Source organism: Acinetobacter sp. IK31 (assembly GCF_035615195.1).
GTDB lineage: Bacteria > Pseudomonadota > Gammaproteobacteria > Pseudomonadales > Moraxellaceae > Acinetobacter > Acinetobacter calcoaceticus_C.
In genome coordinates this window covers 1-57,671 of the sequence record NZ_JANBOB010000018.1, presented here as the reverse complement: position 1 = coordinate 57,671, position 57,671 = coordinate 1, and the positions used below count along the sequence as shown (strand labels likewise).

The following is a 57,671-nucleotide window of genomic DNA, read 5'->3' as shown; positions in this document are numbered from 1 at the left end:
TTTTACGGTGATCGCGTTTTTCAGCTTCTTCAATACGCTTAATGTATGCAGCAAGCTGTTTCTTATCAGCCCATGCTGTACCATAAATACGTTGAAGCTGTTCATTCTTCGCATCGCCACGCCAGTAAGCGCCAGAGATTTTTGTTAGTTTAAACGATTTTAAGAATTTAGTGTTTGGTACGTGTGGACCACGACACATATCCAAATAATCTTGATGGTAGTACAAGCCCATTTGCGTTTCTTCAGGCATGTCTGCAATCAAGCGTAATTTGTATTCTTCGCCACGTGCAGTAAATTCAGCAATTACTTCATCACGCGGTGTCATTTTTTTAACGACATCATAATCTTGGTCGATGAGCTTTTTCATGCGCTCTTCAACAGCTGCCATATCGTCTAAAGTAAAAGGACGAGGCATCCAGATGTCGTAGTAAAAACCTTCTTCAATGACTGGACCAATCACCATCTTGGCTTCAGGGAATAGCTGTTTAACAGCGTGCCCTACAAGGTGCGCACAAGAATGGCGAATGATTTCAAGACCTTCCTCATCTTTTGGAGTGATAATTTGTAAGGTCGAATCTTCGGTAATTAAGTCACATGCATCAACTAAGCGATCATTCACACGTCCAGCAACAGTATTTTTTGCTAGACCAGGCCCGATACTTTGGGCAACTTCCATAACAGAAACAGGGTGATCAAAATTCTTTTGATCGCCATTTGGCAATGTGATAATTGGCATAAAAAAATCCTTAAGGAGTGATGCCCTATACGAAGGAGCATTTCACCGCGAGATTATGATCGAGGCGAACCTCAAAATATAAAAACGGTGTAAATCAAAATTAAAAATCCTGAAAGATTTTACACTTGTTCAAGCAAAGTGAAAACCTTTAAGCCCATAAAATCATAAATACATTTTGCTTATCAGGTAAACAGCAATAAATGACTTAAAGAATATATTGGGAAGATTTTTTAAACACGCTCAGCACAAGTGGTTTAAGATGAAGAAAATAGCATTTTTGCTCATTTTCTGACTGAAGGGTATTTCTCTTTAAGACTAAAGCATAAATGCTTTGATGAGTATTAAGTCATATTTTCAAAGAATGAATTAAAAATAGAACACGGAGTTGTTTCCCATGGTTAGTGCTTATGATGAATTACCACGTACACCCGCAAATTTTGTTGCGCTATCCCCTTTACGATATTTAGAACGTGCGGCGTATATTTATCCAAATCAAGCTTCAATTATTCATGGTAAGCGCCAAATTTCATGGAAAGAAACTTACCAACGTTGTTGCCAGTTTGCTTATCAGCTCAAACAACTGGGAATTGAAAAAAATGATACGGTATCAGTCTTATTGCCCAATATTCCAGCCATGATTGAAGCACATTTCGCAGTTCCAATGACTGGCGCTGTACTCAACACGCTCAATACACGCTTAGATGCAAAAACAATAGCTTTCATGTTGGAACATGCTGAAAGCAAAGTGCTTTTGGTGGACCCGGAATTTGTTAATTTAGCAAGAGAAGCCCTCTCTCTTATTCCTGACCAACATATTATTGTGATTGATGTGGCTGATGATGAATATGAGGGCGAGAATCAGTTTATTGGCTCTTTTGAGTATGAAGAATGGATAGCCCAAGGCGATGCTAATTTTGAATGGCATTTACCAGAAGATGAATGGGATGCGATTAGCTTAAATTACACATCGGGCACAACGGGTAACCCTAAAGGTGTGGTCTACCATCATCGCGGTGCTTATTTAAATGCTGCAAGTAATATATTGGCCTGCGGGATGAAACCTCGTGCAGTGTATTTATGGACATTACCGCTTTTCCATTGTAATGGCTGGTGTTTTGCTTGGAGTATTGCAGCCAGCGGGGGAACCAATATTTGTTTGCGTAAGGTCGACCCAGAATTAGTGATGCAACTCATTGCAAAACATAAAGTCGATTATTTCTGCGGCGCGCCTATTGTTCTTTCAATGATTATTAATTTACCTAAAGAAAAGCAAACGGACTTTGACCATCATGTAGAAGTGATGGTTGCCGGAGCAGCTCCTCCCGTTGCCATTATTGAAGGCATGCGGAATATGGGGATTAACGTAAATCATGTATATGGTTTAACAGAAACATATGGTCCTTCTGCCCTATGTGCTTCGCAATCAGGATGGAATGAGCTTTCAATTGCTGAACAAGCTCAGCTTCATTCCCGTCAAGGCGTCCCCTATCCATTACAAGACAGTATGCGGGTATTAGACCCTGAAACAATGCAGCCTGTACCGAATGATGGGCAAACTATGGGAGAAATTATGTTTCGTGGCAATATTGTCATGAAAGGTTATTTGAAGAATCCCCAAGCAACTCAAGAAGCTTTTGCTGGTGGATGGTTTCATACAGGCGACTTAGCCGTTTGCCACCCAGATGGTTATGCAAAAATTACTGATCGCTCGAAAGATATTATTATTTCAGGTGGAGAAAATATTTCATCTTTAGAAGTAGAGGATGTTTTGTATAGACACCCAGCTGTTTTAACTGCTGCGGTCGTCGCCAAACCTGATGCTCGCTGGCAAGAAGTACCTTGTGCCTTTATTGAATTAAAGGTAGGCGCAACAGTAACACCTGAAGAGATTATTGAGCATTGTCAAAAAGAGTTAGCACGTTTTAAAGTGCCAAAAGATGTCATAATTACAGAAATTCCAAAAACATCGACCGGCAAATTACAGAAGTTTATTTTGCGTGAATGGGCAAAAGAACGTGCTGAGAATATATAAATAAAAAAGCGACGCCTTGAGCGTCGCTTTTTTATTTAAGCGCATTTAGCCTTGATCGGACAATAATGCAATTTGCTGCACATAGTTAACAAATTTAACTTTTGATGCCTCGATATCTGCTTCACTCGCCTGTTGAGTTTTATCGCGGTTGATTCTCAACACATGCTGACGCAAAGTGTGACGTTCCGATGCATTATAAATTTTACTAAATTCAGTAATTGCAGGATCACCCTGTTCAATCATGCGGTCAACCCAACGCATTAATTGAGCCTGTCTTTTTGCGCCTTGCTGCGGGGTTAAATAAGACAAAATAATAGTCTCATCTTCGTTGCGCAATAACTTACCAATACGTTGAAATTGGCGACGACGTGCTTCATAAGAACTAATGTTCTGCACTTCCATTAAAGCATCAATTAAACGCTCATCAACTGGAAGTTTCTGAATTTGTTTAATAGAAAGTTGTGCTAATTGCTCACCTAAAGCAGCCATGCGTTGCACTGCTTTTTTCTGTTCGGTTTTGCTTGCACGTCCTTCTAAAGAACCGAAATCTTCTTCAGTATAACGTTGGGAACCACGTGCCACGATTAATCTGCCTCATAAAATTTTGCTGCGAATAACGCCAGTACTTCACTTAATGCCTGTTCTTCGTCGGTACCATCAATGACCAATCTTAAAGTGGTCCCTTTACCTGCACCTAACATCAGCAAAGACATAATATTTTTTGCATCTACCAAATGATCGCCTTTTCCAATCTGGATCGACGAACGAAACTTTGTAGTGACCTCTATCAGTTTCCCTGATGCACGAGCATGTAAACCGAGTTTATTAATTACATCAACAGTTGTGTCTATCATGACCAGTGCTTCATTTCTCTGTGTAAGACCTGAACAGACCATTCTGCCTCAAGTGCTTGTTTTAGTCTATCTACGATATAAACCGAACGATGTTGCCCCCCAGTGCAACCAATAGAAATCGTCATATAGTGACGATGTCCTTCAGCAAATGCGGGAAGCCATTTTTTTAAGAAGTGAAGAATATCATCAAACATTTCGTTTGCTTGTGGACTTGCTTCTAAAAATTGTCTTACTGGCTCATCCAAACCAGAAAAACGTCTTAATTCTAAATCCCAATGCGGATTTGGTAAATGCCGTACATCAAAAACATAATCGGCATCTAACGGAATGCCATGTTTATATCCAAAGGACTGCAATATGACAATAAGCTTATCTGACTGCCCCAATTTAGACAGTAATATATGCTTTAAATCATGAACGCTTTTATCCGTTGTATCAATATGAACTGTAGCGCGGAACTGAATTGGAAGCAGTAACTGCTTTTCTTCTTGAATACATTGCAACAGGCTTTTAAAACGGTTGGCTAATGGATGCGGACGACGGGATGCACTAAAACGCGCAATCAAATCCTGATCTTGCGTAGTAAGGTAAATAACGTCAACCGTCCCATGTCTTTGTAATTGCTCAAAAACATGGTCGAACTCTTGCATATCTGCCCGAGTACTTCTTACATCCACACCTAAAGCCAATTGCTCTAAGTTATTTTCATGATCTAGCTTTGCCACAATTTCAGGCAGCAATGCCAAAGGCAAATTATCAATACAGTAATAGCCCAAATCTTCTAATACTTGAAGGGCTGAAGATTTTCCTGAACCAGACTGTCCTGTCACGATAAGTATACGCTTCATGGCATGGCTGTCCTTTGATCTCTTTTATTGGGGTGTAAAGGCAACTTCTAAATTATCAATCAAACGGGTTGCACCCAGTTTTGCCGCGATAAATAACACAATATCACGATCAAATTGAGTAGCAGGTAACAGATTTGTCTGACGAGCTTCGACATAATCAACAACAAGACCATTGTCTGTCAACTGAGTTTTGATATCTTCTACAACTTGTTGCAAATCTTTGCCTTGATGCAACTGTTGCTCGGCCTGCTTCAAGCTTTGATAAATAACTGGAGCAACCTGACGGTGTTCAGCACTTAAATAACCATTTCTCGAGCTAAGCGCCAAACCATCCGCTGCACGAACAATTGGCACACCAATTACTTCTAAAGGAATATTTAAATCTTGTACAAACTGGCGAATAACGGCTAACTGCTGGTAATCTTTTTGTCCAAAGAAAGCATAGTTAGGTTGCACAATATTAAAGAGCTTAGTTACAACCAAAGCTACGCCATCAAAGTGTCCCGGGCGTGAACTACCGCATAAAGCATCTGTAATCTGGCTTACACTGATGTTAGTTAAACGTGGTTGTGTACCGTACATTTGCTCAACTGATGGGGCAAAAATAATGTCACAGCCCACATCGGCAAGCAAACGACTGTCTTGCTCTAAAGTACGAGGATAGTTGTCAAAATCTTCGCCCGGTCCAAATTGAGTCGGATTTACGAAGATGCTCACAACCACAACATCACATAGCTTTTTCGCTTCACGAACAAGTGTGAGATGTCCTTCATGTAGATTTCCCATTGTTGGGACAAAACCAATAATTTTACGTGCAGCTCTAGCAGGATTTAGAGAAGCTGCAAGACCTTGTATGGTGGTTTCTGTTTTCATGAATTACAGCTCAACGTGAAAAGTATGTTCTTTAGCAGGGAATGACTGATCAAGCACCGCAGCATGATAAGCTTTAAATGCATCTAAAATGGCAGTTTCACCTGATTGCTCTTTCATAAAGTTGCGAACAAAGCGCGCAACTCGACCAAAAGTTAAACCCAGCATATCTTGTACAACCAATACTTGACCATCAGTTGCATTACCTGCACCAATACCAATTACAGGTGTATTTGGGAATAATTCAGCAATTTCTTGTCCCAACTGAGCAGGAACACATTCAAGTAATAACACCGATGCGCCCGCCTCAACTACAGCGGTACAGTCAGCAATGAGCTGATCTGCTGCTTCACGTGTTCTAGCTTGTAATTTATAGCCACCAAATACATGTACAGATTGAGGTGTTAAACCTAAATGTACACAAACAGGCACCCCATTGCGGGTTAAAACTTGCACGATTTCACTTAACCATGCGCCACCTTCGATTTTCACCATTTGAGCGCCAGCCTGCATGACTTTTCTTGAGTTTTGCAAAGCATCATTTAAGGTTGCATAACTCATAAATGGCAAGTCTGTCATGATCAAGGCATGCTGGTTACCACGACGAACCGCTGCCGTATGATAAGCCATATCTTCAACGGTGACTGGCAAAGTTGAATCTCGCCCTTGAATTGCCATTCCAAGAGAATCACCAATTAAGATTGTATCAACTTCAGCAAGTTCCATTGCTTTTGCCATGCTTGCATCGTAACAAGTCAGGCAAGAGAACTTGCGTCCTTCGGTTTTAAATTTTCTTAAGTCACTTAGACTAATCATGATGATATCCTCTACAGGAGTTCGCAGAACATAATGAATCGAAAGTTTAAGCCCAAGACTCATCAGCAAGTACAGTCAGCGTCGGCTGCTGTATCAGCTCTAAATCTTTGAGTGGCTGACCATTCAATTGTAAATCTGCATCTAAATCTAATAAGGGAATTACAACAAAATCTCGTTGTAAAATTCCTATGTGCGGCACAGTTAAGCGCTCATTGTGAATTTTTTCATTGCCATATATAAGCAAATCCAGATCTAAGGTTCGCTCACCCCAACGACGAAGTCGTACACGACCAGCTTCTTGCTCAAAACGTTGTAAATGATCTAGCAAATCTAAAGGCGCAAGATTCGTATTTAATTCTGCAACTGCATTTAAATAATTTGGCTGGTCTTGAGGCCCCATAGGTGGACTTTGATAAAGTCTAGAAACTTTAACCATTCCTAACGTCTTAAGCTTAGCAATGGCTTCAGATAAAATTTGACGTGAATCGCCTAAATTACTTCCCAAACCAATATAAGTGGTTATTGTCATTGCGTTGGCCCAAAAACAACTTGGCTTAAATCGCGCTGTACCCGCTTACGTTTTAAAATTGGATGATCACCCGTCACGCCTGCGTCTGAAGAAGACGCTTTTTCAACAAATCGGCTTACGGCCTGATCTTGTCTAGTACGTTCTTTTTTCCCACGGCGAGTGCGTGGTTCCGGAATATCAACCAAAGGTTCAATTTCCGTCTCAACTTTATTATTTTCGATAGGCTCAGCAGCAGCTTTACGGCGGTTTCTAGCTTTCTGACGATTATATTGGCTAATAGTAGCTTCTTTTTCGTCATTTGACATTTCTTGGTAAGCTTCCCACCAGCTTCCCATTCCTTGTGTTGTGTCATCACCTGACTTTTCACGAAGTAATAAGAAGTCAAAACCAGCACGGAAGCGAGCATGCCCTGCCAATGCTTCTATTTGCTGTGGTTTTGGATTAAGCAAACGAGTCTGCATTTCCCAAACTTCACGAATAAACGTTTCTGCAAAGCGAGGAATAACTGTGCGTGTTGCTTGACGTTTTAAAACATCTAAACCAGCCTGCGCACGGGCTTCAGCCGGTACAATGCCTTTAGATAAGTAAAACTCACAACGTTCTAAAAACGGCTGCCACAGTAACACTGCATAGAAAAATGCAGGATTAATGGTTTTACCCACTTGTATACGTTGATCTGTATTCTTTGCTGCTCTTAAAATAAATGGAGTGAGATTAGGTTGAACATCGGCAAAAAGTTGCTTCCAGACACCAAACTCAATCAACATGGGCAAAACACGCGCCAAATGTCCCATTGTGAACAGTTTCTGAGATTCATCATATAAACGATGCGGAGAGACGTCACGCAATAATTGCGTCATTTCGGCATTAAATATATCGAGAATATTTGAATCAATTTTGAAATTTAACTTGGCTGCAAAGCGTAGAGTTCGCAGCATACGCACAGGATCTTCTTCAAAACGCTGTGTTGGATCGCCCAATAAACGCAAAGTTTTGTTTTTAACATCGTCAATCGCTTTGCAGAAGTCGAGCACAATACTCTTACGTGGTTGGTAATATAGAGTATTGATAGAAAAATCACGTCGAGCAAAGTCTTGTTCGATGGTACCCCAGTTATTGTCACGTAAAATCATGCCTGAGGCACTCGTAACTGCTTTTTTAGGAGGGGCACGGAATGTTGCAACTTCAATAAGCTCACGCCCAGAATAGACGTGTGCCAATTCAAATCGACGGCCAATGATTCGGCAACGTCGGCCAAAAACTTCTTTAATTTGAGCAGGTGTCGCATTGGTGACTGCATCGAAATCTTTAGGATTAAACCCTAGCATTAAATCACGGACACCACCCCCAACAATATAAGCTTCATAGCCAGCTTTAGTCAGGCTATCGATCACATCTAAAATCGAAGAAGGAAGTTGGGCTGTGGACAAACCACATTTTGACGCTCGCAAGGTTTGCAAAAGACGCTGTCTCCTACGTCAGGACGTAAATAACAAGTTGTCGCTAATCATAGCTCTAACGCACACAAAGGGCAATTTGATTCTCTGTAGTTTGCGTATGAAATGACAATTGACAAACAGATGATTTATAAACTCAACCGTGGTTTATTCTTTTCAAAAATGGCTGGACCAATACCTTTTACATTTTTAAATTCATCAATATTTTTAAAGCCACCATTCTTTTGACGGTATTCCACAATCGCTTGAGCCTTTTTCTCACCGATACCTTTTAGCTTTTGAAGCTCATCAATATTGGCTTGATTCAAGTGAACTTGCCCTGAAGAATCAGTCATTATAGTACTTTTTGAGACATTAGAATGAGATGATTGCTGCATGCTCAACTTCTGATCATACATCTGCTGTTTAGCTTTCCACTCCTTAAAATTTTGATCGAAAGATTGAGCCTGAATAAAAGTTGATGAAATCAGGCTCCAAAATAAAATAATAAAATACTTACTCTTCCAAAGATTCACGCTGAGCTGCATGTGTTTTTTCCCCTAAATTTAAGTGCCGCTTTGCCTGATTCCACAATTCATCCATTTCAGACAAGGTCATGTCCTCTAATGTTCTTTGCTGTTTTTTCGCTTGATCTTCAATAAAAGCAAAACGGCTTCTAAATTTATGTATTGTTGATAAAAGTGATGTTTCACTTGAAATCGCAAGTTTACGTCCTACATTCACCAATGAAAACAGGCAATCTCCAAATTCATCTTGAATTTCATCCATATTTTGATTTTTTAGCGCCTGCTTGAACTCATCCAGCTCTTCTTCTAGTTTTGTATAAGCATCTTCTACGGTTTCGAAGTCGAACCCAACTTTTGCTACATTTTCTTGAATTTCTTGTGCCTGTAACAGGGCTGGGCCATGCTTTATTTCATCTAATCTTGATTGTGGCTTCCCTTGCTTTTCTTGCTGTTTAATTTGTTTCCACAGTTCACTTACTTGTTCTGGCGTTAAGTTATTAAATTGATCTGCCTGAAAAACATGGGGATGACGACGAATTAACTTTTCACTTATTGCTTCAACCACATCATTAAAATTAAAAGCGCCTTGCTCACTAAACATTTGCGACTGAAACACGACTTGTAATAGCAAATCGCCCAGCTCATTTCGAATTTCCTCAATGTCACCCTGACGAATAGCGGCCTCGACCTCATAGGCTTCTTCAATGGCATATTTCGTAAGAGTCATGGGGGTTTGAGCTTGATCCCACGGACATTTTTCTCGTAACTCTTGCATAATTTTAAGCAATTTATCCATGGTAGCCCTCAAGTTTAAAAAGTCGGTCAGTAAAACTAAGATTTTAATTTGTTATGATCAAAATCAAAGCGATTAAATCAGTCGCACTATTGTACTGACAAAGAGAAAAAAGATGAGACACAGTATTCTGATTAGTGGCGCTGCTCAAGGTATTGGGGCAGAAATTGCACGTGTATTTTACCAACAAGGATATAAAGTAGGCATTTATGATATTAATGAATCGCTTGCTCAAAAACTAGCAAGTGACTTGGGACCCAATGCCTGTGCTGGCTATTTAGATGTAAGTGATTACGACCAATGGCAACACATATTAAAAGAATTTACTAACTGGGCTGGCGAACTCAACATCTTGGTAAATAATGCCGGCATTTTATATTCTGGTGCATTTGAAACGATTGATATTAAAGCTCATCAAAGAACAATAAATATTAATGTAAACGGTGTCATCAATGGTTGTCACGCTGCACTCCCTTACTTAAAGCAAGCGTCTTTTGCACGAGTCATCAATCTCTCTTCAGCCTCTGCAATTTATGGGCAGGCCGATTTAATTTCTTATTCGGCTAGTAAATTTGCTGTTCGGGGGATTACTGAAGGCTTAGATGTGGAATGGAAGAAATACGGTATTCGTGTTTTAGATGTGATGCCGTTATTCGTGCAGACCGCAATGGTTAACAACATGGATGCAGGTACTATTCAAAATATGGGGATAGATTTAACACCAAATGATATCGCTCAAAAGGTTCTTACGCTCGTAGAGAAAAAAGCTCATTTCTGGACTCCGACTCATACACCAGTTGGCATAAAAACCAAGCTGCTTTATCAACTCTCAACCTTAAGTCCCCAATTTCTAAATCGCTTAACTAATATTTATTTATCAAGAAAGTAATTCGAATTAAAAAGGCTGTCATTTGACAGCCTTTTTACTCAATTTAGTTAAACACCTTGAATCATACGTCTCGCACTAATGATTCCAGGCTGCTGCTCTAAGCGAGCCAACAAACGAGACAGCTGCGCTAAACCCTTAACCTCAATTAACAACTTCATATTCGCAATACCATCTGCTTCAGAAATTGTATTAACCTGACGAATATTGATTTGGTCAGAGAAAATCACTTGAGTTAAGTCTTTAAGCAGACCACGACGATCATATGCTTCCACTACAATCTGAACGCTTTGACCACGTGTTGGCTGCATTTCCCAGTCAGCTTCAACTGCACGCTCTGGTTCTTGCTTAATCATACGCTGATAATCTGAACAAATGACTTTGTGGATACTGACACCACGGTTCAAAGTAATATATCCAGCGATTGATTCGCCATGCACGGGCTGACAGCACTGCGCGATGTGCAACTCTACGTTGTCTAAACCATCAATTAAAATTCCGTGGGCCGATAACGTATGGCTTGCACGCGGATTTAATGCTGGTTTAAGCACTAGTTCAGGTTCATCCTGATCTAGATGCATTTGGCGGTTTACCTGATTAATCAAGGCATGTAAGCTAATATCACCGCTTACTAGACTCACCAAAATGTCATCACCCGTTTTCACATTAAAATGTGATGAATAATCATTTAGGTCGATACTTTTTGGGTGAATCGCTAGGCGAGCTAACTCTTTATTGAGAAGTTCACGGCCGACTTCAAGATTTTTACTACGATCTTGTTGTCTAAACCAATGACGCAACTTGTCACGGGCACGAGAGGTTTTAATATAACCTAAAGAATTCACCAACCAATCTCGGTTTGGATCACGATCTTTTTTAGTTAAAATCTCAACCTGCTCGCCAGTTTTTAAAGTATAGGTTAATGGCACATAGCGCTGGTTAACTCGCGCTGCATAACACTTATTCCCTACTTCCGTATGCACATGATAAGCAAAATCTAAAACTGTTGAGCCACGTGGCAATTCCTTAATGTCACCATCACGACTGAAAACATAAATCTTCTCAAAGCCTTCAAAATCTTGTAGTTGATCAAAGCCTTCTGTTTCATCTTCGTTTTGATGTACCGTCGTGTCATTGCGCTCTTGGTAGTGTTCAAGAACGGCCCGCAATGAATGTAAACGATGGTTAAAGGAGTGGTCTGTATTCTTTGAACCTTCTTTATAGTTAAAGTGTGAACATACGCCTAACTCTGCTTCGTCGTGCATCTCATAAGTACGAATTTGTACTTCAAGCGACTTATTTTCAGCAATTACAGCGGTATGCAAAGAGCGATAGCCATTTGCTTTCGGGTTGGTAATATAGTCATCAAACTGGTGAGGAATATGACGCCAGATTTGATGAACAATACCCAAAGAGTGATAACACTCTGGGACACTCTTAACCAACACACGTAGAGCACGAATATCATAGAGCTGATCAAAACTCAGGTTTTTGCTTTTCATTTTTCGATAAATTGAATAAATGTGCTTTGCTCGACCTGTGATTTCTGACTCGATTCCGTAAGAAGCTAACTCATTTTTCAAACGATCAATGACGAACTGAATATAATGTTCACGTTCTAAACGTTTTTCATTCAGTAATGACGCAATTTCTTTATAACGGTCTGGAGCTAAATAGCGAAAAGCGAGATCTTCAAGTTCCCATTTAAGCTGGGCAATACCAAGTCGATGTGCCAATGGCGAATAAATAGTAAGAATTTCACGTGCTACGCGTTCTTGACGTTCACGAGATGAATTTGCCAACTCTCGTAAAGAATAAGTACGTTCAGCAAGTTTAATTAAAACAACACGAACATCTTCGGTGACCGAAATCAGCATTTTATAAATGCCGCTTAAATGTTCTCGTTGGTTGTTATTAAAATGGTCTTCTAATCGCTTATTTTTTTCAATGAGTTCCGAGAGTTTACCCATTGCCAAAGCGCCTTTGACAAGGTTATAGACCTGATCTCCAAATTTCTTTTTTACTTCTTCTATATCAGTAATTTCTTCACGCACACTACGATAGAGCATGGCTGCCGATAGAGTATCTTCGTCTACATGGAGATGTGCCAAAATATCGGCCATTCCAACGCCAGTAGCGAAAGTATTGGAACGATGATTAACCGTTGAGTCTAACTCTTTTTGCAGGGTTTCATTCGCAACCTTTTCAAGCTGTTCAAGCTTCGCCCCATCTAATATTTCACGCACTCGATCCAACCATGAGGCTAAACCGATTTGCGTTTCGGCGGCATGCTCTACAGTCGTTTCCTCGGACAACTCAGTTAGTTGTTCAGGTAACTGTTCACGTACTGTGACCATACCATTCTCCTCAATATGTAACTCATGTTTTTAATCGTTTATCTCTTAAATTTTTTCAAATAGTGCAATGGATTCAACATGTTCCGTGTGCGTAAACATGTCCATCACAGCTGCTTTTTTTAACTGGTAACCATGCTGTACCAAAACACCCGCATCCCTTGCCAGTGTAGCTGGGCTACATGATACATAAACGATTCTTTTTGCTCCAAAATTTGATACATACTGCATAATTTCATATGCACCAGCACGAGGAGGATCAATCAATAATGCATCAAATCCTTGATTGGCCCAAGAATGATGCGAAAAATCTTTTGTTAAATCTTGTGAAAAGAAGGTTGCCTGCACCAAACTATTGCATTTTGCATTAGCTGTTGCGCGCCTCACCATTTCTTCACTCCCTTCCACACCAACAACCTGACCACTCTCCCCAACACATCGTGCTAACGGAAGCGAGAAATTGCCTAAACCACAAAATAGATCAAGTACTTTTTCACCTGATTGCAATTGAAGCAATTCACATGCCAATTGAACCATTTGTTCATTTACTGTGGCATTGACCTGAGTAAAATCCAATGGCGAAAAAGCAAAATTTACATTAAACCTCTCTAAGGCATAATGTAAACGTGAAGCGCCTTTTTCATCATCAATACGATGAATACTTTCAGGGCCCTTAGGCTGCAAATACAACTGCCACCCCTTGTCTAACGCAAATTGCTTTAATTGGTTGACATCAGAATTGTTTAATTTTTCTATATGACGAACCAATAAAGAAATTTCATGATCACCTTTTGCTAATTCTACATGACCAATGTGTGCTTTGCCTTTTAGACTTTGGAGTAAAATACGCAACTCCGGCAAGCTATTTGATAGTTTTTCATCCAAAACACTACAACTATGGATAGAAGTTAAGCGATTACTATGATGTTCACGAAACCCCATAATTAAGCGATCTGGCTTTGGCAAATAGCGCACGCCAATTCGTGCTCGACGGCGATAATCACTTTGTAAAGATCGAATCGGCTCTAGCCACTGTTCAGGTTGAATACCTGCAAAGTGCTGTAAATGTGATTGGAGCACACTTTGCTTTAAACGGATTTGTTCATCAGGATGGATATGCTGCATGCTACAGCCACCGCAAATACCATAATGAGGACAAATTGCTTCTATACGATGAGTTGAAGGCTCTCCTAACAACTGCACCATCTCAGCCTCTTCAAGACGCTTCGCTTGATGGATAATTTGAGCCTTTACAGTTTCTCCAGGCAAGGCATAGCGAATAAAAACTTTTTTGCCATGCTTATCTGCGGGGTGGTCAGGATGAGAACCATAATGCGCAATTCCCCGCCCCTCATGAGAAAGTGTTTCAACTTGAAAAATATATTCAGGTTGTTGGGGCTTGCGAGATTTGGCTTGTTGTTTCAAAGGATGAACCTAAAAATCTAAAGGATTAAAATAATGTGAAGTAAATTCAGTATGTTTTGAGGTACGTTCCCATACTTCAAGAAAATCGGCTTGCTGAGGAATATTTTTCAAATAATCAATACTAGAGTTTACCCAATCATTATGCTCATCGACAGTTAATTGTCCTTTTAATAACAACCAACGTACATAGACAAACCACGTATTAAGTACATCTCCTTCACAATAGCTGGTCAGTTTTAACCACTGCTGTGTACGGACATATTCTGGTACATGATAACCCGACTCACCACGTTTACCCGGCAAACCTAAAATACAGGCAATATCATCAAGCTTTTGAAAATTACGCCCGTTAAACATTGCCATCACATCCATTAAATCGATGTGGCGATGGTGATAACGGTTTTGGTAATTATTAAAACGTTTCTGGCTATCAATCTCACCTTGGTCAAACAAGCCCGGTGCAGAAAGACCATGATACATCGCGCGAAATAGAATGACGGGTAAATCAAATTGCGAACCATTCCAACTCACTAAAGTCGGATGACGTTTATCAAAAATTGACAAGAACTTCTGCAAAATCTCAGCTTCAGAATATTGTTCTCGACTAAAAGAAAACAATCTAAAACCTGACTCATCAATCCATAGGCCAGAAATACAAACAATTTCATGCAAAGGTAACCGTTGAAAATCCACACCTGATTCTTGACGGCGCAGTTTAGTCAATGCTTGCTCTACATCAGCCTCTGGTAAATCAAGATGATATAAATGCGCTCCCGCTTTTAAATCAGTTAAAGTTTCAATATCAAAAACTAAGGTAGGGAAACGCATTATTTCTCTCAATTATGAGTTGTCATCCTGTACTGAAAACAATCCTGTAGACAAGTAGCGGTCGCCACGGTCACAGATAATGCAAACAATAACAGCATCTGGATTTTCTTCTGCAATCTTGACGGATGCCCATACTGCACCACCTGAAGATGTACCCGCACTGATACCTTCCATACGTGCTAATTTACGCATGGTTTTTTCAGCATCAATTTGTGGAATATCAATAGTACGATCCACACGGCTACTATCAAAAATAGTAGGTAAATATTCTTTTGGCCAACGGCGAATACCAGCAATACTTGATCCGTCAGCTGGTTGTAAACCAACAATCTGAATATCGGGGTTTTGTTCTTTTAAATATTTAGAAACACCCATAATGGTACCTGTTGTACCCATTGAGCTTACAAAATGGGTGATTTTCCCACCTGTTTGTTTCCAAATTTCAGGACCAGTCGTTAAGTAATGAGCTTCAACATTGTCGGGATTACCAAACTGGTTTAAAACGTGACCTTTACCTTCTTTTTCCATTTGCAAGGCTAAATCACGTGCACCTTCCATGCCTTGCTGTGGCGTTACTTCAATCAGCTCTGCACCATAAGCCAGCATCGCATCTTTACGCTCCTGACTCATGTTGTTCGGCATAATAAGTTTCATTTTATAGCCACGCATTGCAGCAACCATTGCCAAAGCAATACCCGTGTTCCCACTGGTTGCCTCAATCAAGGTGTCGCCGGGCTTAATTTGACCACGTTTCTCTGCCTGCATAATCATGTTATATGCAGGACGGTCTTTTACAGAACCTGCCGGATTATTACCTTCTAATTTTGCTAAGACTGTCGCTTGCGTATGAGAAGCTAATCGCTGCAAACGAACTAGAGGTGTCTTACCTACATAGTAATCTAACAAAAATTCGTCGGCTAAAAAGTCAGGTTGCGTATTACTCATGATCAACACCTATATCGAGGTGGGCCTATTGTATGAAAAAATGCTCGTTACTGCACCCATTTCAATATGCTTTTTCATGAAAGCGATTAAAGCTCGGTCATTTATAAAATGCCGTCTGTTTTAAAATAAAGCGTGATAAGATGCCGTACAGAGAGATAAATCTGATGTAGCCATGTCTAATTTCAATAAAACCTTATCGAAACGCTTACGTCTGAATCATGCATATGGGCAATTGATTGCTCTAATTTTTGTGCCGATTATGATTTTAACAGGGGTCGGTGCTTTTCTGGTTTTAACTGAAACGACACATTCGGTAAAACAGCAACAGCTACATCACGCCTCAGCAATTTTAGCTCGCTACAATCAAATTGCGAAAGACTTGTATACACTGGTTGAACTACAGCCCGATGAATACGATCATGCCCAGCACATCATGCAAAGCATGTTTAGCGAAAAAAATGTAAAACGCGCAGTATTAATCGATAACAACGGACAGACTTATTTAAGTATTGGTTATCGTGATAATCGTTATTGGCCTAGCTTTCCTAGTAGTAATAGTTTTTTTGGTCCTATTTCCCACAATAAAAATAATATTTATGGGCTTCGTATCATTAACAGTCCAGGAAAAGCGCCAGTCTGGTTAGTGATTGAAATGGATAACCAACCTCTAGAGCTGGCACGTTATCGCATTCTGATTGCCCTCGTCATTACTGGATTAATGACCCTACTATTACTTTTACTTTGCTTGAATTTTTATTCTCGTCGCTGGATTGCGCCGATGTATGAAATTCGCATGCAGTTACAACGTTTAAATGCCGACACTTTAGACCAGCACTTAGTTATTAATAGTACTGGGGAGCTACGCTTACTACAGCGTGATATTGCAAATGTTGTTAAGCGATTACACTTTAGCTTTTTAGAGTTAAAAGAACACACTGAACAGACTGAAGAAGACTTACGCAGAACACTAGATACCTTAGAAGTCCAAAACATTACCTATCGTCAAGCACGTGACCAAGCGATTTCATCAAACCAAGCAAAGTCAGTTTTCCTGGCCAATATTAGTCATGAGCTTCGAACACCTCTCAACAGTATTGATGGTTTTATTCATTTATTGCTTCGTCAACAAAATTTAAATAACGAACAAAACCTTTATTTACAAACCATTCGCAAGTCATCTGCCCATTTATTGGCATTAATTAACGATGTATTAGATTTCTCAAAAATTGATGCGGGTAAGTTAGAGCTTGAAACAGCGCCATTCGACTTAGAAGAAGCCATTTTTGATGTTATGGATATGCTGTCCCCTTTGGCTGCTCAAAAACATATCGCCATGGCTTTTTACTATGCGGACAATATTCCACAACAAGTTATTGGTGATGCTTTACGCTTCAAGCAAATTCTGACCAACTTAATTTCTAATGCAATCAAATTCACTCCAGATGGTGAAATTATTGTTCGTGTTCGTATGGAACATGATGATATTGGGCAATGTCTGCTTCATTTTAGCGTTCAAGATAGTGGTATTGGCTTAAGTGGTACAGACCGTAAAAAATTATTTGAATCATTCTCGCAAGGCGATGCATCAGTTACACGTCAATTTGGAGGTACTGGTTTAGGTCTTGCGATCTCTAAACAGCTTGTTCATCTGATGCATGGTCAAATTGGCTTTGAGGATAATCAGGAACGTGCACCAACAGAAAAAGGCTCAACCTTCTGGTTTACAGCACAATTTGTAGTAGATGAAGATTACGAGATCGAACACCCACACTTTGAGCATTTACAAGTGGTGTCTTATCTTGCTCATCCTGCTACAGCAAGTGTTTTACGTTATTATCTTGAAAACTACCATGTTCCTCACATCGAAACTCAATCGATTCTGGACTTATTTAGTCGCTTAAAACATCTTGATCAGAAAGATAATACATGGCTTATCGTTGATCATAGCGGCGATACGGAAGCATTATTAAAAGAAATCCGTAGCCGTTATCAAGGTAATTTAGCCGTCTATGGCTATCAAATGACGCTTGAGCCGAACATGCTCAATGAATATCGCGCTCGTCCGCTATATCAACCATTAAGTCGAAGTGGACTCATTCAATTATTAAGCAATCAACCTATTTTTGAAGAGGAACAACAAGACTTCAATGGTCAGGGTTTACACATTCTGGCAGTAGATGACCATTTACCAAACTTAATTGTTTTAGAAGCTTTGTTGGGTGAATTAAACGTTAAAACAACCAAAGCGTTAAGTGGTCAAGAAGCACTTAACCTTATTCAAGAACGAATTGACCAGAAACTTAAACCATTTGATTTAGTGTTTATGGATATTCAAATGCCGGTTATGTCGGGCATTGATACCACACGTGCTATTCGTTCTTTAGAGTCGACACTCGACGGGGAAATGCAGCTTCCAATTATTGCGTTAACGGCCCATGCCCTTGCCGATGAAAAACAAAAACTCCTTAAAGTAGGCATGAATGACTATGTCACCAAGCCAATTCAAATGGATCAAATCATCCAGATCTTAACGCAATGGACTAAAAACAACTTTACAGCAAAAGCCATAGATAAAGACCACCTTGTAGTTGCAGAAGCTTTAGACCCACAAATTTTAAACTGGCAACAAAGTTTGCAACTCGCAGCAAATAAAGAAGACTTAGCACAAGATCTCCTCAAAATGTTAGTTGATAGTTTTCCAACTGAGCTAGACGAAATGCAGCAGCTCATTGAGCTTGAAGACTTCCCTCAACTTGAGCATGTTTTACATCGCCTGTATGGTGCCACTCGCTATGTAGGTGCCCCGAAACTCCAACAAGTTACTGGTGACTTTGAGCAATTCATTTCAACGCTACGTAAAGAACGCCGTATAGCAGATGAAGGCTTCATTGAAGAGGTCATGCAACGCTTTAATGAATTAGGTCTTGTTGTTAAAGAGGTAGAAAGTGCTGCTCTTCAGATCTTGGTAATACCTGACTAACATATCGACCAAATAGGCATGACTGAGCTGTCATGTTTCCAGATTACAGCCATGTTATGCTCCGTTCATCTATAAAAAAAGAAGCGGGAATCTCATGGCACTCTTACGTATTGAAAAAAATAATGGCATTGCAACGGTATATTTAAACCGTCCTGACAAACGCAATGCGATGAGTTTTGCTCTATTAAAAGAGTTAGTTTCAACTGCAAAAGCAATTAAAAAGGATCGAGATATCCGCTGTGTTATTTTGACAGGCGAAGGAAATGTGTTTAGTGCTGGCATTGATTTATCTGACCTTAACAATCCCAAAAACTCTGCTTTTGCCATTTGGGAACTTATAAAACCCGGACAAAGCCTTTTTCAAAAAGCATTTCTGACTTGGCAGAATTTACCTGTCCCTGTTATTGCGGCACTAGAAGGATATTGTTTCGGTGCGGGCATGCAACTTGCCTTGGCTGCCGACATCCGAATTTCTCATCCAGAAACAAAAATGTCGATTATGGAAAGCCGCTGGGGTTTAGTTCCTGATATGGGACTTACTCGTTCATTAAAAGGTTTAATTAGCGTTGACCTTGCAAAAGAACTCACCTTAACTGCCCGTGTTTTTGATGGGAATTATGCAAAAGAAATTGGTCTTATAACTCATTTAAGTGACACTCCTTTAGAGAGAGCAAATGAGATTGCCTCTGAAATGTTGCAGCGCTCCCCCGATGCCCTCACTGCGGCAAAACGCGTACTTGATGCAATGGAACATCAACCAGAAAAGTCATTACGTCTAGAAAAAATCTGGCAACTTAAATTATTACTTGGTAAAAATAGCAAACTTGCTCGTAAAAAAGACAAACATCCTGAAGTTGAATTTTTACCGCGCCAATATAAGTAAGAGCTCAGACTATGAATTTTGATCGCAATACTCCTATTGCTTTTTTAGGCATAGGACTAATGGGGAGCCGGATGGCTACCCGTTTGATTCAGGCAGGTTTTCAAGTTGCTGTCTGGAATAGGACATCCTCCGCCTGTGAAGAACTTATTGATATCGGTGCACAACCTTTAGAACTTTCAAATATTGGTGAATATCCAGTTATTTTAATCTGCCTAGCAGATGACAAAGCAGTAGAAGCAGTATTTGAACAAATTCAGCCGAACTTAAAAGCTGAGCAGGTTATTGTTGATTTCTCAAGCTTATCCGTTGCTGCAACAAAAACGCTTGCTCAAGCAACGAGTTCACAAAATGTAAAATGGATTGACTCTCCTGTATCAGGCGGAACAGTGGGTGCCGAACAAGGCACACTTGTCATCTTTGCAGGCGGTGATGCCCAAACCATTACAGATCTGACTCCTATTTATAATGTTCTATCCCAACGCGTAACCCGTATGGGAAATACAGGAACCGGCCAAGCCACCAAAATTTGTAATCAACTCATTGTTGCAGCTAACAGTGCTCTGATTGCAGAGGCGGTCGCACTTGCAGATCGAGCTGGTGTAGACACAACGCTACTCGCCCCTGCCTTAGCGGGTGGATTTGCGGACTCTAAACCCTTTCAAATTCTCACTCCTCGCATGGCAACTCATACATTTGAACCAATTCAGTGGAAAGTTCAAACATTATCTAAAGATCTTAACAACGCAGTAACATTGGCTAACAATGTTAATTTAGACATCCCAGTTGCACAAAAAGCTCTATTACAGCTACAAACTCACCAAAAAAATGGCTTTGCTGAGAAAGATTTAGCTACTATGATTCAATTAGTAGAGCAAAAATAAACGGAGTTTGAGTATGGGTCGTCTTGCAGTCAATTTATCCATGATTTTTACCGAAGTTCCTTTAATTGAACGCTTTGCTCTGGCCCATGCACAGGGCTTTGAAAATGTAGAAATTCAATTCCCTTACGAATTGGAAATTTCTGAAATTCAAACCCAACTTGAACGCTACAATCTTAACTTGTGTCTGATTAATGTCCCAGCAGGCGATCTGATGCAAGGCGGAAATGGGTTGGCAGGTGTACCCGGTCAAGAAATAGCTTTTCATGAAGCCTTAGAATTAGCAATTAGCTATGCCACTGCTTTAAAAGTTCCTCGTATCAATATTTTGGCAGGCAAACAACCATTAGATACCGACCTACTTCCTTGCTTAAAAACATTAGCAAGTAATTTAAAGGTTGCATGCAATTTACTCAGTGAACACGACATAGAACCTGTTATTGAAATGATTAACGGGACAGATATGCCACGCTTTTTAGTACAGAATATTGCTCAGGCACAAGAAATGTTAGAAGCAGTAAATCATCCTTCTCTAAAAATGCAATATGACTGCTATCACATGGCAATGATGGGCGAAGATATACTTGAAGGATTACAAGAAAATATTAATTTAATTGGACATATTCAATTTGCAGACTGTCCGGGCCGTCATGAGCCAGATACTGCTCAAATTCCTTATGAACAAATTTTTTCTTGGTTAAAGCAAAGCTCTTATCAAAACTATATTGCAGCAGAATATAAACCTGAAAATACTTCAAATCAGTCATTTACTTGGAAGAAAAAGTATTTTTCGGATGATGTAAATATATAAACTGTTACGAGTTCTGTTTGAAATTCGGATCAAAAACCACTATATTAGATAGTGAGTAATTGTCAGGAAAATATACCCTATATGAATTTAGAACCATCGCCCAGCGTGTCTAATTCTCACGATTTCGCAATGAATGCCTCAAGTAAAGACGTACAAGCTTGTCTCCAAGCAGTTCATGACGCTTTAATTGATGTAAAAGCAAAAGATATTCTCCAGTTAGATGTTAGCTCAATTAGCAATGTCTCTGATGCTATTGTAATTGCGAGCGGCACTTCTACTCGCCATGTCAAAGCACTCGCTGACAATGTTGCAGAAGAAGCTCGAAAAGCCGGTTTCCGCCCGATTGGCGTTGAAGGTGAACGAGATGCAGAATGGATCTTAATCGATCTCGGCTTTGTTGTAGTACATGTGATGCTACCAACAGCTCGTAAATTTTATGATTTAGAAAGCTTATGGCGTACCACTCCAGAGTCGGTTGCTTAAAATTTTGCTTTTAAAAAAAGCGGCTCTTTTGAGCCGCTTTTTTGTTTATCTGACAGTCGTCAGCCACCTTTAAATTTGACATGACAAATTGTCAGATTTGCAGCAATATACACTTTCTTGAAGTCCCCACCAATAAATAGCATAACCGGAGTACAGAAAGTGAAGATATTAATTACGGGCGCCAACACAGGTATTGGTTTCGCCACAGCAGAACAACTCGTTAAACAAGGGCAACATGTTATTTTAGCGTGCCGAAATCCAGAAAAAGCTCAAGCTGCACAAAACAAATTACGCTCACTCAATCAAGGACAAGTCGATTTAGTTTCTCTCGATTTAAACAGTCTTGAATTAACTCAAAAAGCTGCTAATGAGATTGCCGACCGCTATGGTAGCCTTGATGTACTCATTAACAATGCAGGGTTATTTGCCAAAACCAAACAGTTAACTGCCGATGGTTTCGAGCAGCAATTTGGTGTGAATTATTTAGGCCATTTTTTACTAACTCAGAAACTACTTCCAGTTTTACAACAATCTCCTAAAGCACGGATTATTCATCTCGCTTCTATTGCACATTGGGTTGGCTCAATTAAACCCAACAAATTTCGTGCAGAAGGTTTTTACAATCCCCTGTTCTATTATGGGCAATCGAAACTTGCAAATTTATTATTCAGCAATGCTTTAGCAGAACAACTAGCAGGTGGTTCAATTACCAATAATGCCTTACACCCAGGTGGTGTTGCTTCTGATATTTATCGTGACTTACCAAAACCTGTTTACGCTGCCATGAAATTAGGCTTAGTTCCCACTTCAGTTCCAGCAAATCTTATTACAGAAATGGCAACCGGAGATGCATGGCAGAACCGTAACGGCGAATATGTCAGTGCGCATATGCCAGACTGGAGATCTTCACACGCGAAAAACCAACAACTGGCACGTGACCTCTACCAACAGTCAATGGACCTTGTAGAAAAATTTCTTTAAACAAGTAAACCAAATAAAAAAGCCACCCGAGGGTGGCTTTTACAATCCTGTTTGAGATCAGATTAGTGACCGCCACCATTGATTGCTTTTGTCATATCTTCCACAACTTTCTTAGCATCACCAAAGATCATCATTGTTTTTTCGTTATAGAACAAATCGTTGTCCAGACCTGCATAACCTGTTGCCATAGAACGCTTAATCACCATGATCGTACGTGCTTTATGTGCTTCAAGGATCGGCATACCATAAATTGGTGAAGTTGGATCATCTTTCGCAGCAGGGTTTACTACGTCGTTTGCACCAATTACAAGCACCACATCAGTTGCAGGGAAGTCTGAGTTAATCTCATCCATTTCCAAGATGTCTTCATATGCTACGTCTGCTTCAGCAAGCAATACGTTCATATGACCAGGCATACGGCCAGCAACTGGATGAATTGCAAAACGAACGCGAACACCTTGCTCTTTTAGAATTTCACACAATTCTTTTACAGCATTTTGTGCACGACCTTGCGCCATACCATAACCCGGTACAATCACAACGCTGTCGGCATTTGACATCAAGAAGCCAGCATCATCAGCAGAACCAGAACGGTGGTTACGCTGAACTTGCTCACCTTTAGCAGCTGTAGCAACTGCCGCGCCACCCATTGCACCACCAAACAATACATTGATGATCGAACGGTTCATTGCTTTACACATGATGTACGACAGAATCGCACCAGATGAACCTACGAGAGAACCCGCAACGATCAACATATTGTTTTCAAGTGTAAAACCAATACCTGCCGCAGCCCAACCCGAGAATGAGTTAAGAAGCGATACCACTACAGGCATATCACCACCACCAACTGGTGCAATCCAAACCCAGCCAAATGCAAGTGCAAGTGCTGTCATCGCCCAGAATGCAGTCATATTATTCGTTAAGAAGAACATGATGCCTGCTGCAAGCATTGCAATAAATATAAGCGCCTGAACCGGTTTAACCCATGCACCAGAAATCGTTTTTGCCCATTTTTTTGCAGCCAATTTACCGTATGCAAACACTGATGCAGTAAAGGTAATCGCACCAACAAAACAACCCACAAACAATTCAAATAAATGGACTTTGCTCATGTGCACATGTTGTACACCAGCCGCCGTTAAAGCTGCCTCATTTTGAGCAAACAATGCAGTGAGTTGGTTGTTATGCAAAATTGCAGCAATTGCAATTAGGACTGCTGCCAAACCAACTAATGAGTGCATCAATGCAACAGTTTCAGGCATTTGAGTCATTGGCACAGTACGAGCACGCGCAATACCAACGATTGCACCCAACACCATTGCACCAACAATCATCCAGATAACTGGGTTATTCGCAACAAAGAAGGTCGTAACTACAGCAATCGCCATCGCGATCATACCGTAACGGTTACCTTGAATTGCTGTTTTAGGGCCAGACAAACCACGAAGCGTCAAGATAAAGAGAATTGCGCCTACAAGGTACAACCAATTTGCATTTGCTTGAATAAATTCCATGTCAAAGCCCTCTTATTTCTTTTGCTTAGGCTTGAACATTTCCAACATGCGTGCAGTTACTGCAAAGCCGCCGAAAATATTAATGCTTGCCAAAAATACCGCAATCGCACCCAGTACGCTCACCACATTCACACTTTGAAATGCAACGTTAGCATCTACACCCAAAATAGGCAGACCCACAGTTTGCAACATTGCACCCACTACAATAATAGATGACAACGCATTGGTTACTGCCATAAGTGGTGTATGTAAAGCTGGTGTAACACCCCAAACTACGTAATAACCTACGAAGATGGCAAGGACGAAAATTGTAATAGTTTCAACCATGAGAAATCTCCTTAACCACGCTTAAGCAGTACTTGACCGCCATGAGTGACCAATAGGGCTTTTTGGATTTCGTCTTCTTGATTAATCGCAAAGTTTTTCTCTTTGTCGAATAAAGTTTCTACGAAATTGAATACGTTACGCGCATATAGTGCGGAAGCTTCTGTCGCTACAGTTGCCGGAATATTTGGAACACCCAAAATTTTCACGCCATTTTCTGTAAACACAGTCTCGCCCACTTTAGAGCCTTCAACGTTACCACCAGTTTCAACAGCCATATCAAGAATGACAGAACCCGGTTTCATCTTGGCAACAGTTTCAGCCTTAATCAGACGTGGTGCATCACGACCTGGCAGCAACGCAGTAGTAATCACGATGTCAGCGTTAGAAACAGCCTTATCAACAATCGCGGCTTGGTCTTTGATGTATTGCTCACCTGGCATCCATCCATAACCATTTTTAGCGGCGTCTGCTGCGCGTTGTTTTTCTTCTTCAGACATTGGTACGTCTAACCACTTACCGCCTAAAGATTCAACCTGATCTTTTGCCGTAGGACGTAAATCAGTTGCTTCAACAATTGCACCTAAACGTTTTGCTGTTGCAATTGCCTGAAGACCTGCAACACCCACGCCCATAATCACAACACGAGCAGGTTTTACAGTACCGGCAGCAGTCATAAGCATTGGGAACATACGTTGATATTCAGCAGCAGCAAGCAAAACTGATTTATAACCAGAAAGGTTTGCCTGAGAAGACAATACATCCATGTTTTGTGCACGAGAAAGCGTACGAGGAAGCAATTCCAATGCAAAAGCAGAAACTTGCTGATTCGCAAACTGATCTAGTTCGGTATTACGATAAGGATCAAACATTGCTACAACAGCAGTATTTGCTGGAAGTTTTTGAATTTCTTCGCCTTGTGGCGCACGAACTTTCAAAATAATTTGACTACCCGTATAGGCATCATCCGTAATGGTTGCACCGACCTGTTCATAAGCACTATCAATGTACGCAGCCTTTACACCAGCACCACGTTCAATCACAACGCTATGACCAGCGCTAATCAACTTCTTTACTGTCTCTGGCGTAGCAGCTACACGATTTTCACCGACGACAGTTTCGGTTGGGATTCCGATTTGCATGAGCATTCCTCAAGCTAATTTCTCATTGTCAAAAACATTGCAACCTGCAATGTTTCCCCCATGTGTATTCTTTGTACAGAATTTGGATTCTAATTGAACTTTTTTAAAATACCACCCAATATTTATTTAATAAATACCCATATTTTGAACTGATGATTCACGATATTTGATTTGAGGTGTAATATAGGAAGCTTTTTCTTTTTTTACAGACAATAGTCTCTCTTATACAGTCTTGTATATGAAAATTTCTTTATCTTCGTTTCAAATCGGGTCTTTTTTTGCTCTGTGCTCTGCTTTTCTATTCAGTACAAAAGCAATCTTTATTAAACAGACTTATGCCCTTTCTCCATTAGTAGATGCTACAGTCCTGATGGCTTTACGCATGTTAAGCGCTTTACCGTTCTTTCTACTAATCTGTTGGTTTAACAGGCATCATAATCAGGGCATAAAAAAGAAGGATTGGCTAATTTTAATTTTTGCCGGTCTATTAGGCTACTACTTTGCCAGCTGGCTCGATTTTATGGGTCTGATGTTTATTAGCGCTTCTCTAGAACGAATTATTCTATTTTTATATCCCACTCTTACTGTCATAGTCTCAAGTCTGCTCTACAAACAAAAATTAGATGCAAAAAGTTTATTTGCCATTTTCCTTAGTTATGGTGGAACTGTGTTGGTCATGCTTCAAGAGCACAACAACGCACCAATTCAGGGCAACTTCTGGCTAGGTACAAGTTTAGTATTTGCAGGTGCGGTCGCTTTTGCGGGCTACTTATTACTAACCCCACCATTAATTAAGAAATTTGGTTCTTGGAATTTCACGGGTTTAGCATTAACTGTGGCTTGTATTGGTACATTAACGCACTATATATTAAGCACACCTCACCCAATTCAACTTCTATTACAACTGCCCTCTAGTGTGATTTGGTACGGCGTCGGACTCGGCTTTTTGGTAACAGTTTTACCTACCGTTATGCTCATGCAAAGTATTGAGCGACTTGGCGCCTCTCAATCTGCCATGATTGCTTCAATCGGACCGGTTTTAACTATTTTGCTCGCGGTTACTTTTTTAAATGAACATTTAAATATGTGGCAATGGGTAGGCTGTATTTTAAATATTGCAGGTGTGATGATAATTACACTCAGAAAGAAAAGATTAAAATACTAATTTCCCTTGACCTCAACTTAAGTTGAGGTTGGATACTCATCTAAATTTTACTGAACGGTTGAGTTCCATGAATCAAGAAACTTTTAAAATAATAAATCCATCAACTTTATACGACCCTACTCCCAATGCTTATAGTCATGTTGCTGTGGTAGAAAATTTTAAAAAGATTATTCATATTGCAGGTCAAGGAGGCGAAAACCCAAAAGGAGAATTAAGCCCAAACTTTGAAGAACAAGTTTCTCAAGCTATTGATAATATTAAACATGCTTTAATCGCTGCCAATGCAGAGCTTAGCAACATTGCCGTCTTAAGAGTTTTAGTTGTTGACCATTCGGTCGAAAAACATCAAATTTTGATTAAAATTATGCAAAATTTATGGAAAAATCATCCTTTTCCAGCCTGTACACTCATTCCTGTACCACGCCTTGCATTAGAGCATATGCTCATTGAAGTCGAAGCAACCGCATACACCTAATAAAATCGAGAGAACATCATGTCTACCCCTGAAGATATCAGTCAAAATAAACCTTTGCTTTGGTTGATGGCAGCAGCATGTGGTTTATGTGCAGGTGTGAATTATTATTGCCAACCCCTTATTCACTCGATTCAACAAGACTTTGCCGTGACTCAAGCACAAGCAGCTTTAACAGTGACATTTGCTCAGGTATCTTACGCCCTCGGTTTACTCTTTATTGTTCCGATGGGTGATATCGTCAATAAAGCCAAGGCTATTCCTTTTTTAATGGTGCTTTGTGCAGTTGGCCTATTTACTTCTGCTTTTGCTGTTAACTTACCCATGCTATGGATCGGTACAATTTTAGCGGGTTTGTTTTCGGTTGCAGCTCAAGTGCTTATTCCACTTGCCACAATGACAGTAAAACCTGAAAAAACTGGCGAAATCATAGGTTTTTTAATGAGCGGCTTATTGGTCGGGATTTTACTCTCTACCAGCCTTGCAGGCTTATTTTCTAATTTCTTTCATTGGAAAGTCGTTTATGTAGTAAGCGGCATATTAATGTTGCTGTTGGCCTACACACTCAAAAGCCGTCTCCCTTATGTTTTGCGCATGAAAATGAATTATGGGCAAATCTTTCTCTCAATGGGTCAGCTTTTAAAACAGGAAAAACGACTATTACTAAGAGCACTTACAGGAGCTTTCGCCTTCGCCTCTGTGAGTATCCTATATTCCACTATCGCATTATTACTGACCTCCGCACATCATTTACCAGATCTATTTATTGGTCTTGTACCTTTAGTCGGAATCTTTGGAGCTTTATCCACCCGTTATATTGGTAAATATGCTGATCAGGGACGTACCACGCTACTCACATGGATGGGCTGTGGTTTATTCCTGTTAAGTTGGCTCTGTTTTTATTATGGACAGAGTTTGCTTGCGAGTTATGTTGCTGGTTTTGCCATAATTCAGTTGGCATTAGCCTTGGTACACACTAGCAATCAGAGCATTATTTTCCGTTTACGGCCAGATGCTAAATCTCGTATTAATGCCATCTATATGACCACATATTTCATTGGTGGTGCTGGCGGTTCCGCTTTAGGAATTTTTGCATGGAATCGTGGAGGATGGACCATGACTTGCATTGCTGGTATTGGGTTGGTTGTGCTTTGTATTTTGTTTAGCTTGTTTGATGCGTTCTTACAAAAAAAGCAAATTACCCCTTAAGTAACTAACTCGTTATAAATCATCTCTCTATATTTAACATAAGGGCGGTTATAAATTACTCGGTTAAATGCCTCTGTCGATTCAAGCGTAAATCCCGTATAATGCTGCCCTTTCATTAATTTAGCGACTTTGGGTCTATTGGTTATGCAATCACTTCAATCGTTACAACCTCGTATTTCTGTCGCTCCAATCATGGATTGGATCGCATAAAAAATTTTATTTAAATATCATTCCTTTACTTAAATTAAAAGTGTGAAATTGGCGTAATATTTTAAAAGTTTTATAAAAAATTGAAAAATCATCATATTCCAAAAGAATGAGGCTTAATATTTTCAAGTAATACATATTTATTAACGTTTACTACCTCATTTAATTCTTCATTAAAATCAATAAACTTTTTAAGAATTTTATAATGGTGGTGCTGTAACTCTAGATACACCTAAGTTTTGTAATCTAATTTTAATATAGTTTTTTGTACTATATCCAAGATAAATTGACCAATTATATTTAGCATTATCTTCTTCTAAGATATAAGTTAAATATTTATAATTTAAATAATTTTCATAAATGAAAGTTAATATATTTTTTATATTACAAAGAAGATTATCAATAACAAAATTAACATGAGCTAAATCAGTACAATCAAACCTAACAGATAGCACTTTTTAAGTTTTTTATAGCCTCGCGTTGGTTATCAAAGTTTTGTTTTGCATTACATCAGATTCAGATCTATCTTCAAATAATTCCTCATCTTCTAAATCCATTTCAAAAATAGCATTAGCAAAACCCTGATTTGACATACGATCCAAAACTTCCTGATAAAATCCTACGACTTTATTTTTTTCATCAATTTGCTTGGTTTGAACTAAGTATCCGGAAGCTTCTTTGAATCGGGTATTTAATATACAGGTTATGTACAAAGGCTAAAAAGTACATGGTAAAAATATCCAGCAAAAAGATAATCACTTTTTAACTTATGAAAGAGATCTATTATGTACGTTTAGCAAAAGCTAGATAAACCTTTTTATCGCATTCATCTAGCAACTGTAAAAAAATTAAACTACTTTATAAAATAGGTAAAATGGATGGGACCATATCCTGAATTGTTTTGCCATTACATGTTTCGCCTAATGCAGACATTTTCCATGCACCATTGTGACGATAAACTTTAGCAATAATTAATGCTGTATAATTACCTTTTGCTGAAAGATTATATTTTGCAATTTCAACATTGGTTGTAGCATCAACTACACGGCAAAAAGCATTTTCAACTTTTTCAAAAGTTTGTCCACGGAAACTACTGATTGTAAATACAATTGATTTTACTTGGCTAGGAACTTGAGTCAGATCCACATGGATTGCCTCATCATCACCCGCGCCATCACCAGTACGATTGTCACCAGAATGTTTAATACTGCCATCACGACTCTGTAATTGACCGAACCAAATGCTATCTAACGCTTTGTTATTTTCATCAAAAACAATTGCAGAGGCATCGAGATCAATCGAATCACCACCACCACCAAACATGCCAAGTAAACCGCCTTTTTTTGCGACATCCCAACCTGCACCAAGAAATATTTTAGTTAAAGATGAACCATCACCCTTTTCTAAAGAAATTTTTTGACCTTTTACTAAGCTAATGCCCATTTATAATTTCCTTCAGTTTGAATTTGAATGACCACGACCTAAAGCCGTAGCTAACCACTGTAAATAACTCGCACGATTACGTGAGCACACAATCACTTTGCCATGTCCACGGAACTTAATCACTAAACCTTCACCACTCGTAAAGCTATTGACGATATTGCCAACAAAACCACCGCCACCAGAACTCGGAATGCCAATATTATAATTTAATGATGCATCCCAAGCCGCAACATGACCATTATCGATGGTGACTTCACCTTGCTCTGGTGTAATATCCAGTTCGAGTAAAGTTCCACTGCCAGAAATACACACTTTACCCTGCCCACTGGTTTCCATAACCACAAAACCGCCTGTGCCCCCAAACAATGCACCGCCTATATTACTTTGCACTTTTGCTTTGATCATGGTGTGTTCGGTTGCTGCAACAAAAGAACCATCAGATAAAATATACTGTCGTTGACCCACATCAAGGATCTGCATATCACCATCTAAATTCGGTGATAATAGACACTCTCCTGCACCTCTCACGGCTTTAATTTGCTGTTGAAATAAAGACTCTCCAGAGGTAAATTTACGCATAAAAGCTTGAAAAATTCCGCCACGTAATTTACCGCCAACCTCAAGATTTTGTTCAACCATGACCATCGCATCAGATTCACAATAGATTGCTTCACCTTGCTGCATACTGACATGTAAAAAAGGTTCTGGGCTACCAACAAGACTAAATTCTGCCATTATATTTACCTATGCTCTCACGATATTTTTATTTTTTGCTTCTGCTAACCATATCGGAAATTCTTGAAGTAAAAAGTCATACAACATTGATTCAGAAATACTTTCAATATTATCTATTTTAAAGAAATTACAATTGTCTACCATACTCCCCTCCATGGTATCTAATTTTTCTAACACACCGTAATTTTTGCCACCAATACCTACAAATTGCCAAAATATGGGTTGCAATGATGCCTCTTGTAAAATCTTTTTAATTTTTCTAGCTTCAGAAACACCACCATCAGAAATAAAAACAATATAGACCGGTAAATTGGATGGGCTTTCTTTGGTAAAATAATGTAAGACCTCTTCAAGAACGGCAGGCTCATTATTATAGCCAGCTCCTGCATTCCATTTTTTATAACCTCCTTGTTCTGAAGCTATATAGTTATTCAAATTATTCAGGCTTACATCATTTAAACGGAGTGCTTTTTCTGCAAATGCCCAGCACTCAAAGCTGCCATCGTCATCAAAATTGATTGCCAAAGGTATAATGCGATCCATAACTTTCTGTACATCACCACATTTATATTGATGCGACATTGAACCTGAATAATCCAATATCAATGCCACTCTTGCTTTTACCTCAAGTAACTTATTTTTTTCTAAACTAATCAGTGATTTTTTAGTGAGATCAAGCAAATGGGGGGCAAATTTTTCCACCTTATCTAAAATAACTTTTTTCTTTAAATCAATTTTAGACGCTATAGGGGCAGGAGAAGAATTTTCAGCAACCTCCCCGCCAAAATGTTTCACTAATGCGGTTAATCCACCATTAAAACCTTGTCCGATAGCAGCCATGCGCCACAGATCATTTTTAAAGTAAATTTCAGTCAACATGACTGCTTTTTCTTGGCTAAAATTTGATGGATTTAATTGATAATTTGCCAATACTTCGCCTTGCTGATTCACAAGAGAAATTTGACCACTTTGAATATTTTGCATCGTTGCTTGATCATTTGCCACAGTTGCACAAATGACAAATCGGGGCGTTTGTGTCGCATTTATTTTACTTAAATCAAAAGTAAATAAATTTAAATTTTCTTGCTGAAGATATTGCACTTCACAGTGAGGCGTCTGCGGTTGATTATAAAAAGTCATATAATCATCATGGAAAAGCTGATCATTTTGTCCTACACCAAAACTGGATATATCGATATCAAATGCTGCTTTAAATTGCACACGTAAAGTAAATTTTTGATCATTTTGAATAACTTGATTAAGTGCTATTTTTTGTCCAGAAACTAACTGCATTTTTATTCTCTAATTTAGTACTTGAAAATAATTCAATATAAAATAGATTTATACCAATTACTTTCAAGTACTAAAAGATGACTCTTTTAGTACTTTAATTGATTCGCTTAAACTGCAACACCATAACTAGCAGCTAACGCACCCAGACCACCATTAAAGCCTTGACCAACGGCTTTGAATTTCCATTCGCCATTGTGGCGATATAACTCACCAAAAATCATCGCAACTTCAGTGCTACCGTCTTCAGACAAGTCGAAACGTGCCAACTCTTCTGCATTTGCATCTTGGTTAATCACACGGATATAGGCTTTATCGACCATACCGAAGTTTTGACCATTTTGCTGTCCTTCGTGGATCGTCACAGCAAATACAATTTTTGCAACTTCTTGAGGAACTTTAGATAGGTCTACAGAAATTGTTTCGTCATCACCCTCGCCATCGCCAGTACGGTTATCGCCTTTATGGTTAACCGATCCACATGGTGAAGTTTTTTGATTGAAGAAAATAAATTCACCATCTAAACGAACTTTACCATCCTCACCTGTTAAGAATGCGACAGCATCTAGATCGAATGCCTTACCATCAGTTGCACGTGGATTCCAACCTAAACCCAAGTCGACTTTATTCATCGTCGGAGCAGTTTTGGAAAGATTGATATTTCCGCCTTTTGATAAATTAATAGCCATTTTTGTTTCCTTAACTTTTGTTTATGAAGATTGTTGCTTTTTACTATATGAAATTGAAGAGATGACAGCCCAAACAATGAAGGCAACACCCACTAATCCGGTAATAACCTCTGGAATATGTAATCCTGTGCCGCTCGCCAACATAATCAACGCAAGTGCACCAATTGCATAATGCGCGCCATGTTCTAAATATACATAAGCATCAAGCGTACCTTTTTCAACCAGGTAAATGGTCATTGAACGGACAAACATCGCACCGATGGCAAGACCCAGCATTATAATTACCACATCACTGGTAATTGCAAAAGCACCGATTACACCATCGAAACTAAAAGAGGCATCTAATACTTCTAAATATAAGAAACCACCAATACCGCCTTTGACAATCGTACCTGTTGCAGTGGCACTATTTGATTTTTCAGATTCATCATCATTGCTACTGCCTTCTAATAGATGGCCAATGACTTTCACTCCCACATAGACGACAATACCCCAAACACCAGCCATCATCACAACTAAACGTGATGCATCAGGGATGTAGCTTGCTAAAATAAGTAGCACAACCAATGAAATGAAAACTGAAATCGCTTGAATATTACCTAAATCTGCTAATCTTGATTCAAGCCAATGAAACCAATGTTCATCTTTTTCATCATCAAACAAGAAATTCAGAAATACCAATAATAAGAACATGCCACCAAATGCTGCGATTTCAGCATGATGGGTCATCAGTTTTTCTGAATAAGTTGTGGGGTCATTTAATGCTAATTTAGCGACTTCAATCATGCTCATATCGGCGGTGACACCGACAATAAGCAACGGGAAAATGAGTCGCATACCAAAAACAGCAACGATAATACCCACGGTTAAAAACAGGGTTCGCCAAAATTGGTTCCAATGTTTCAGTACAGAGGCATTGACGACTGCATTATCAAAGGAGAGTGATACCTCCATAACCGCTAAAATTGCAGTAATAGCCAATACTTTAAACATTGCCATTAAACCGGCTTGGGGGCCATGGGTTAACCCCCAATATGCCGAAATGGCCAAGCAGATAATGCTAAAGATGATCGAAAAACGGAAGTGTTTCATTTTTCACCTAAGAATAGAGTTTAAATACTAATGCCATATTGACGGCACATAGCACTTAAACCACCGTTATAACCTTGACCTACAGCTCTGAACTTCCATTCACCGTTATGACGATATAACTCGCCAAAAATCATCGCTGTTTCTGTTGAATAATCTTCATTTAAGTCAAAACGTACAATTTCAACATTCGTTTGATCATTAACGACGCGAATAAATGCATTTTGCACTTGTCCAAAATTTTGACCACGGCTTTCTGCATCATGAATGGTAACGGTAATGGCAATTTTTTGCACTTCAGCAGGCACTTTCGCTAAATCAATCTTAACTGCCTCATCATCACCATCACCCGCGCCCGTACGGTTATCACCGGTATGTTCTACAGAACCTTCTGGAGAGCGCGTTTGGTTATAAAAAATAAAATCTGTTTCACCACGAACTTTGTCATTTGCAGCCAATAAAAATGCCGAGGCATCCAAGTCAAAATCTACGCCATCAGTGGCCCGAGCATCCCAACCTAAGCCAATCAAAACTTGGTTAAGTGATGGATCTGTTTTGCTTAAAGATAGATTTCCACCTTTATTTAATGAAATCGCCATAATTTTCCCTCTTCTTTATTACATGTAAATTAAATGGATAGTGTTAATCTTTTGAGCCTTTGGTCCAACGAAAACCAAAACCATAAAACTGATCTAAGGTTTTTTGACCTTCAAAATAACGTACTTCTCGATTGGCTTGAATTTCGCCATTTATATTTTTTAATTCTACAATTGCACAGGTATTTAATTGATTACCTTCAGTTAAACGTACCTCAATTTCAGGTTGATCTGGAAGACGAATGGTCACTATCCCATCTGTTGCTGCCCACTGTGCTGCACCTTCATAAATATAGGTATAGATGACAATGCGCTCAATACGATCCCATTGATTACCATTAATATGTAAATTTTCACCATTTAGAGATGCACCTGTACGATCATCTGCATCTAATTTGATATAAGGCAGTTGGTCAAAATGACCGAATCGGTTTCCAAGGGGTTGGACTAAATCAATACTGCCATCTTTAAACTGTACCATCGCCCCTAAATCTAGGTCGATTGAATTAGAGCGAGTTAATTTTTGGAAAAAGGATTCTGATTTAGCTGTGGATTTATTCCAGTTTAAATTCACCGAAATTTTGCCAAAGCCTGCGCCTTTTTTAGTTAAATTAATTCTAGAATTATTTTTATCTAACTTAATTTTTGACAAATTAAGATTCGACTTTGTCGGTGTCGGTGTCGGTGTCGGTGTCGGTGGAATGTTACTTTGAGTTTCTTCAATCACGACACCAAAATTTTCAGCCAAAGGTTTCAAGCCCCCATTAAAGCCTTGATCAATAAATCTAAATTTCCACTTATCATTATGTTTATACACTTCTGCCAAAATTAATGCTTTTTCTGTTTTAGACTGGGTCTGAATCAATGCATTAGCGATGGTTTGAGTACCGGATAAAAGTTCAATATGGATGGGAGATATCCGACTAAAATTATTTGGTTCATTAATTGTTGCACATAAAGTAACTTTTTGAATTTGTGGATCAAGTAATGCGGTATTAATCTTAAATTTAGTTAAATATGGATTATTAGAATTAGATTGAGTCAGCACCACACTTTGATTGCGTGTTTGAGTTTGCCCATAGAAAATCATATCCTGATCACCTCGCACTTTTTGCGTACTTTGTGCTAAAAGATATGCAGTACAATCAACCTCTACTTGATTAAGAATACTAGTTTTTATTAATATCTCGACCACTTCAGATGCTAAAGCAATGTTTCCACCCGCAATAAGTTGCATACGACCCTCTTACAATATTGTAATATTTCATTTAATAAATTAAGTATATGAATATAAAAAAATATCTTAAAAATTATTTTATTTGCCCTATATTGTTTTAACATAGGCAGATTCAAGCGGCAAGTGCAACAATATAAAAACCCGCCCCACATCACTGAGCGTATACCAACCCAATGACTTTCTAGGATAATTATTCATTTATTACATGAAAAATTTTATATATTTCATGTAGAATGGAAGCATAAATTTATAATTGTTATTAAAGAAAATTGAGAACAACTCTACTGTGAAATCGCACTACAATATATGGATTGCTGAAAGCTACTCCTGTCAAAACGACATTATTCAATTATTAAAACGCTCAAATTTATCTGCCCATCTGACGATTTTTTGTTCTCATAGTAAACAACGTCCAGAATTAAAGCTCTGCGCAGATTATTTTTTTCAACAACCCCCCGTTGAATACAGTGCAAATTGGCTTTTAGAACAATGTAAAGTGCATTCCATTCAACTACTGTTTTGTGGAAAACATAGTCAATTTATTGAAAAATTTCGTGAAGAATTTGCTCGGCATGATATTCAACTAGTGACAGGTGCCACTGGTGTAGCGCAGCATGAAAACATGAACAATAAATTCCTATTTGGAGAAATTTGTGAAGCTTTAAACTTACCGAATATTCCTGCTGCGAAAGTGGATCATGTTGTTGGATTAAAGCAAGCAATTGCTGATTATCAAAAAAAATATTCACATATTTGTGCAAAACCCGTGTACGGCGTATATGGTTCTGGTTTTGTTCAACTGCGAGATGAAGTTACATATTTTAAGCAATTTCAACTCAATACGCAGTGTAATACGCAACAATTTATAGAAGCCTATGCTCAATTAGATCAACCTATTGAGTATTTGATTATGCCGTTTTTAACGGGGCAAGAATGTTCCGTCGATATTGCCTGTAGCCATGGGCGAATTTTAGCCTTAGTGACCCGAGTCAAATTTAAATTTTATCAGCAATGCTATATCGAACATCCTTGTCATGAAATCTGCAAAATTCTGGTGCCACATTTCCAATGTGATGGATTGATCAATATTCAATTTAAACAAGACGATCTTGGGGTATGGCATATTTTAGAAATTAACCCGCGTCCCGCAGGTGGTTTTGCCTATACACAACATACTGGAATTAATTTAATTGCAGAACTGATGGCTGAAAAATTGCAATTGACACTGCAACATACTGACTTCGTTCCCGTCGTTCAAGTTTTACCCATTACACAAAGTTTCAAAATGGATTATACACATTGATAAAACATATTGATTTAAGTCGTGGTCGTATTAGTGTGACTGTAAATCAGCATCATCCACAATGGAAATTGGATGATCTGCTCAGTTTTGCAGAAAGAATTAACCCTAAACGTGCATTCTTATTTGTTTCCAAAATTCTTGGAAAACATATCCCCGTTGCACCATCCGCGATGCAAAGAAGTTATCAAGATCTTGCTGCGATCATTCCCAAAGATCTGCCCTATCCCATTAGTGTGATTGGTATGGCAGAGACCGCCGTAGGTTTAGGGGCAGGTGTTTATCGTGAACTGAAACAAGATTTTGGACAAAATGCCATCTTTTTAACCACCACGCGACATCCTGTTGAAACCTTACCGACCTTAGGCTTGTTTTTAGAAGAACATAGTCATGCACAAGATCAGTTTATTTTATCCAGTCATGATCCACTTAAGCATCAGCATGTGATTGCATCGAAAACGCTTATTTTAATTGATGATGAAATTTCAACAGGAAAGACCTTTAGAAATTTAATCTTGAGCCTGAAAAAATCGGGTTTACAACAGGTTGAGCGGATTATTTTGGTGACCTTGGTCAATTGGGCGGAACAACATTTAGTCACTGATGACTTAGGGATTCCAGTTGAAGTGGTGTCATTATTACATGGCCATTGGCAATGGCAGCAGAACCAGCAACCTATAGACATTGACATGCCCGATGTCAGCTCAACCCAGCAGCAAGCTCAAAAAATTATTGCCCCTCATGATTGGGGACGCGAACCGACCTTTCTAAATTGTAGCGCTTGGAAAAATATTCAACCACCTTTGCCCCATGAAAAAATCTTGGTCTTAGGTTCGGGTGAATTTAGTTGGATTCCATTTCTAATTGCCGAGCAATTAGAGCAGCAAGGGGCTGAAGTTTATTACAGCTCAACCACACGCTCTCCCATCAAGCAAGGTCATGCCGTTGAAAGTATTTGTGCATTTAAAGATAATTATGGACTAAATATTAATAACTATGCCTATAACGTTAAACATCAACAGTTTGATCGAGTTTTATTGGTCATTGAAACAGCTCAAGATAGCGTCGATCCTGTCCTGTTTGAACAAATAAAAAATCTGGAAATTATTAGTTATGAATCCTAAGCCGTTAATTTTTGTTGACTTAGATGACACGCTGTTTCAAACAAATCGTAAAAGTCCTCCGACACCATTACATAAAATTGCAACGCTAGATCAATTTGGTGAGCCTCTGTCTTATATGCTTCCCAAACAGCAAATTTTTGTGAATTGGTTGTTGGCATCTGCTGATGTTATTCCTGTGACTGCACGCTCAGTTGCAGGCTTGCAGCGGGTACATCTTCCTTTTCTGCATGGTGCGGTATGTTCACATGGTGGAACTATTTTAGCGGCAGATCAACAGCTTGATCAGGAATGGCTTGAAATCCAGCATAAGGCGGCAGCTGAACTGGATGAGTTACTGACTAAGTTACCAGCGCTATTGCTCGATTATGCCAAACCATTTGGTTCAATTCGCACTTGGACGATGCAAGAAAATGGTGGGAAAATTTATACTGTTGCCAAGCAAAATGATCCTGTGCCTTTATTTCTGCACCAAATGATTGAACACTTACCTGCTGAAGTACTTGAACACTGCTATATCCATATCAATGGCAATAATTTAGCCATTCTTCCCAAATTTGTGTCTAAACAAAAAGCAGTTGAGTTTTTTATCAATAAATATGACCCAAATCGTGAACGTGCCATTTTAGGTTGGGGCGACAGTTTGTCTGATGCAGGCTTTTTAGGCTGCTGTGATTGGTTTGGTATGCCTAAAAATAGTCAGTTGGATAAATTTTTAGTACAAAATCTAGCACAAGATCATCAGGCAAAAGGATATTTAGGACATGTATAAAAACCATGCGTTAGCATCTAGTCTTCAAACACTGGGGTTCCATGGCTCTTATCGACCTGAAGATGTGACCTTCTTGCTCAATATTGATGAAATAGACCCCACACCCGTAGCTGAAAAAGAGTATCTGATTCAATCTGGGAAAAAACACTATTCACAAATGATTAGTGTTGAACATCCACCTTCAGATGAGCAAATGCGACATTTTGAATACGCTTTTGAGCAAGGTGCTGAACGTCTGGCAAGTGATGTGCAGAAGATTGGCAACTCACTGATGGTTCGATTTCCCAAGCAACCGATTATTTTAGTCAGCTTGGTTCGCGCTGGCGTCCCTTTAGGTGTACTCCTTAAACACTATATTCACAAGCATCAGGATTGTGAGCATTACGGGATTAGTATTATCCGTGATCGCGGTATTGATTTTGCAGCATTGCAGGCGATTATCGAACAACACGGCGCGGAAAATATTGTTTTTGTCGATGGCTGGACGGGTAAGGGTGCAATTTGTCGAGAATTGACCCAAAATTTGGCAGATTATCCCGCATTATTTGATGCAGGGTGGGAGGTTCCTCGCCTTGTGACCTTAGCCGATTTAGGTGGTTATTCGTGGTTAAGTGCCAGTTGTGAAGATTGGCTGATTCCGTTTGGTATGCTAGGTTCCGTGATCTCAGGCTTAACCTCACGGACTATTTTAAAAGATACGATTGATTTCGATCTGGCAAAGAAAAATTGCTACGATCCGAAGAATTGGCATAGCTGTTTAATCTATCAACATCTGGCTCAGTATGATATTTCAGTCGAGTTTATCGACAAAATATTAAATCTTATTCAACAGCATCCGCATAGCGATTTGGCAAATTGGAATAATCACATTCGACTCAAACAACAAAAAATTTGTTTAGATACCATTGACTGGATCTTTGAGACCTATACAGTTAAAAATATTAATCATATTAAGCCTAGTATTGCAGAAGCCACGCGTGCCGTATTAAGACGCGTTCCTGAAAAAATATTAATCCGTGATCCATCCAATCCACATATACAATTACTGCTGCATTTTGCCAAAGAACGGAATATTGCCGTAGATATTTTAGGTGCCAAGTTAGGCCCATATCATGCAGTGACTCTGATAAAAAAAGTCGAGAAAAATAAATGAAACAACTGCAACATGCGATTGAGCTGGGTGCAACTATGTACATTCCTGCAACCCATGAGCAATTATGGGAAGTGACTGAAGGCATTAAATTTCCAATACTAAAATCGATTGCGGTCTGTTTAGAAGATGCCGTGTTGGAAAAAGACGTGCAAACAGCCATGGTCAATTTAAAGCATTTATTACAAAAACGTTTAGAGCAGCCAAACTTAAAGGCGCCTGCGATATTTATTCGCCCTAGAAATATTGAAATGGCGAAACATATTGTCGATTGGGACTTAAATCACACCTATAGTGGCATGATTTTACCCAAGTTTACGCTGCACGATTTAAAGCAGTGGATGGACATTTTGCCACCCAATATCAACCTGATGCCGACGCTTGAAACCAAAGAAATTTTTGATATGGGCCATAATATGGAGCTTAATCAAGCACTCAAATATGACTTTCATAAAACCCTATGTCTAAGAATTGGCGGTAATGACCTGTTGTCCTGTTTACATTTACGTCGCCCTAAAAACAGTACGATTTACCAAACTCCAGTGGGCATGTTAATTGCACAATTGGCAGGCTTATTTATTCCAGCGGGCTTTCAACTCAGTTCACCCGTATGTGAACATATTGACCGCACGCAATTGCTGATGGATGAATTATGCCAAGATATGAATAACGGCATTTATACCAAAACGGCCATTCATCCCTCACAAATTGAATATATTCATCGCGCCTTGCAAATCAATAGCGAAGAATTTCATGAAGCACAGCAAATTTTATCGCAAGATGCGAAAAGTGTATTTAAAAGCCACGGTTCCATGTTAGAACCAGCGACACATCGCAATTGGGCAGAGATGATTTTATTACGCTATAAAACTTTTGGTTTATCTAAACCTCAGGCCTCAAGCCAAGAAAAATTCATGCTCAATACATTCTCACTTTAACTATTTTAATACCAAATTTTATTGCACAAACATGAAGAAATTGAATTTCTCCTATACTAGCCAAATTTAAGATATAACTCGGGTATAGGGTCAGTCTAATTTAGTAAACTTACTGAATATAGCAATTCGAGCGTGTACATTACCTGACTTAATTCTAAAAAATTTTTGCTATTAACTTGCCTACTGAAATTGGGTAAAAACTATTTTTCGATTTTCTCAAGGAGAGGACTCAAAAATCCAAATACTTGAAACTCTAAGAAATAGAGCTATTATTCTCCCAGCTAATTTACTATTAAAAATTAAATCAGTAATAAAGGGCATCAATCGACGCCCTTTATTCAATTCAAAGCCCTAACACTCTCCTGCAACCCTTGCTGAATTTGATTCAATCTAGGCATGTCTATTTAAAAATCGCTCTTTTTACCACATTGCTTATGTTGAGCTAGAATTTAATATTGCCACATGTCTTATAGTCATTTTCAGGACCACGAATTTAATTTAAGACTTTAAAATAAAAGGAAAAAACATGAATCCAGTTCTTAAGATATCAGACTATGTTTTCATGCAGTTTAGAACATCAATACCAACATTAAAGAAAGTGGGTGAAATTTACTATCCTCACCTAAGTAAAGCTAAATTGCTTGAAAAGGCTAGAAAAATGGAGTTCCCCTTTGTATGTTATAAACTTGATGAAAGCCAAAAATTACCATATTTAGTTGATATTATTGACTTAGCATTTATCCTTAAACAACGTTATCAAGCGATAAGAGTTGAAGCCTTTATGAAAGGAACTCTAGCAAATTATCAAGGCTAAGCGTCTCCTTTCTTCGCTTAACAGATACATATCGCTCCAAACTCCCCCATGAATCATGCAAACTTACTTTCTGAATTTCAGGTATCGTAAAACTTTGTTCTACAAGTCTCCTACAGCCTTCATGTCTTAAATCATGAAAATGTAAATCTTCAATTCCCAGTATTTTACATGCTTCACGAAACTCTTTTCCTATGCTTTTTAGGTTCAGAGGCAATAAGAGCTATTTATCATACCCTAATCGCAGCATACAACTTCGCACTTCATTATCTAATAAATATGCTCAATTATTGTTTTTACGTGGCTCCAAAACATAAAAAGACTTGTGATTACCTTTAGAACTACTCAGATTTTTCAAATCATAGACTTTCCATGAAGAGTTGTAAGAATCATAATCTTGCCGCCATAAATGTGTTAACTCTGCTTCTTCCATGCCCCACATAACAGATGCATGAGATAGAACACCTCTAATATGTAAAAGCTCATACTGCTGTGTACTTGCAATTGGTTCTAAGCCAAGATTCGGCACGCCTCTCCGTCTTAGAGCCACATGCTCAGCCAAATGTATTGAATGTATTTTTGTGATAATATTGCGCGCGATTGGCAACTTCTTAATTAAGAGTAGAGAATAGCGTTTCGTCCTGCTGTACTCGCTCCCAACTTCATCCAAGTATTTATCTGTGGCATCTGACAAAGCTAGATCAATCAGTTGTTCTTTGCCAAGTAAAATTTCTGGATTTTCTTGGATCTCAACTTCTCTTTTTTAAGACAGTTTTCTGCCACTTTTTTGAATGAAATGTTTTGCTTTCAGAGTAAGCTGGATAACCTTTTTTGTTGATCCGGATAGTAGCTCGGTAACTAACACTTCCATCTACACTTTTTCTGGCAGTAATTGACCCCCTAAACTATTTTTTCCATTATGGTGTGAACGCAAACAGATTAACGCAGCTAAACATGAGTTCCCACAGATTCAAACAAGTTACAAAACACTGATTAAAGGTATGATTTTTAATGACTCTTAACAAAACCATTGAAACTATTAAATCTCCAAGAATCAGTGTCGCTCCAATGATGGATTGGACAACAAAGGATTATCGATTCTTTGCGCGCTTGTTTAACCCAAACGCTGTGCTATATACAGAAATGGTCACTACAGGCGCCATTCTTTTTGGTGATGCAAAACGTCATCTAGACTATAGCGCTCAAGAACACCCTATCGTATTACAGTTGGGCGGTTCAAATCCGCAAGAGCTTGCGACCTGCACAAAAATGGCCGAAGACTGGGGTTACGATGAAGTCAACCTCAATGTAGGCTGCCCTAGCGACCGTGTACAGAACAATAAAATTGGTGCTTGCTTAATGGCAGAACCAGATTTGGTTGCTGAATGCATTCACACTATGCAAAAAGCTGTAAACATTCCGGTAACGGTAAAACACCGTATCGGGATTGATGACATGCACTCTTATGAAGAGATGCTTCATTTTGTAGATACAGTTGCTGCAACAGGTTGCACTCATTTTGTAGTGCATGCTCGCATTGCTATTTTGAAAGGCCTGTCACCAAAAGAAAACCGTGAAGTTCCACCTTTACGCTACGAAGATGTTTACCGTTTAAAGCAAGAGCGCCCACACCTCACTATTGAAATTAACGGCGGGATTAAAACGTTTGCTGAAACTCAAACACATTTACAGCATGTGGATGGCGTCATGATTGGCCGTGAAGCCTATCATAATCCGTACTTACTCGCGGAAATGGGTCAGCTTTGGAATTTGGAGGCTCCAGATAGATTCGAAATTATGGAACAAATGCTACCTTATATTGAACAGCGTATGGCTGAAGGTGCTCCACTCTCCATCATTACACGTCATATTTTAGGCTTATTCCAAAATTTACCAGGTGCGCGTAAATGGCGTCAGGCGCTAAGTGGCGGAAATGCAAAAACTTTAGCTGATGTAGAACAGGCTATTTGCAACATGCAATCAGCTTTAATTCGTACTGAGGAATATTTAAAAGAACATCAGGCTTAAGCATGTGATGGCTTCTTAAATTGTAAGTAAATGTGGCATTTTAAATCAGGGACTTAGATTTTGAGTATATTCGCAATGACTGAATTAAATTATTCAAATTTAAGCTCTGATTAATTATTTTTAAATAATAATATCAACAACTTAAGTTGAGTTTTTTTTATGTTTCATTTTAACGAATATCTTCTTACCTCTAAGCAATAATATTTGGGAAAAAGATACGTTATTACATAACACAAACAAAACTTTTAAGGTACGCCTATTAGTATCTCTGAACGCCACAGGTAGGTGGTGATTTTTTAAATATGGATATAGATAGTACGGTAGAGATTTCACGATGATTATTTATGACGGACAAGTAGCTGATAATTATATGTATCAGGACTCAAATCAGGCAGCCATTGTTGTATCCCACAGCACCCCAAGCCTCCCTTATCCTTTCACCATGAAGCCCAATAATCATCAAACTGAAACTTCAGATACTCCAGCAATAGATGTTGATAAATTTGTAGCTAAATTAGAAAGTATTACTTCAAGACGTAGCAAAGCCCGTTGTGCACGTAGTATTCGCCTTGCTCTCGAATCTGCTGGTGCAGATATTAGGAATCACCCCATTGCAGCTTCGGACTGGGGAGATACTCTCAAAAAGATTGGCTACAAACAGATAAATCCATCATTTGATGAACCACAAGAAGGTGACATCTATATCATCCACAGAACTCGTAACCACGTATATGGACATATTGCTGGATATACAGGTAGTGAATGGGTCTCTGACTTCAAACAAAATAGTTATGATGTCTATAAAGATGACAGCGTTACTTACACTTATTATAGGTTAGCTGCCTAGTCAATTTTCCAAGATTGAAACGTTTGATGAATGAGTTCGACACAATGCTGAATAATTTCATCGTTCTCTTTTCTATAGACTAAAACCACCTCTGAAAATAATAGATGATCTGCCAACGATAACAATTTTACATTGGCAGGTAAAATCTGCTCAAACTCTTCAGGAACAATACTTACCCCTAAATTTGCAGCCACAAGCTGTAATTGTGAAATTTTGCGTGACTGAATCGCAGCCTTCAGAGGTGTAAACCCAGCAGCTAAACATAGATTTGAAACAAAATAGCTTAAACCACCTCTTTTAGAATGTGGTGTAGAAACGAAATATTCATCTTTTAAGTCTTTAACTTGAATCTCTTGTTTATTTGCAAACTTAGCATGATCAATATGCACAGCCACCATTAAGGGTTCTTCATATAACTTAAGAACATTAATCTCATCTAATGTGTGCCGAACCGGAGGCCTGATCAAACCAATATCAATTTCACCATTCATTAAAGCTAAAATTTGATGCTCTGATGACAAGGTGTTTATCTCAAAATTGATCTCTTGGGTTAAGCTCACTTCTTTTAATATCTGAACCTTTTTATCATCCATAACAATACTGCTCGAGTGAGCAATCTTAATCTGGCGGTTTCTCCCTTCCGAAACACCTTTAGAAAGATCAATAATTTCATTTAAGTAGTGTAGGTTATCTTTTATTTTCTTATAAAAGACTTCACCAGCTGCTGTAAGTTTTACTTTCTTGTCAGTACGATTAAACAACTGAAACTCAATCTCTTCTTCTAATAGCTTAATTTGTCGACTTAAAGCTGACTGAGCAATAAAGAGTTTTTCTGAAGCAGCTGTAAAACCGCCTTCTTCAACAATTTTTATGAAATATTGAAATTGTTTTAAAGTGAGCATTTCCATCTCAAAATTAGATCATTAAGTCTATTTTCTATATTAGATTAGATAGATTTGCTTCGCTAGACTTTTATCAAAGCCCTTCACTTGTTGAATTATTCATGAAGTATTTAAAAATTTTCGCCATATTCACTGTCATTATTTTAATTTTATGGTGCTTTAAATTTTATGATCAGCAGCTTCCAACACAGCCTAAACACGACACAATAGAGTTATATGATTAAAAAAGAAAAAGACATGCCCAAACATAAAAGCATGCCTTTTTTGTATTTAAATTAAGCTTTCTTTAAATCGAGTTTCTTTAAAACTTCAGCTACAGCAATCATGGCAAAACTTGAAGTCACCACTACTGCGGAACCATAACCACCACAGCGCAACCCAGCCGATGGGCAAACATCTGCACTAGAAAATGGATTGTCGATTGAGTAAACACAAGTAATTCCAAATTTCTCTTTTGGCTTTTTACAGATGCCTCGAGCGCGAAGCTGGCTACGTAGCTTTGCCAACATTGGGTCTTGTTCTGTTTTTGATAAATCAGCCACTCGAATTTTAAGAGGATCAAGCTTACCACCCGCCCCACCAGATACAATCAAAGGAATTTTGTTAAAACGGCAATGCAGCATTAAAGCCAATTTCGCTTTAACGTCATCAATACAGTCTAGAACAATGTCCGGTACGGGATTTAAAAGCTCTACAACATTCTCAGGCGTTAAGAAGTCATCAATAATATTTACTTTAATACGCGGGTTAATCTGGCGACAACGCTCCGCCATAATCTCAACTTTTTCACAGCCCAGCGTTGATGTCATTGCGGGTAACTGACGATTTACATTCGATGCCGCGACAACATCCATATCCACTAATGTGATTTCACCAATTCCGGTACGAGCCAAAGCCTCTACAGCCCAACTGCCCACACCACCAATACCAATCACCATCACATGACTTTTTTCATAGTGCTGGAACGATGAATCACCATAAACTTTGGCTACACCTGCAAAACGACGTTCATATTCATCTTGTTGGAGATCGGTCATTGTTACTCTTGGGGGGGGATATAAAACACGGAGTGTATTTTACTGCTTTTCAAAACAAAATTGCTACATGGTACTACATAGCTATTCGATTGGTGCAAAAGCTATTCACAGCCTGTCGAGCATCAACAAAATACTGTTTTTGCGAAACATAAGATGTTAATCCGTATTGAACAGGTTCTGTGAATGGCAATGGTTTTGCCTACTTTTGCCGAAACAAAAGTAGGGTTATGAGCTACTACCATTAGAATATTTTACGGTAAGACTCCGCCATGATACTTCTTTCAATACCAACCAATAAAAATATTGATTGGTATTAATCTCAAGACAACATTAACCAGCAATCAAATTTCGAAGTACATAATGCAAAATACCACCAGCCTTAAAATACTCAACCTCGTTTAACGTATCAATTCGACATAACACATTAAAATGGCTAGCGACTCCATCCGGTCCTTTTACATCAACTTCAAGAATTTGATGAGGTTCAATTCCATCCGATAAACCACGGATTGATATCACCTCATGACCAGTCAAGTTCAGAGATTGTCTAGTTTGACCATCAACGAACTGTAAGGGCAACACTCCCATACCCACCAAGTTTGAACGGTGAATACGCTCAAAGCTCTCGGCAATCACTGCTTTCACGCCTAATAAATTTGTTCCCTTAGCAGCCCAGTCTCGTGAAGATCCTGTTCCATATTCTTTACCGGCAATAATCACAAGTGGTGTATTTTGTTCTTGATAACGCATCGCTGCATCATAAATGGCAAGCTTTTCACCACTTGGAATATAGATAGTATTACCCCCTTCTTCACCGCCCAGCATTTCGTTTTTAATACGAATATTGGCAAAAGTCCCGCGCATCATAACTTCATGGTTACCACGTCGAGAACCATAAGAGTTAAAGTCTTTTGGCTCAACGCCCTGCTCTTGTAAATATCGACCTGCTGGGCTGTCTTTTTTGATATTACCGGCTGGGGAAATATGGTCTGTCGTTACTGAATCTCCCAACACTGCCAAAATATTTGCCTGTTCAATATTTTTAATTGGTTTTGGGGGTTCACCAATACCTTCAAAGAACGGAGGATGACGAATATAAGTTGAGTCATCAGCCCACTCATAAGTTTTGCTTTGTGGGATTTGAATCGCTTGCCATGTTGCATCACCATCAAACACAGCGGCATATTCTTTGTGGAACATATCTGTATTTACTTTCTGCAAGGCTTCATCAATTTCTGCCTGACTTGGCCAAATATCTTTTAAATAGACAGGTTGTCCATCTTTGCCGAGCCCAAGAGGTTGTGTGGTCAAATCAGTACGAATATTACCAACCAAGCCATAAGCCACTACAAGAGGGGGTGAAGCAAGCCAATTTGTTTTAACTAACGGATGTACGCGTCCTTCAAAGTTACGGTTACCAGAAAGTACAGATGCAACATTTAAATCATGGCATTGAATTGCTTCTTCAACTGGTTCAGGTAGTGGACCTGAGTTACCAATACAAGTGGTACAACCATATCCCACCAAGTTATAACCCAACTCATCTAAATAAGGCGTAAGCCCAGCAGCCAGTAAATAATCGGTAACGACCTTAGAACCGGGTGCGAGAGAGCTTTTCACCCATGGTTTTCGTTGTAAGCCTTTTTCAATAGCTTTTTTAGCAAGCAAGCCTGCCGCTAACATCACGCTTGGGTTAGAGGTATTGGTACAAGAGGTAATCGCAGAAATAACAACATCCCCATGATTGAGTGGATAGGTTTCCCCTTCAATCACGCAAGATGGACTTTCATGTTGAATATTTGCTTTTTTCGCTTCTACCGCGGTACCGCCCCCGCCTTCATTTTCTAAACGCTCTTTAGCTTCTTTTGCTGGTTTTAAAGTTAGCTCCATGAGTGCATTAAAGGTTTTAGGCACTTCTGATAAAAGCACACGATCTTGCGGGCGTTTCGGGCCTGCCAAACTTGCTTGCACCGTGGTCATGTCTAAACTTAGAGTATCTGTAAACACAGGTTCATCACCCGCGTTTCGCCATAAACCTTGTGCTTTGCTATAAGCCTCAACCAATTCAATACGGTCACTTTGACGGCCAGTTAGTCTTAGATAACCCAATGTCACTTCATCAATCGGGAAGAAACCACAAGTCGCACCATATTCCGGTGCCATATTGGCAATAGTTGCGCGGTCAGCCAGTGGCAAATCTGCCAGACCATCCCCATAAAACTCTACAAATTTACCCACCACACCTTTTTGGCGAAGCATTTGAGTAATGGTAAGCACCAAGTCAGTTGCCGTAATACCTTCTGGTAATTTTCCTGTGAGTTTAAAACCGATGACTTCAGGAATAAGCATCGAGATAGGTTGGCCCAACATAGCTGCCTCAGCCTCAATACCCCCTACACCCCAACCTAAAACCCCAAGACCATTAATCATGGTGGTATGCGAATCTGTCCCTACCAAAGTGTCAGGAAATGCAAAGGTTTTACCGTCATCTTCCCCTAACCATACCGCCTGAGCCAAATACTCTAAATTGACCTGATGGCAAATACCCGTACCTGGCGGCACGACACTAAAGTTATTAAATGCGGACTGTCCCCAACGTAAGAACTGATATCGCTCACCATTTCGTTGCATTTCAATCTGTACGTTATCGGCAAAAGCATGGTCATCGGCAAAATGGTCAACCATCACCGAATGGTCAATGACTAAATCAACAGGAGATAACGGATTAATTTTTTCAGGGTCGCCCCCCGCTTGAGCCATAGCCGCACGCATTGCCGCTAAATCAACAACAGCAGGAACACCCGTAAAATCTTGCATTAAAACTCGCGCGGGCCGATATTGAATTTCCTGATCTGAGCTTCGATTTTTTAACCATTCTGCTAAAGCATGGATGTGTTCTGTTTTAACACTATGCTGGTCTTCAAACCGTAATAAGTTTTCCAATAATACTTTTAAAGATTTCGGTAGTTTGGCAATGTCCCCTAGCGTTTTCTCTGCTTGGGCTAAGCTAAAAATCTGATAATTGCTGGAACCTACTGTTAGCGTCTGTAAAGCATTAAAACTATTTATATTGCTATACTTAGCCATCGGGTTATCCTCCCATATCTGGCAATGTTATTTTTCACGTTTTTACATGTTGTTTTCTTACTTTAAGCTTCTTTTTTAATCGCTGTGTTTTGTTTTAGTTAATATTTCTAATCTTTGATTTTTATTACGATAATTTCAATGCCGAGAGCGAGTTTTCCCAAAGCTGTACGGCCAAATCTGGCTCTGATATGTTTAAGTTTTCTGCCAAACTTTGCAAAACATAAGGCAAATTAACTGGAGTATTACGGGTACGTTGTTCTGTTGATGTTTGACAACAAAGTGGGGTCATATCGGGACAATCCGTTTCAATCACCAAGTGCTCTACACCTATAGCCTGCACAACCGTATGAAGCTTTTTCGCATTCGGGTTGGTAATTTGCCCTGTCACACCAATTTTAAATCCGAGCTTAATGAGCCCCTTTGCTTCTTCTATTCCCCCACTAAAAGCATGGGCAATTCCACCCAGTTTAAATTTTTGAGCTTTTAATATTGCGAGTACATCGCCATGTGCTTTTCGAATATGAAGTAATACTGGCTTCCGATATTGAGTTGCCAGTTCAAGCTGCTGGGCGAAATATTCTTTTTGCTTCGCATATACATCTGGATGCTTATGCTCTTTTAAAAAAGTATCTAAACCGATTTCACCCACAGCTACACAGTCTTGTTGCTGCAAAATTTGCTCAAGATGAGAAAGATGTTCTGGCTGATGTTGCTCAATATAAAATGGGTGTAAACCTGGAGCTAAATATGAAGTCGGTACATTTTCCCAGCTCTTTAACTGATAATGCGTTTTTAGCAATTCATCAAAACGTGACTGCACAAAACCAATTAAAACCAGTGCATCCACTCCAACTTTTTTGGCGTTAAGCGCCAATTGTTGCCGATCTTCATCAAAATCGGCAACATCAAAATGCGTATGCGTATCAAACAGATGCATTAGCTTCCACTTTTTGCAACAGGTGCTGAAGCAGGTTGCACTTTAGGCTGCGGCAAATATTCTTTTTTCAAGACTTCCTGTAATTGATCATATGGAATAACTAATCGAGGTAGCCCAACCACATAGGGTCCAATTTCATATTCACCATATTGAAGGATTAAACCTTGCTCACCCAGTAAGAAATTATCAGATAATTTAAATGGCCAAGCTTGTTCATAATCCCCGACATTATCAGCCAGTTTAGAGTCTGTTACCCAAGTCTTAAAGGCTTCATGCGCCAACTTCTCTAACGCTGCCTTTTGCTGTGGACGTAACAAGTCTTCAAGCTTGATCTGCTTTTGTTCTTTTAAATCAAAATTATAATAATGCTGTGCAGCAGAACCATGAGCACCACCTAAATAGCTACTGCTATTAAGTACAACAGTGACCACTTTACCTTGAGCCTGCAAAATCTTAAGTTTAACTAAAAGATTAATTTGATGACTACTACTTAAAGCTTTTAATTCATTGTCCAGACCAATAAATGAGTTTGCATAACGTTGAACTTGGGCATCAAAGCTATTTTTTTGCTCTGCACCTGCGGCCACCGAAGCTTCTATTTTTTGATCAGCTTGCTTCTCTTTAGCATCAGGTTCAGCAATCTCTAAAATTTGATCTAGAGTCTTTAAGATTTGCTGATCTACAATTTTATCAATAAATGGGAAATTACTCTGTAAACGCTCAACTGTAAATTCGGGGCAAGTTTTACCATCACAATCAGGTAAAGCAACCTTACTCGGAACTGTTTCGCCCTTCAAAGTCAGCTCTACTGGCTTTTGTTCCTCAACTGCTGGTTTCTGTTGCTCTTGAGAATCCTTAGGATCGGCTTTAGGTTGGCATGCCACCAAAAATATAGCCGATGCAAGCAAAGTTAATCGCAGTGAAGCTTTAGAAGATAACATCATATTTTGCCTTTTATTCTAAGGAGATTACGCAGTGCCTTTTCTAAGAAATTAGCGCATATAAATAGAGGTTGCAAATTCTGCTACCATCTTAAAACATTTGTTCATAAACCTTGGGTTGTAATATTTTTTTTGTTTGTTCTGTAGATAAATAAATATCGAGTTGTGGTGCCTCTTTAGTAATTTGATTTGCCTGATAATGAAGTCCAATGCCCTCACCATCAAAGAACCAATCCGCTTGTCCCCAATATAAAGTTTTTGGTGCTTCTTTTTTTATTTCAACAGTCTGCTTTTTTAACCAGTCTTGATAGGCTACCTGCACCATTTGATGCATAGCTGTTTGCTGATCTTTTTTTAAAACATCTAACAAACTTAAACTTTTATGCAATTTTCGGTCGGCCACGAAAAAGTAATAACGATCTTTAATCGTCAGCTCTTCTTGCTTGGTATCAAGCCCCAATTGCAATAAAACATATTGATTACGCTGCGAAGCAATACGTGTATGAAGATGCAATTCATAAGCCCGATTCTTTGAATATTTATCTTGCCACTCATCAGACTTTTTTACATAGGCATTAATCGCCTGCTGCAAGCTTAAGTCTTTTTTCAAATCAATTTGATCTTGAATCACTTTAGCCTGACTTTTGGCGATCCATTCATTTAACCATGCGTCTTGAGTCTTTATCGTTTGAATATCAACATCAATACAATTTTTCTTCTCACAAAATGGCAAAGCATAATCGGCTTTTACTTGTTGTAAGTTGAGAAATGGCAGTACCTCAGCTTTTTCAATATTTTGAGTTTGGGCGCCCGCTAGTTTCGTTTGAGAAGATGATGAAGACTGAGAGCTTTTCCAGACAAAAATAGAAACAGCAGAAATTAATGTTATGACTGCAACCACCAGCGCAATAATTGTCTTTTTACTCAAGTTCATTTCATCATCCTTTTTTATTTTTCAAAACAAAACAGCTTCTATTCGAAGCTGTTTGTCACATTAAAATGATCAGTGTTCACGTGTGTTACGGAACTGAATATCAGGCCAACGCTCTTGCATAATCTGCAAGTTCACTCGGCTTGGAGCAAGATACGTTAAGTGTCCGCCGCCATCGATAGAAAGTTGGTCATGTGCTTTCTTCTTAAATTCATTCAGAATTTTTTCGTCATCACAGTGAATCCAGCGAACTGTATTAACGCTTACAGGCTCATAAACACAGTCAACCTTATATTCTTCTTTCAAACGATAAGCAACCACGTCAAACTGGAGCACACCTACCGCCCCAACAATCAAGTCATTGCTGATTTGCGGCATAAATACCTGAGTCGCCCCTTCTTCAGACAACTCTTTCAAACCTTTTTGCAATTGTTTTGACTTTAATGGATCTCTTAAACGCACACGACGGAACATCTCTGGCGCAAAGTGAGGAATACCTGTGAAGTGCAGATTTTCACCACTTGTGAAAGTATCACCAATTTGAATCGTGCCATGGTTATGTAAACCAATAATATCGCCCGGCCATGCTTCTTCTAAATGTTCACGCTCACCAGCAAGGAATGTCAAAGCATCACTAATGCGGACATCTTTACCAAGACGCACGTGGTTCATCTTTAAACCTTTTTCATATTTACCAGAGCAAATACGCATGAAGGCAATACGGTCACGGTGTTTCGGATCCATGTTGGCTTGAATTTTAAATACAAAACCAGAAAAACCTTCTTCTTTCGCATCAACTACACGCTCTTGTGTAGGGTGCGCTTTAGGTTCAGGTGCCCAGCCCATGAAAGCATCTAGGACATGGTCAACACCAAAGTTGCCTAATGCCGTACCAAATAGAACCGGAGTTTGTTTACCTTGTAAAAATAAGTCGCGGTCTAATGGTTCATTCGCCATTTGTACGAGCTCAAGCGATTCTTCAAAAGATGCCCAAGCCAAATCACCTACTTTTTCACGAATATCAGCATGATCATAGCCATCACGTACTTCAATATCTGTAATGGTTGAACCAAAACCTGCTTTGTACACATACAATTTATTTTCAATAATGTTGTATACACCAGCAAAATCACGGCCCATTCCTAATGGCCATGTAATAGGTACACAGCGGATATTGAGGACATTTTCAATTTCATCAAGTAACTCAAGTGGCTCACGAATCTCACGGTCCATCTTGTTTACGAATGAAATGATAGGCGTGTCACGCATACGACACACTTCCATCAATTTGATGGTACGTTCTTCGACACCTTTTGCACCATCAATCACCATTAACGCTGAGTCAACTGCGGTAAGGGTACGATAAGTATCTTCCGAGAAATCTTCATGCCCCGGTGTATCGAGTAAGTTAATGGTGTGACCTTTATAAGGAAACTGCATCACAGACGTGGTAATGGAAATTCCACGCTCTTTTTCCATTTCCATCCAGTCAGATGTAGCTGCGCGATCAGATTTACGGCTTTTTACCATCCCTGCAACCTGAATTGCTTTACCCCACAACAGTAATTTTTCTGTCATGGTGGTTTTACCGGCATCGGGGTGGGAAATGATGGCAAATGTGCGGCGTTGAGCAACCTGTGCCGCTAACTCATCTTTAAAACTCATGAAATACACCTACTGCGGAGATTGCAGTGCCAAAGATCTAAAGTCGATCAAAATAAAAATTGGCGTAATTGTAGCAGATTTATAGAACTGTTTAATGATTGTTGATATGCCATCAGTCACTCATAAGATTTTTGAACATTTTTTGAGAATACAATTTTGTTCATTAGAGATTTTATAATCAAAAAAGCCCATTCGATAGTGAATGGGCTTACTTAGGATTTAGCAGAATATCTTAAGCTAGTTTCTTTTCTTCAATAAAGTGGACATCGGCAATTTGTACATCCCAGAACTCATTCCATAAAGCACAATAATCAATACATAGTTTAGTTAAGCCTTCATAATCATCTTTTGTAATTGCTTGCGCTAACGTAAACCAAAGATCATCCTGATGGTCATCATCAGCGGCTTCAGACGTTTCATCAGTAGATACACCATGCACATGGTAATATCCACCACCTTCAACATCGATATTTACGAATTTAGTCGCTTCACGTAATGGGGGACTAAAAAGAATAACCTCTTCTTCGGCAACTGCTAACAATGCAACTACATTGATATAACTATCATAAGAAGATTCTAAAAATGAACGAACCTGATCTGCGGCTTTTGATGGTTTATAGTTACGGCGATCAGCCTCTGTCAAACCATAATCATTAAGTAAATCTTCATACAATGGATAATGAGCATATTCAGGATTCCCCAAATAGTAATCATCTTTACCTAATCCCGGTCTAAAACCGAATTCATCAAGTACATTTAAACTTAATAATACCCGTGGAAACATTTTAGCTCCAGAATGGAGTTTTGGTTCCAGTTGTTTTGTTTGAAACTGCGCTTGTAATAAAGCATCAGTAAAAATCTGTACAATTGCATGACGATATTCTAAATGAATATGAGTTAAAGTGCTCTTATCTAGATATCCATGATTTAATATTTCAATTGCAGGATGTTTACAAACTGGTAATTCAGCAATTTTATTTCTTAACTGCTTGAGAAACTTTAAATTTTCATCCCATTGTTTTGCAGGAATACTATTTCTCATCCCCTGCAATGCTTTTTCTCGTGGATTATTAAAATCTTCAAATTTTTTTGACATAATCATTCTCATTAACAAGTTTTTTCTTATAGTTAAGTTAGGGATTCCCTTTATTTCAATTTGCATTCAGTTGCTAAAATAAAATCCATATACCCATCCTTAACAACCTGATATTATGTCTATTAACTCAACAAATCAATGGATTAATTAATAATATTTAAAAAAGTAAATTATTGCCAACCAAATATATAAATTATTATTTTTTAAGATTAACCAAACTATTGAATAAATATAGTTTTTTAAATATTATAAAATAAGTTTTATTTAAGTTTTAACACTTACAATAGCAAAGTTAATCAAAAATATTCGCGACGGTGAACCCGATGACAAAAAGAGAAAATATTATAACAACAGCAACATCCCTTTTTAACCAGAAAAGCTATACGTCTGTTGGTGTTGATAAGATTATTGCTGAGTCCAATGTTGCAAAAATGACTTTTTACAAGTACTTTTCTTCTAAAGAAAACTTAATTGAAGAGTGCCTTCATGAAAGAAATTTAGAAATCCAATCTTCAATATTAGAAAAAATTAATAATATTAACAATCCGTTAATTAGACTTAAAAGCATTTTCAACTGGTATATTGACTGGATTAATGCAGATGATTTCAATGGATGTTTATTTAAAAAAGCCACCATTGAAGTTCTACAATTGTACCCATCTATTAAAGATCAGGTTAATAAATATCGAGAATGGATTTATAAATTGGTTTTCTCAATATGTGTAGAATTAGAAATCAAAGATGCCCATACACTTACCAGTCTTTTCCTTAATATTATTGATGGCATCATTATTGATGGCACAATAAATAAATCAAAAATTAATTCCGAACAAACATGGTCTTATATAGAAAAGCTTATTAACTTTGAGGAAACTCAAGTGTGTTCCGCCGCTTAATATATCAATTTAATATTTTTAGATCTTTTGTAGAAGAATTAAAATATCATTAAAAAACGAGTAGAGCATGAATTATAGCTCTACTGATTAAATCTGTCTAACTTATTGTTACAACCCTACAAAAGCAAGGCCCCTGCTATTTAAAACACAGGAGCTACTCTCATTCCTTATATTTTAATATTATAATTTATATAAATTTAAATAGTTTAAATAAGAAATTTATTAAGAATAACTACACATTTACTGCATATAACCATGCACGTTAATATATTATTAATCTACCGCGATATTCTTTAAGAAATACTCCAATAAAACATCTCTATCATCCACACTGTTTTCACCTAAAAGCTGAACCATAGCCCCATCTATCACAAATAAAAACATGTACGCATCTTCTTTTGGGGCCTCTGAGTTCTTTGTTAAAAGTAGCCTATAAATTTCGCTAATGAGCCAGTTTCTGTACTCAACCACAACTTGATAAGCCTTGGGGTAAAGCTTTTCAATTTCAAAAATGGCTTTAAATGGCAAATGGTAAAGGCCTTCTAAATCTGCATGTAAGAAGTAAATTTTGCGGAGTTTTTCAATTACGGTTAAGTCTTTCTGGATATAAATGATTGAAAGCACCTCTTGTTTTAAGCCATCTTTTTGAAAGGTTAGGCTCATTTCAATGAGTCTTTCTTTTGAGTGAAAGTAATTATAAAAGGTAGCTTTGGGGAGTTTTGCTGCTTCAATAATTCGGTCTACCCCGACTTTGTGAAAACCATAATTATTAAAGAGATATCTTGCAGAATGAAGCACGCTTAAAGCACGAAATGGGAGATCTAAATGTTGCATAGTTTTACCGTTATAAAAATAAGTTCTTGTTGTGTCTCAATGAGATAAAACTGCCTAGGCTCTTGTTTTAAGCAAAAAAAGGCATGCAAAGGCCCTCGGAAGACTGCCTCAGCGCATCTCAAGTTTTATTGTTGATATGATTTTTTGGTCGTGACGAACTAATGCTTGAAAACCCAAAGGTCATCAAACCGCGCTAAAGACTAGTCTGGAGGTATAAAAATAGAATGCATAGCCAACTCCTTTATATTGGGAGTTCTGCCAAAGCATTAATCAAGAATTATGGTGGCAGAACGAAAGAGGGTTAGCAGACTGGTGAAAGATTTAACCAGCACACCCGAGGGTGTCCCTCTCCCGTCCTGAACTGCACC

The 57,671-nt window shown here is 38.8% G+C and carries 54 protein-coding genes and 1 pseudogene (1 of these 55 running past the window's edge); 21 read left to right on the top strand and 34 right to left on the bottom strand.

The window, feature by feature from the left end; all coding sequences use genetic code 11:
• Window positions 1–736, bottom strand: partial view of a threonine--tRNA ligase gene (thrS, locus tag MSG66_RS11710; protein ID WP_133975326.1) — the start only. The gene continues 1,187 nt to the left of window position 1, outside the view; only the first 736 of its 1,923 coding nucleotides appear in the window; its start codon is at window positions 734–736; the stop codon falls past the left edge of the window.
• Window positions 737–1,130: 394 nt separating this feature from the next.
• Here thrS and MSG66_RS11705 point away from each other — a divergent pair, with 394 nt between their 5' ends.
• Entirely contained in the window at window positions 1,131–2,768 is a 1,638-nt protein-coding gene (locus tag MSG66_RS11705) for an acyl-CoA synthetase (protein ID WP_324654205.1), read from the top strand.
• 45 nt (window positions 2,769–2,813) lie between these two features.
• Here the strand turns inward: MSG66_RS11705 and yjgA are convergent, their stop codons facing one another.
• From yjgA to mazG, 9 genes are all read right to left on the bottom strand, one after another.
• A complete protein-coding gene (gene yjgA / locus MSG66_RS11700) occupies window positions 2,814–3,350 on the bottom strand; it encodes a ribosome biogenesis factor YjgA (protein ID WP_042894990.1) in 537 nt (178 codons plus the stop codon).
• Window positions 3,351–3,352: 2 nt separating this feature from the next.
• Window positions 3,353–3,622: an HPr family phosphocarrier protein gene (locus tag MSG66_RS11695; protein WP_042894989.1), complete on the bottom strand. Its 270-nt coding sequence runs from the start codon at window positions 3,620–3,622 to the stop codon at window positions 3,353–3,355.
• Window positions 3,619–4,470: an RNase adapter RapZ gene (gene rapZ / locus MSG66_RS11690; protein WP_042894987.1), complete on the bottom strand. Its 852-nt coding sequence runs from the start codon at window positions 4,468–4,470 to the stop codon at window positions 3,619–3,621. The genes MSG66_RS11695 and rapZ overlap by 4 nt, the downstream gene beginning before the upstream one ends.
• 24 nt (window positions 4,471–4,494) lie before the next feature.
• The gene (gene panC / locus MSG66_RS11685; RefSeq protein WP_202742676.1) at window positions 4,495–5,343 is read right to left on the bottom strand and encodes a pantoate--beta-alanine ligase; all 849 of its coding nucleotides are present in this window, start codon (window positions 5,341–5,343) and stop codon (window positions 4,495–4,497) included.
• 3 nt (window positions 5,344–5,346) lie between these two features.
• Complete coding sequence (gene panB, locus MSG66_RS11680) at window positions 5,347–6,156, bottom strand: 3-methyl-2-oxobutanoate hydroxymethyltransferase (RefSeq protein WP_042894984.1); 810 nt, start codon at window positions 6,154–6,156, stop codon at window positions 5,347–5,349.
• A 46-nt stretch (window positions 6,157–6,202) separates the two neighbouring features.
• A complete protein-coding gene (folK, locus tag MSG66_RS11675) occupies window positions 6,203–6,685 on the bottom strand; it encodes a 2-amino-4-hydroxy-6-hydroxymethyldihydropteridine diphosphokinase (RefSeq protein ID WP_324654204.1) in 483 nt (160 codons plus the stop codon).
• Complete coding sequence (pcnB, locus tag MSG66_RS11670) at window positions 6,682–8,145, bottom strand: polynucleotide adenylyltransferase PcnB (RefSeq protein ID WP_324654203.1); 1,464 nt, start codon at window positions 8,143–8,145, stop codon at window positions 6,682–6,684. The genes folK and pcnB overlap by 4 nt, the downstream gene beginning before the upstream one ends.
• Before the next feature lie 125 nt (window positions 8,146–8,270).
• Window positions 8,271–8,669 carry a ComEA family DNA-binding protein gene (locus tag MSG66_RS11665; RefSeq protein WP_262473970.1) on the bottom strand — a complete coding sequence of 133 codons (399 nt, stop codon included), beginning with the start codon at window positions 8,667–8,669 and terminating at the stop codon, window positions 8,271–8,273.
• Complete coding sequence (gene mazG / locus MSG66_RS11660) at window positions 8,638–9,444, bottom strand: nucleoside triphosphate pyrophosphohydrolase (protein WP_262473972.1); 807 nt, start codon at window positions 9,442–9,444, stop codon at window positions 8,638–8,640. Before mazG ends, MSG66_RS11665 begins: the two co-directional genes overlap by 32 nt.
• A gap of 112 nt (window positions 9,445–9,556) precedes the next feature.
• Here mazG and MSG66_RS11655 point away from each other — a divergent pair, with 112 nt between their 5' ends.
• Window positions 9,557–10,330, top strand: a complete 774-nt coding sequence (locus tag MSG66_RS11655; protein ID WP_202742672.1) for an SDR family oxidoreductase — start codon at window positions 9,557–9,559, stop codon at window positions 10,328–10,330.
• A gap of 47 nt (window positions 10,331–10,377) precedes the next feature.
• Here MSG66_RS11655 and MSG66_RS11650 read toward each other — a convergent pair whose 3' ends face one another.
• Genes MSG66_RS11650 through cysM form a run of 4 tightly spaced genes read right to left on the bottom strand, consistent with a single transcriptional unit; the run spans window position 10,378 to window position 15,879 of the window.
• On the bottom strand, window positions 10,378–12,684 hold the full coding sequence (locus MSG66_RS11650; protein ID WP_202742671.1) for a RelA/SpoT family protein: 2,307 nt from the start codon (window positions 12,682–12,684) through the stop codon (window positions 10,378–10,380).
• 45 nt (window positions 12,685–12,729) lie between these two features.
• Window positions 12,730–14,106 carry a 23S rRNA (uracil(1939)-C(5))-methyltransferase RlmD gene (rlmD, locus tag MSG66_RS11645; RefSeq protein WP_324654202.1) on the bottom strand — a complete coding sequence of 459 codons (1,377 nt, stop codon included), beginning with the start codon at window positions 14,104–14,106 and terminating at the stop codon, window positions 12,730–12,732.
• Window positions 14,107–14,115: 9 nt separating this feature from the next.
• Window positions 14,116–14,934 (bottom strand): 3'-5' exonuclease, encoded by an 819-nt coding sequence (locus tag MSG66_RS11640; RefSeq protein ID WP_042894953.1) that lies wholly within the window; start codon window positions 14,932–14,934, stop codon window positions 14,116–14,118.
• A 12-nt stretch (window positions 14,935–14,946) separates the two neighbouring features.
• Window positions 14,947–15,879, bottom strand: coding sequence for a cysteine synthase CysM (cysM, locus tag MSG66_RS11635; RefSeq protein WP_324654201.1), 933 nt, complete (start codon window positions 15,877–15,879; stop codon window positions 14,947–14,949).
• 172 nt (window positions 15,880–16,051) lie between these two features.
• Here cysM and MSG66_RS11630 point away from each other — a divergent pair, with 172 nt between their 5' ends.
• The 6 genes from MSG66_RS11630 to MSG66_RS11605 all read left to right on the top strand — a co-directional run bounded on the left by MSG66_RS11630 (window position 16,052) and on the right by MSG66_RS11605 (window position 22,895).
• Window positions 16,052–18,859: an ATP-binding protein gene (locus MSG66_RS11630; RefSeq protein ID WP_324654200.1), complete on the top strand. Its 2,808-nt coding sequence runs from the start codon at window positions 16,052–16,054 to the stop codon at window positions 18,857–18,859.
• 94 nt (window positions 18,860–18,953) lie between these two features.
• On the top strand, window positions 18,954–19,742 hold the full coding sequence (locus tag MSG66_RS11625) for a crotonase/enoyl-CoA hydratase family protein (protein ID WP_042894948.1): 789 nt from the start codon (window positions 18,954–18,956) through the stop codon (window positions 19,740–19,742).
• A gap of 11 nt (window positions 19,743–19,753) precedes the next feature.
• Entirely contained in the window at window positions 19,754–20,623 is an 870-nt protein-coding gene (locus MSG66_RS11620) for an NAD(P)-dependent oxidoreductase (RefSeq protein ID WP_324654199.1), read from the top strand.
• A gap of 13 nt (window positions 20,624–20,636) precedes the next feature.
• The gene (locus tag MSG66_RS11615) at window positions 20,637–21,431 is read left to right on the top strand and encodes a hydroxypyruvate isomerase family protein (RefSeq protein ID WP_324654198.1); all 795 of its coding nucleotides are present in this window, start codon (window positions 20,637–20,639) and stop codon (window positions 21,429–21,431) included.
• A gap of 81 nt (window positions 21,432–21,512) precedes the next feature.
• Window positions 21,513–21,914 carry a ribosome silencing factor gene (gene rsfS, locus MSG66_RS11610; protein ID WP_042894943.1) on the top strand — a complete coding sequence of 134 codons (402 nt, stop codon included), beginning with the start codon at window positions 21,513–21,515 and terminating at the stop codon, window positions 21,912–21,914.
• A 159-nt stretch (window positions 21,915–22,073) separates the two neighbouring features.
• A complete protein-coding gene (locus MSG66_RS11605; RefSeq protein ID WP_324654197.1) occupies window positions 22,074–22,895 on the top strand; it encodes an SDR family NAD(P)-dependent oxidoreductase in 822 nt (273 codons plus the stop codon).
• Between the two features lie 62 nt (window positions 22,896–22,957).
• Here the strand turns inward: MSG66_RS11605 and MSG66_RS11600 are convergent, their stop codons facing one another.
• From MSG66_RS11600 to MSG66_RS11590, 3 genes are read right to left on the bottom strand one after another with little or no spacing between them, the layout of a single operon-like run.
• Complete coding sequence (locus MSG66_RS11600; RefSeq protein ID WP_003654994.1) at window positions 22,958–24,412, bottom strand: NAD(P)(+) transhydrogenase (Re/Si-specific) subunit beta; 1,455 nt, start codon at window positions 24,410–24,412, stop codon at window positions 22,958–22,960.
• A 12-nt stretch (window positions 24,413–24,424) separates the two neighbouring features.
• Window positions 24,425–24,739, bottom strand: coding sequence for a proton-translocating transhydrogenase family protein (locus MSG66_RS11595; RefSeq protein WP_003654992.1), 315 nt, complete (start codon window positions 24,737–24,739; stop codon window positions 24,425–24,427).
• An 11-nt stretch (window positions 24,740–24,750) separates the two neighbouring features.
• Window positions 24,751–25,878 (bottom strand): Re/Si-specific NAD(P)(+) transhydrogenase subunit alpha, encoded by a 1,128-nt coding sequence (locus MSG66_RS11590; protein ID WP_262473989.1) that lies wholly within the window; start codon window positions 25,876–25,878, stop codon window positions 24,751–24,753.
• A 238-nt stretch (window positions 25,879–26,116) separates the two neighbouring features.
• Between MSG66_RS11590 and MSG66_RS11585 the strand changes: the two genes are divergently transcribed.
• The 3 genes from MSG66_RS11585 to MSG66_RS11575 all read left to right on the top strand — a co-directional run bounded on the left by MSG66_RS11585 (window position 26,117) and on the right by MSG66_RS11575 (window position 28,724).
• The gene (locus MSG66_RS11585) at window positions 26,117–27,043 is read left to right on the top strand and encodes a DMT family transporter (RefSeq protein ID WP_324654196.1); all 927 of its coding nucleotides are present in this window, start codon (window positions 26,117–26,119) and stop codon (window positions 27,041–27,043) included.
• A 67-nt stretch (window positions 27,044–27,110) separates the two neighbouring features.
• Window positions 27,111–27,518, top strand: coding sequence for a RidA family protein (locus MSG66_RS11580; protein ID WP_324654195.1), 408 nt, complete (start codon window positions 27,111–27,113; stop codon window positions 27,516–27,518).
• 18 nt (window positions 27,519–27,536) lie between these two features.
• Window positions 27,537–28,724 carry an MFS transporter gene (locus MSG66_RS11575; RefSeq protein WP_324654194.1) on the top strand — a complete coding sequence of 396 codons (1,188 nt, stop codon included), beginning with the start codon at window positions 27,537–27,539 and terminating at the stop codon, window positions 28,722–28,724.
• 1,065 nt (window positions 28,725–29,789) lie between these two features.
• Here MSG66_RS11575 and MSG66_RS11570 read toward each other — a convergent pair.
• The 7 genes from MSG66_RS11570 to MSG66_RS11540 all read right to left on the bottom strand — a co-directional run bounded on the left by MSG66_RS11570 (window position 29,790) and on the right by MSG66_RS11540 (window position 36,010).
• Entirely contained in the window at window positions 29,790–30,374 is a 585-nt protein-coding gene (locus MSG66_RS11570; protein WP_004649611.1) for a TerD family protein, read from the bottom strand.
• Window positions 30,375–30,386: 12 nt separating this feature from the next.
• A complete protein-coding gene (locus MSG66_RS11565) occupies window positions 30,387–31,109 on the bottom strand; it encodes a TIGR00266 family protein (protein ID WP_133975363.1) in 723 nt (240 codons plus the stop codon).
• A gap of 9 nt (window positions 31,110–31,118) precedes the next feature.
• Window positions 31,119–32,402, bottom strand: coding sequence for a vWA domain-containing protein (locus tag MSG66_RS11560; protein ID WP_324654193.1), 1,284 nt, complete (start codon window positions 32,400–32,402; stop codon window positions 31,119–31,121).
• 107 nt (window positions 32,403–32,509) lie between these two features.
• The gene (locus tag MSG66_RS11555) at window positions 32,510–33,088 is read right to left on the bottom strand and encodes a TerD family protein (RefSeq protein WP_133975367.1); all 579 of its coding nucleotides are present in this window, start codon (window positions 33,086–33,088) and stop codon (window positions 32,510–32,512) included.
• Window positions 33,089–33,109: 21 nt separating this feature from the next.
• Window positions 33,110–34,180, bottom strand: a complete 1,071-nt coding sequence (locus tag MSG66_RS11550) for a DUF475 domain-containing protein (RefSeq protein ID WP_133975369.1) — start codon at window positions 34,178–34,180, stop codon at window positions 33,110–33,112.
• A 20-nt stretch (window positions 34,181–34,200) separates the two neighbouring features.
• Entirely contained in the window at window positions 34,201–34,776 is a 576-nt protein-coding gene (locus tag MSG66_RS11545) for a TerD family protein (RefSeq protein WP_133975371.1), read from the bottom strand.
• A gap of 43 nt (window positions 34,777–34,819) precedes the next feature.
• Window positions 34,820–36,010 (bottom strand): TerD family protein, encoded by a 1,191-nt coding sequence (locus MSG66_RS11540; RefSeq protein WP_262474002.1) that lies wholly within the window; start codon window positions 36,008–36,010, stop codon window positions 34,820–34,822.
• Between the two features lie 286 nt (window positions 36,011–36,296).
• On the opposite strand from MSG66_RS11540, the gene MSG66_RS11535 reads away from it, so the two are divergent.
• From MSG66_RS11535 to MSG66_RS11510, 6 genes are all read left to right on the top strand, one after another.
• Window positions 36,297–37,313 (top strand): ATP-grasp domain-containing protein, encoded by a 1,017-nt coding sequence (locus tag MSG66_RS11535; RefSeq protein ID WP_133975375.1) that lies wholly within the window; start codon window positions 36,297–36,299, stop codon window positions 37,311–37,313.
• Window positions 37,310–38,434: a phosphoribosyltransferase domain-containing protein gene (locus MSG66_RS11530; RefSeq protein WP_227549210.1), complete on the top strand. Its 1,125-nt coding sequence runs from the start codon at window positions 37,310–37,312 to the stop codon at window positions 38,432–38,434. Before MSG66_RS11535 ends, MSG66_RS11530 begins: the two co-directional genes overlap by 4 nt.
• The gene (locus tag MSG66_RS11525) at window positions 38,424–39,203 is read left to right on the top strand and encodes an HAD family hydrolase (RefSeq protein WP_324654192.1); all 780 of its coding nucleotides are present in this window, start codon (window positions 38,424–38,426) and stop codon (window positions 39,201–39,203) included. Before MSG66_RS11530 ends, MSG66_RS11525 begins: the two co-directional genes overlap by 11 nt.
• Window positions 39,196–40,356, top strand: a complete 1,161-nt coding sequence (locus tag MSG66_RS11520; RefSeq protein WP_262474005.1) for a cysteine protease StiP family protein — start codon at window positions 39,196–39,198, stop codon at window positions 40,354–40,356. The genes MSG66_RS11525 and MSG66_RS11520 overlap by 8 nt, the downstream gene beginning before the upstream one ends.
• A complete protein-coding gene (locus tag MSG66_RS11515) occupies window positions 40,353–41,291 on the top strand; it encodes an HpcH/HpaI aldolase/citrate lyase family protein (RefSeq protein ID WP_133975381.1) in 939 nt (312 codons plus the stop codon). Before MSG66_RS11520 ends, MSG66_RS11515 begins: the two co-directional genes overlap by 4 nt.
• 526 nt (window positions 41,292–41,817) lie before the next feature.
• On the top strand, window positions 41,818–42,105 hold the full coding sequence (locus MSG66_RS11510; protein WP_133975383.1) for a pyocin activator PrtN family protein: 288 nt from the start codon (window positions 41,818–41,820) through the stop codon (window positions 42,103–42,105).
• On the opposite strand, the pseudogene MSG66_RS11505 reads toward MSG66_RS11510, so the two are convergent.
• A pseudogene (locus MSG66_RS11505) lies at window positions 42,071–42,995 on the bottom strand (tyrosine-type recombinase/integrase). The gene MSG66_RS11510 and the pseudogene MSG66_RS11505 sit on opposite strands and share 35 nt — an antisense overlap.
• 118 nt (window positions 42,996–43,113) lie before the next feature.
• Between MSG66_RS11505 and dusA the strand changes: the two are divergent.
• Both dusA and MSG66_RS11495 read left to right on the top strand, forming a co-directional pair.
• Window positions 43,114–44,130, top strand: a complete 1,017-nt coding sequence (dusA, locus tag MSG66_RS11500; protein ID WP_420714258.1) for a tRNA dihydrouridine(20/20a) synthase DusA — start codon at window positions 43,114–43,116, stop codon at window positions 44,128–44,130.
• A gap of 334 nt (window positions 44,131–44,464) precedes the next feature.
• Window positions 44,465–44,977, top strand: coding sequence for a hypothetical protein (locus MSG66_RS11495; protein WP_133975385.1), 513 nt, complete (start codon window positions 44,465–44,467; stop codon window positions 44,975–44,977).
• Here MSG66_RS11495 and MSG66_RS11490 read toward each other — a convergent pair.
• Entirely contained in the window at window positions 44,974–45,885 is a 912-nt protein-coding gene (locus tag MSG66_RS11490; protein ID WP_324654191.1) for a LysR family transcriptional regulator, read from the bottom strand. The two genes, MSG66_RS11495 and MSG66_RS11490, sit on opposite strands and share 4 nt — an antisense overlap.
• Before the next feature lie 95 nt (window positions 45,886–45,980).
• Between MSG66_RS11490 and MSG66_RS11485 the strand changes: the two genes are divergently transcribed.
• The gene (locus MSG66_RS11485) at window positions 45,981–46,103 is read left to right on the top strand and encodes a hypothetical protein (protein ID WP_324654190.1); all 123 of its coding nucleotides are present in this window, start codon (window positions 45,981–45,983) and stop codon (window positions 46,101–46,103) included.
• 51 nt (window positions 46,104–46,154) lie between these two features.
• On the opposite strand, the gene MSG66_RS11480 is transcribed toward MSG66_RS11485, so the two are convergent.
• The 7 genes from MSG66_RS11480 to MSG66_RS11450 all read right to left on the bottom strand — a co-directional run bounded on the left by MSG66_RS11480 (window position 46,155) and on the right by MSG66_RS11450 (window position 55,573).
• Window positions 46,155–46,916 carry a tRNA threonylcarbamoyladenosine dehydratase gene (locus MSG66_RS11480; RefSeq protein ID WP_262474012.1) on the bottom strand — a complete coding sequence of 254 codons (762 nt, stop codon included), beginning with the start codon at window positions 46,914–46,916 and terminating at the stop codon, window positions 46,155–46,157.
• A 330-nt stretch (window positions 46,917–47,246) separates the two neighbouring features.
• The gene (acnA, locus tag MSG66_RS11475) at window positions 47,247–50,003 is read right to left on the bottom strand and encodes an aconitate hydratase AcnA (RefSeq protein ID WP_324654189.1); all 2,757 of its coding nucleotides are present in this window, start codon (window positions 50,001–50,003) and stop codon (window positions 47,247–47,249) included.
• A gap of 124 nt (window positions 50,004–50,127) precedes the next feature.
• The gene (locus tag MSG66_RS11470) at window positions 50,128–50,940 is read right to left on the bottom strand and encodes a TatD family hydrolase (protein WP_324654188.1); all 813 of its coding nucleotides are present in this window, start codon (window positions 50,938–50,940) and stop codon (window positions 50,128–50,130) included.
• Complete coding sequence (locus tag MSG66_RS11465) at window positions 50,940–51,881, bottom strand: RsiV family protein (RefSeq protein ID WP_324654213.1); 942 nt, start codon at window positions 51,879–51,881, stop codon at window positions 50,940–50,942. The genes MSG66_RS11470 and MSG66_RS11465 overlap by 1 nt, the downstream gene beginning before the upstream one ends.
• 91 nt (window positions 51,882–51,972) lie before the next feature.
• On the bottom strand, window positions 51,973–52,815 hold the full coding sequence (locus MSG66_RS11460) for a hypothetical protein (RefSeq protein WP_324654187.1): 843 nt from the start codon (window positions 52,813–52,815) through the stop codon (window positions 51,973–51,975).
• 69 nt (window positions 52,816–52,884) lie between these two features.
• Window positions 52,885–54,477 carry a peptide chain release factor 3 gene (locus tag MSG66_RS11455; RefSeq protein WP_045435061.1) on the bottom strand — a complete coding sequence of 531 codons (1,593 nt, stop codon included), beginning with the start codon at window positions 54,475–54,477 and terminating at the stop codon, window positions 52,885–52,887.
• Between the two features lie 232 nt (window positions 54,478–54,709).
• Window positions 54,710–55,573 carry a hypothetical protein gene (locus tag MSG66_RS11450; RefSeq protein WP_324654186.1) on the bottom strand — a complete coding sequence of 288 codons (864 nt, stop codon included), beginning with the start codon at window positions 55,571–55,573 and terminating at the stop codon, window positions 54,710–54,712.
• 323 nt (window positions 55,574–55,896) lie between these two features.
• Between MSG66_RS11450 and MSG66_RS11445 the strand changes: the two genes are divergently transcribed.
• Complete coding sequence (locus MSG66_RS11445; protein ID WP_324654185.1) at window positions 55,897–56,469, top strand: TetR/AcrR family transcriptional regulator; 573 nt, start codon at window positions 55,897–55,899, stop codon at window positions 56,467–56,469.
• A 273-nt stretch (window positions 56,470–56,742) separates the two neighbouring features.
• Here the strand turns inward: MSG66_RS11445 and MSG66_RS11440 are convergent, their stop codons facing one another.
• Window positions 56,743–57,303, bottom strand: a complete 561-nt coding sequence (locus MSG66_RS11440; RefSeq protein WP_324654184.1) for a TetR/AcrR family transcriptional regulator — start codon at window positions 57,301–57,303, stop codon at window positions 56,743–56,745.
• Window positions 57,304–57,671: the final 368 nt, after the last annotated feature.

Bases quoted from the DNA above. Each gene is read 5' to 3' on its own strand.
- MSG66_RS11705 (WP_324654205.1), top strand. From the start codon at position 1,131: ATGGTTAGTGCTTATGATGAATTACCACGTACACCCGCAAATTTTGTT.
- MSG66_RS11695 (WP_042894989.1), bottom strand. From the start codon at position 3,622: ATGATAGACACAACTGTTGATGTAATTAATAAACTCGGTTTACATGCT.
- rapZ (WP_042894987.1), bottom strand. From the start codon at position 4,470: ATGAAGCGTATACTTATCGTGACAGGACAGTCTGGTTCAGGAAAATCT.
- panC (WP_202742676.1), bottom strand. From the start codon at position 5,343: ATGAAAACAGAAACCACCATACAAGGTCTTGCAGCTTCTCTAAATCCT.
- panB (WP_042894984.1), bottom strand. From the start codon at position 6,156: ATGATTAGTCTAAGTGACTTAAGAAAATTTAAAACCGAAGGACGCAAG.
- folK (WP_324654204.1), bottom strand. From the start codon at position 6,685: ATGACAATAACCACTTATATTGGTTTGGGAAGTAATTTAGGCGATTCA.
- MSG66_RS11665 (WP_262473970.1), bottom strand. From the start codon at position 8,669: ATGCAGCTCAGCGTGAATCTTTGGAAGAGTAAGTATTTTATTATTTTA.
- mazG (WP_262473972.1), bottom strand. From the start codon at position 9,444: ATGGATAAATTGCTTAAAATTATGCAAGAGTTACGAGAAAAATGTCCG.
- MSG66_RS11655 (WP_202742672.1), top strand. From the start codon at position 9,557: ATGAGACACAGTATTCTGATTAGTGGCGCTGCTCAAGGTATTGGGGCA.
- MSG66_RS11650 (WP_202742671.1), bottom strand. From the start codon at position 12,684: ATGGTCACAGTACGTGAACAGTTACCTGAACAACTAACTGAGTTGTCC.
- MSG66_RS11640 (WP_042894953.1), bottom strand. From the start codon at position 14,934: ATGCGTTTCCCTACCTTAGTTTTTGATATTGAAACTTTAACTGATTTA.
- cysM (WP_324654201.1), bottom strand. From the start codon at position 15,879: ATGAGTAATACGCAACCTGACTTTTTAGCCGACGAATTTTTGTTAGAT.
- MSG66_RS11630 (WP_324654200.1), top strand. From the start codon at position 16,052: ATGTCTAATTTCAATAAAACCTTATCGAAACGCTTACGTCTGAATCAT.
- MSG66_RS11625 (WP_042894948.1), top strand. From the start codon at position 18,954: ATGGCACTCTTACGTATTGAAAAAAATAATGGCATTGCAACGGTATAT.
- MSG66_RS11620 (WP_324654199.1), top strand. From the start codon at position 19,754: ATGAATTTTGATCGCAATACTCCTATTGCTTTTTTAGGCATAGGACTA.
- MSG66_RS11615 (WP_324654198.1), top strand. From the start codon at position 20,637: ATGGGTCGTCTTGCAGTCAATTTATCCATGATTTTTACCGAAGTTCCT.
- rsfS (WP_042894943.1), top strand. From the start codon at position 21,513: ATGAATTTAGAACCATCGCCCAGCGTGTCTAATTCTCACGATTTCGCA.
- MSG66_RS11600 (WP_003654994.1), bottom strand. From the start codon at position 24,412: ATGGAATTTATTCAAGCAAATGCAAATTGGTTGTACCTTGTAGGCGCA.
- MSG66_RS11595 (WP_003654992.1), bottom strand. From the start codon at position 24,739: ATGGTTGAAACTATTACAATTTTCGTCCTTGCCATCTTCGTAGGTTAT.
- MSG66_RS11590 (WP_262473989.1), bottom strand. From the start codon at position 25,878: ATGCAAATCGGAATCCCAACCGAAACTGTCGTCGGTGAAAATCGTGTA.
- MSG66_RS11585 (WP_324654196.1), top strand. From the start codon at position 26,117: ATGAAAATTTCTTTATCTTCGTTTCAAATCGGGTCTTTTTTTGCTCTG.
- MSG66_RS11580 (WP_324654195.1), top strand. From the start codon at position 27,111: ATGAATCAAGAAACTTTTAAAATAATAAATCCATCAACTTTATACGAC.
- MSG66_RS11575 (WP_324654194.1), top strand. From the start codon at position 27,537: ATGTCTACCCCTGAAGATATCAGTCAAAATAAACCTTTGCTTTGGTTG.
- MSG66_RS11570 (WP_004649611.1), bottom strand. From the start codon at position 30,374: ATGGGCATTAGCTTAGTAAAAGGTCAAAAAATTTCTTTAGAAAAGGGT.
- MSG66_RS11565 (WP_133975363.1), bottom strand. From the start codon at position 31,109: ATGGCAGAATTTAGTCTTGTTGGTAGCCCAGAACCTTTTTTACATGTC.
- MSG66_RS11560 (WP_324654193.1), bottom strand. From the start codon at position 32,402: ATGCAGTTAGTTTCTGGACAAAAAATAGCACTTAATCAAGTTATTCAA.
- MSG66_RS11555 (WP_133975367.1), bottom strand. From the start codon at position 33,088: ATGGCTATTAATTTATCAAAAGGCGGAAATATCAATCTTTCCAAAACT.
- MSG66_RS11550 (WP_133975369.1), bottom strand. From the start codon at position 34,180: ATGAAACACTTCCGTTTTTCGATCATCTTTAGCATTATCTGCTTGGCC.
- MSG66_RS11545 (WP_133975371.1), bottom strand. From the start codon at position 34,776: ATGGCGATTTCATTAAATAAAGGTGGAAATCTATCTTTAAGCAAAACA.
- MSG66_RS11540 (WP_262474002.1), bottom strand. From the start codon at position 36,010: ATGCAACTTATTGCGGGTGGAAACATTGCTTTAGCATCTGAAGTGGTC.
- MSG66_RS11525 (WP_324654192.1), top strand. From the start codon at position 38,424: ATGAATCCTAAGCCGTTAATTTTTGTTGACTTAGATGACACGCTGTTT.
- MSG66_RS11520 (WP_262474005.1), top strand. From the start codon at position 39,196: ATGTATAAAAACCATGCGTTAGCATCTAGTCTTCAAACACTGGGGTTC.
- MSG66_RS11515 (WP_133975381.1), top strand. From the start codon at position 40,353: ATGAAACAACTGCAACATGCGATTGAGCTGGGTGCAACTATGTACATT.
- MSG66_RS11510 (WP_133975383.1), top strand. From the start codon at position 41,818: ATGAATCCAGTTCTTAAGATATCAGACTATGTTTTCATGCAGTTTAGA.
- dusA (WP_420714258.1), top strand. From the start codon at position 43,114: ATGACTCTTAACAAAACCATTGAAACTATTAAATCTCCAAGAATCAGT.
- MSG66_RS11495 (WP_133975385.1), top strand. From the start codon at position 44,465: ATGATTATTTATGACGGACAAGTAGCTGATAATTATATGTATCAGGAC.
- MSG66_RS11490 (WP_324654191.1), bottom strand. From the start codon at position 45,885: ATGGAAATGCTCACTTTAAAACAATTTCAATATTTCATAAAAATTGTT.
- MSG66_RS11485 (WP_324654190.1), top strand. From the start codon at position 45,981: ATGAAGTATTTAAAAATTTTCGCCATATTCACTGTCATTATTTTAATT.
- MSG66_RS11480 (WP_262474012.1), bottom strand. From the start codon at position 46,916: ATGACCGATCTCCAACAAGATGAATATGAACGTCGTTTTGCAGGTGTA.
- acnA (WP_324654189.1), bottom strand. From the start codon at position 50,003: ATGGCTAAGTATAGCAATATAAATAGTTTTAATGCTTTACAGACGCTA.
- MSG66_RS11470 (WP_324654188.1), bottom strand. From the start codon at position 50,940: ATGCATCTGTTTGATACGCATACGCATTTTGATGTTGCCGATTTTGAT.
- MSG66_RS11465 (WP_324654213.1), bottom strand. From the start codon at position 51,881: ATGTTATCTTCTAAAGCTTCACTGCGATTAACTTTGCTTGCATCGGCT.
- MSG66_RS11460 (WP_324654187.1), bottom strand. From the start codon at position 52,815: ATGAACTTGAGTAAAAAGACAATTATTGCGCTGGTGGTTGCAGTCATA.
- MSG66_RS11455 (WP_045435061.1), bottom strand. From the start codon at position 54,477: ATGAGTTTTAAAGATGAGTTAGCGGCACAGGTTGCTCAACGCCGCACA.
- MSG66_RS11450 (WP_324654186.1), bottom strand. From the start codon at position 55,573: ATGTCAAAAAAATTTGAAGATTTTAATAATCCACGAGAAAAAGCATTG.
- MSG66_RS11445 (WP_324654185.1), top strand. From the start codon at position 55,897: ATGACAAAAAGAGAAAATATTATAACAACAGCAACATCCCTTTTTAAC.
- MSG66_RS11440 (WP_324654184.1), bottom strand. From the start codon at position 57,303: ATGCAACATTTAGATCTCCCATTTCGTGCTTTAAGCGTGCTTCATTCT.